Origin of the sequence: Streptomyces sp. NPDC001852 (genome assembly GCF_042891825.1) — a bacterium.
Lineage (GTDB): Bacteria > Actinomycetota > Actinomycetes > Streptomycetales > Streptomycetaceae > Streptomyces.
On the sequence record NZ_JBIATN010000013.1, the window covers coordinates 230,687 to 287,977 of the forward strand.

Annotated in this window: 50 protein-coding genes and 3 pseudogenes (2 of these 53 only partly in view); 22 read left to right on the top strand and 31 right to left on the bottom strand. The window is 69.0% G+C overall.

The window, feature by feature from the left end; genetic code table 11:
• A protein-coding gene (locus ACFYZB_RS23765) for a TIM-barrel domain-containing protein (RefSeq protein ID WP_388761943.1) crosses the window boundary here: on the top strand, positions 1-326 show its final stretch. Its footprint begins 1,657 nt before the window's first position; 326 of the gene's 1,983 nt are visible here — the last part of the coding sequence; its start codon lies beyond the left edge, outside the window; the stop codon is at positions 324-326.
• Between the two features lie 61 nt (positions 327-387).
• Here the strand turns inward: ACFYZB_RS23765 and ACFYZB_RS23770 are convergent, their stop codons facing one another.
• Entirely contained in the window at positions 388-1,182 is a 795-nt protein-coding gene (locus tag ACFYZB_RS23770; RefSeq protein WP_388761946.1) for a helix-turn-helix domain-containing protein, read from the bottom strand.
• Positions 1,183-1,255: 73 nt separating this feature from the next.
• Here ACFYZB_RS23770 and ACFYZB_RS23775 point away from each other — a divergent pair, with 73 nt between their 5' ends.
• Together ACFYZB_RS23775 and ACFYZB_RS23780 are read left to right on the top strand one after the other, a co-directional pair.
• Positions 1,256-2,074 carry a phytanoyl-CoA dioxygenase family protein gene (locus ACFYZB_RS23775; RefSeq protein ID WP_388761949.1) on the top strand — a complete coding sequence of 273 codons (819 nt, stop codon included), beginning with the start codon at positions 1,256-1,258 and terminating at the stop codon, positions 2,072-2,074.
• Entirely contained in the window at positions 2,071-2,346 is a 276-nt protein-coding gene (locus ACFYZB_RS23780) for a hypothetical protein (protein ID WP_388761952.1), read from the top strand. The genes ACFYZB_RS23775 and ACFYZB_RS23780 overlap by 4 nt, the downstream gene beginning before the upstream one ends.
• Before the next feature lie 152 nt (positions 2,347-2,498).
• On the opposite strand, the gene ACFYZB_RS23785 is transcribed toward ACFYZB_RS23780, so the two are convergent.
• The 5 genes and pseudogenes from ACFYZB_RS23785 to ACFYZB_RS23805 form a co-directional block, all read right to left on the bottom strand.
• The gene (locus ACFYZB_RS23785; protein ID WP_388761955.1) at positions 2,499-4,232 is read right to left on the bottom strand and encodes an RICIN domain-containing protein; all 1,734 of its coding nucleotides are present in this window, start codon (positions 4,230-4,232) and stop codon (positions 2,499-2,501) included.
• 264 nt (positions 4,233-4,496) lie between these two features.
• Positions 4,497-6,938: a non-reducing end alpha-L-arabinofuranosidase family hydrolase gene (locus ACFYZB_RS23790; protein ID WP_388761958.1), complete on the bottom strand. Its 2,442-nt coding sequence runs from the start codon at positions 6,936-6,938 to the stop codon at positions 4,497-4,499.
• Positions 6,939-7,064: 126 nt separating this feature from the next.
• On the bottom strand, positions 7,065-7,850 hold the full coding sequence (locus ACFYZB_RS23795; RefSeq protein ID WP_388761960.1) for a hypothetical protein: 786 nt from the start codon (positions 7,848-7,850) through the stop codon (positions 7,065-7,067).
• The gene (locus tag ACFYZB_RS23800) at positions 7,847-8,377 is read right to left on the bottom strand and encodes a SigE family RNA polymerase sigma factor (protein ID WP_351207645.1); all 531 of its coding nucleotides are present in this window, start codon (positions 8,375-8,377) and stop codon (positions 7,847-7,849) included. The genes ACFYZB_RS23795 and ACFYZB_RS23800 overlap by 4 nt, the downstream gene beginning before the upstream one ends.
• A gap of 145 nt (positions 8,378-8,522) precedes the next feature.
• Positions 8,523-8,872 (bottom strand): annotated as a pseudogene (locus ACFYZB_RS23805) (hypothetical protein); the annotation flags it as partial.
• A gap of 354 nt (positions 8,873-9,226) precedes the next feature.
• Here ACFYZB_RS23805 and ACFYZB_RS23810 point away from each other — a divergent pair.
• Positions 9,227-11,002, top strand: coding sequence for a cellulose-binding protein (locus ACFYZB_RS23810; RefSeq protein WP_388761963.1), 1,776 nt, complete (start codon positions 9,227-9,229; stop codon positions 11,000-11,002).
• A 189-nt stretch (positions 11,003-11,191) separates the two neighbouring features.
• Here ACFYZB_RS23810 and ACFYZB_RS23815 read toward each other — a convergent pair whose 3' ends face one another.
• Positions 11,192-11,989: a FadR/GntR family transcriptional regulator gene (locus ACFYZB_RS23815; protein ID WP_388761965.1), complete on the bottom strand. Its 798-nt coding sequence runs from the start codon at positions 11,987-11,989 to the stop codon at positions 11,192-11,194.
• Between the two features lie 378 nt (positions 11,990-12,367).
• Here ACFYZB_RS23815 and ACFYZB_RS23820 point away from each other — a divergent pair, with 378 nt between their 5' ends.
• The 8 genes from ACFYZB_RS23820 (at position 12,368) to ACFYZB_RS23855 (ending at position 24,150) form a co-directional block, all read left to right on the top strand.
• Positions 12,368-13,729 (top strand): ABC transporter substrate-binding protein, encoded by a 1,362-nt coding sequence (locus ACFYZB_RS23820; protein WP_388761968.1) that lies wholly within the window; start codon positions 12,368-12,370, stop codon positions 13,727-13,729.
• Positions 13,726-14,640 (top strand): carbohydrate ABC transporter permease, encoded by a 915-nt coding sequence (locus ACFYZB_RS23825; RefSeq protein WP_388761971.1) that lies wholly within the window; start codon positions 13,726-13,728, stop codon positions 14,638-14,640. The genes ACFYZB_RS23820 and ACFYZB_RS23825 overlap by 4 nt, the downstream gene beginning before the upstream one ends.
• A 55-nt stretch (positions 14,641-14,695) precedes the next feature.
• Positions 14,696-15,598: a carbohydrate ABC transporter permease gene (locus tag ACFYZB_RS23830; protein WP_388761973.1), complete on the top strand. Its 903-nt coding sequence runs from the start codon at positions 14,696-14,698 to the stop codon at positions 15,596-15,598.
• A 66-nt stretch (positions 15,599-15,664) separates the two neighbouring features.
• A complete protein-coding gene (locus tag ACFYZB_RS23835; RefSeq protein WP_388761975.1) occupies positions 15,665-17,647 on the top strand; it encodes a hypothetical protein in 1,983 nt (660 codons plus the stop codon).
• Positions 17,647-17,991 (top strand): L-rhamnose mutarotase, encoded by a 345-nt coding sequence (locus tag ACFYZB_RS23840; RefSeq protein ID WP_388761978.1) that lies wholly within the window; start codon positions 17,647-17,649, stop codon positions 17,989-17,991. The genes ACFYZB_RS23835 and ACFYZB_RS23840 overlap by 1 nt, the downstream gene beginning before the upstream one ends.
• A complete protein-coding gene (locus ACFYZB_RS23845) occupies positions 17,988-18,869 on the top strand; it encodes an amidohydrolase family protein (protein ID WP_388761981.1) in 882 nt (293 codons plus the stop codon). Before ACFYZB_RS23840 ends, ACFYZB_RS23845 begins: the two co-directional genes overlap by 4 nt.
• Before the next feature lie 94 nt (positions 18,870-18,963).
• The gene (locus ACFYZB_RS23850; RefSeq protein WP_388761984.1) at positions 18,964-22,077 is read left to right on the top strand and encodes an RICIN domain-containing protein; all 3,114 of its coding nucleotides are present in this window, start codon (positions 18,964-18,966) and stop codon (positions 22,075-22,077) included.
• 21 nt (positions 22,078-22,098) lie between these two features.
• Positions 22,099-24,150 carry a family 43 glycosylhydrolase gene (locus ACFYZB_RS23855; protein WP_388761987.1) on the top strand — a complete coding sequence of 684 codons (2,052 nt, stop codon included), beginning with the start codon at positions 22,099-22,101 and terminating at the stop codon, positions 24,148-24,150.
• A gap of 90 nt (positions 24,151-24,240) precedes the next feature.
• Here the strand turns inward: ACFYZB_RS23855 and ACFYZB_RS23860 are convergent, their stop codons facing one another.
• On the bottom strand, positions 24,241-26,166 hold the full coding sequence (locus ACFYZB_RS23860; protein ID WP_388761989.1) for a glycoside hydrolase family 97 catalytic domain-containing protein: 1,926 nt from the start codon (positions 26,164-26,166) through the stop codon (positions 24,241-24,243).
• A 395-nt stretch (positions 26,167-26,561) separates the two neighbouring features.
• On the opposite strand from ACFYZB_RS23860, the gene ACFYZB_RS23865 reads away from it, so the two are divergent.
• Positions 26,562-27,965 (top strand): RICIN domain-containing protein, encoded by a 1,404-nt coding sequence (locus ACFYZB_RS23865; RefSeq protein WP_388761992.1) that lies wholly within the window; start codon positions 26,562-26,564, stop codon positions 27,963-27,965.
• A 532-nt stretch (positions 27,966-28,497) separates the two neighbouring features.
• Here ACFYZB_RS23865 and dctA read toward each other — a convergent pair.
• Together dctA and ACFYZB_RS23875 are read right to left on the bottom strand one after the other, a co-directional pair.
• Positions 28,498-29,913, bottom strand: a complete 1,416-nt coding sequence (gene dctA, locus ACFYZB_RS23870) for a C4-dicarboxylate transporter DctA (protein ID WP_388761995.1) — start codon at positions 29,911-29,913, stop codon at positions 28,498-28,500.
• Positions 29,910-31,028: a PrpF domain-containing protein gene (locus ACFYZB_RS23875; RefSeq protein WP_388761997.1), complete on the bottom strand. Its 1,119-nt coding sequence runs from the start codon at positions 31,026-31,028 to the stop codon at positions 29,910-29,912. The genes dctA and ACFYZB_RS23875 overlap by 4 nt, the downstream gene beginning before the upstream one ends.
• A gap of 146 nt (positions 31,029-31,174) precedes the next feature.
• Here ACFYZB_RS23875 and ACFYZB_RS23880 point away from each other — a divergent pair, with 146 nt between their 5' ends.
• Positions 31,175-32,080, top strand: a complete 906-nt coding sequence (locus ACFYZB_RS23880; RefSeq protein ID WP_351207613.1) for a LysR family transcriptional regulator — start codon at positions 31,175-31,177, stop codon at positions 32,078-32,080.
• Positions 32,081-32,292: 212 nt separating this feature from the next.
• Here ACFYZB_RS23880 and ACFYZB_RS23885 read toward each other — a convergent pair.
• From ACFYZB_RS23885 to ACFYZB_RS23945, 13 genes and pseudogenes are all read right to left on the bottom strand, one after another.
• Positions 32,293-32,568 (bottom strand): annotated as a pseudogene (locus tag ACFYZB_RS23885) (transposase); the annotation flags it as partial.
• A gap of 118 nt (positions 32,569-32,686) precedes the next feature.
• Positions 32,687-33,058 carry a YybH family protein gene (locus ACFYZB_RS23890; RefSeq protein ID WP_388762000.1) on the bottom strand — a complete coding sequence of 124 codons (372 nt, stop codon included), beginning with the start codon at positions 33,056-33,058 and terminating at the stop codon, positions 32,687-32,689.
• 110 nt (positions 33,059-33,168) lie between these two features.
• The gene (locus tag ACFYZB_RS23895; protein WP_388762002.1) at positions 33,169-33,471 is read right to left on the bottom strand and encodes a muconolactone Delta-isomerase family protein; all 303 of its coding nucleotides are present in this window, start codon (positions 33,469-33,471) and stop codon (positions 33,169-33,171) included.
• Between the two features lie 114 nt (positions 33,472-33,585).
• A complete protein-coding gene (gene wrbA / locus ACFYZB_RS23900) occupies positions 33,586-34,197 on the bottom strand; it encodes an NAD(P)H:quinone oxidoreductase (RefSeq protein WP_388762004.1) in 612 nt (203 codons plus the stop codon).
• Positions 34,198-34,373: 176 nt separating this feature from the next.
• Positions 34,374-35,027, bottom strand: a complete 654-nt coding sequence (locus tag ACFYZB_RS23905) for a DsbA family protein (protein WP_388762007.1) — start codon at positions 35,025-35,027, stop codon at positions 34,374-34,376.
• A gap of 212 nt (positions 35,028-35,239) precedes the next feature.
• Positions 35,240-35,653, bottom strand: a complete 414-nt coding sequence (locus ACFYZB_RS23910; protein ID WP_388762010.1) for a VOC family protein — start codon at positions 35,651-35,653, stop codon at positions 35,240-35,242.
• 95 nt (positions 35,654-35,748) lie between these two features.
• Positions 35,749-36,336 (bottom strand): hypothetical protein, encoded by a 588-nt coding sequence (locus ACFYZB_RS23915; protein ID WP_388762013.1) that lies wholly within the window; start codon positions 36,334-36,336, stop codon positions 35,749-35,751.
• Positions 36,333-37,154 carry an MmgE/PrpD family protein gene (locus tag ACFYZB_RS23920; RefSeq protein ID WP_388762015.1) on the bottom strand — a complete coding sequence of 274 codons (822 nt, stop codon included), beginning with the start codon at positions 37,152-37,154 and terminating at the stop codon, positions 36,333-36,335. Before ACFYZB_RS23920 ends, ACFYZB_RS23915 begins: the two co-directional genes overlap by 4 nt.
• On the bottom strand, positions 37,151-37,387 hold the full coding sequence (locus tag ACFYZB_RS23925; RefSeq protein ID WP_388762019.1) for a 4-oxalocrotonate tautomerase family protein: 237 nt from the start codon (positions 37,385-37,387) through the stop codon (positions 37,151-37,153). Before ACFYZB_RS23925 ends, ACFYZB_RS23920 begins: the two co-directional genes overlap by 4 nt.
• A gap of 166 nt (positions 37,388-37,553) precedes the next feature.
• Positions 37,554-38,738 (bottom strand): YbfB/YjiJ family MFS transporter, encoded by a 1,185-nt coding sequence (locus ACFYZB_RS23930; protein WP_388762090.1) that lies wholly within the window; start codon positions 38,736-38,738, stop codon positions 37,554-37,556.
• Between the two features lie 190 nt (positions 38,739-38,928).
• Entirely contained in the window at positions 38,929-39,801 is an 873-nt protein-coding gene (locus ACFYZB_RS23935; protein ID WP_388762022.1) for an MBL fold metallo-hydrolase, read from the bottom strand.
• A 170-nt stretch (positions 39,802-39,971) separates the two neighbouring features.
• Positions 39,972-40,895 (bottom strand): LysR family transcriptional regulator, encoded by a 924-nt coding sequence (locus ACFYZB_RS23940; RefSeq protein ID WP_388762025.1) that lies wholly within the window; start codon positions 40,893-40,895, stop codon positions 39,972-39,974.
• Positions 40,896-41,197: 302 nt separating this feature from the next.
• Positions 41,198-42,229 (bottom strand): NAD(P)H-dependent flavin oxidoreductase, encoded by a 1,032-nt coding sequence (locus tag ACFYZB_RS23945; RefSeq protein WP_388762028.1) that lies wholly within the window; start codon positions 42,227-42,229, stop codon positions 41,198-41,200.
• A 411-nt stretch (positions 42,230-42,640) separates the two neighbouring features.
• On the opposite strand from ACFYZB_RS23945, the gene ACFYZB_RS23950 reads away from it, so the two are divergent.
• The 4 genes from ACFYZB_RS23950 (at position 42,641) to ACFYZB_RS23965 (ending at position 47,707) form a co-directional block, all read left to right on the top strand.
• A complete protein-coding gene (locus ACFYZB_RS23950; RefSeq protein WP_388762031.1) occupies positions 42,641-43,354 on the top strand; it encodes an SDR family NAD(P)-dependent oxidoreductase in 714 nt (237 codons plus the stop codon).
• Between the two features lie 79 nt (positions 43,355-43,433).
• Positions 43,434-44,054: a TetR/AcrR family transcriptional regulator gene (locus ACFYZB_RS23955; protein ID WP_388762034.1), complete on the top strand. Its 621-nt coding sequence runs from the start codon at positions 43,434-43,436 to the stop codon at positions 44,052-44,054.
• A 411-nt stretch (positions 44,055-44,465) separates the two neighbouring features.
• Positions 44,466-45,179, top strand: a complete 714-nt coding sequence (locus tag ACFYZB_RS23960) for an SDR family NAD(P)-dependent oxidoreductase (protein WP_388762037.1) — start codon at positions 44,466-44,468, stop codon at positions 45,177-45,179.
• A gap of 11 nt (positions 45,180-45,190) precedes the next feature.
• Positions 45,191-47,707: a SpoIIE family protein phosphatase gene (locus ACFYZB_RS23965; protein WP_388762040.1), complete on the top strand. Its 2,517-nt coding sequence runs from the start codon at positions 45,191-45,193 to the stop codon at positions 47,705-47,707.
• A gap of 75 nt (positions 47,708-47,782) precedes the next feature.
• Here the strand turns inward: ACFYZB_RS23965 and ACFYZB_RS23970 are convergent, their stop codons facing one another.
• From ACFYZB_RS23970 to ACFYZB_RS23980, 3 genes are all read right to left on the bottom strand, one after another.
• A complete protein-coding gene (locus ACFYZB_RS23970; RefSeq protein ID WP_388762043.1) occupies positions 47,783-48,472 on the bottom strand; it encodes a type 1 glutamine amidotransferase domain-containing protein in 690 nt (229 codons plus the stop codon).
• A 318-nt stretch (positions 48,473-48,790) separates the two neighbouring features.
• On the bottom strand, positions 48,791-49,234 hold the full coding sequence (locus ACFYZB_RS23975) for a VOC family protein (RefSeq protein ID WP_388762046.1): 444 nt from the start codon (positions 49,232-49,234) through the stop codon (positions 48,791-48,793).
• 308 nt (positions 49,235-49,542) lie between these two features.
• On the bottom strand, positions 49,543-49,704 hold the full coding sequence (locus tag ACFYZB_RS23980) for a hypothetical protein (RefSeq protein ID WP_388762049.1): 162 nt from the start codon (positions 49,702-49,704) through the stop codon (positions 49,543-49,545).
• A 32-nt stretch (positions 49,705-49,736) separates the two neighbouring features.
• Between ACFYZB_RS23980 and ACFYZB_RS23985 the strand changes: the two genes are divergently transcribed.
• Positions 49,737-50,057, top strand: coding sequence for a muconolactone Delta-isomerase family protein (locus tag ACFYZB_RS23985; RefSeq protein WP_388762052.1), 321 nt, complete (start codon positions 49,737-49,739; stop codon positions 50,055-50,057).
• A 66-nt stretch (positions 50,058-50,123) separates the two neighbouring features.
• Here the strand turns inward: ACFYZB_RS23985 and ACFYZB_RS23990 are convergent.
• Positions 50,124-50,324: pseudogene (locus tag ACFYZB_RS23990) on the bottom strand (TetR/AcrR family transcriptional regulator); the annotation flags it as partial.
• 413 nt (positions 50,325-50,737) lie between these two features.
• Here ACFYZB_RS23990 and ACFYZB_RS23995 point away from each other — a divergent pair.
• A complete protein-coding gene (locus tag ACFYZB_RS23995) occupies positions 50,738-51,790 on the top strand; it encodes an alpha/beta fold hydrolase (RefSeq protein ID WP_388762055.1) in 1,053 nt (350 codons plus the stop codon).
• 149 nt (positions 51,791-51,939) lie between these two features.
• Here the strand turns inward: ACFYZB_RS23995 and ACFYZB_RS24000 are convergent, their stop codons facing one another.
• From ACFYZB_RS24000 to ACFYZB_RS24010, 3 genes are all read right to left on the bottom strand, one after another.
• Complete coding sequence (locus ACFYZB_RS24000) at positions 51,940-52,911, bottom strand: MIP/aquaporin family protein (RefSeq protein ID WP_388762058.1); 972 nt, start codon at positions 52,909-52,911, stop codon at positions 51,940-51,942.
• Between the two features lie 10 nt (positions 52,912-52,921).
• Positions 52,922-53,767 carry an enoyl-CoA hydratase/isomerase family protein gene (locus tag ACFYZB_RS24005; RefSeq protein WP_388762061.1) on the bottom strand — a complete coding sequence of 282 codons (846 nt, stop codon included), beginning with the start codon at positions 53,765-53,767 and terminating at the stop codon, positions 52,922-52,924.
• A gap of 356 nt (positions 53,768-54,123) precedes the next feature.
• Entirely contained in the window at positions 54,124-55,383 is a 1,260-nt protein-coding gene (locus ACFYZB_RS24010; RefSeq protein WP_388762064.1) for a SpoIIE family protein phosphatase, read from the bottom strand.
• 228 nt (positions 55,384-55,611) lie between these two features.
• On the opposite strand from ACFYZB_RS24010, the gene ACFYZB_RS24015 reads away from it, so the two are divergent.
• Positions 55,612-56,253, top strand: a complete 642-nt coding sequence (locus ACFYZB_RS24015) for a carbonic anhydrase (protein ID WP_388762067.1) — start codon at positions 55,612-55,614, stop codon at positions 56,251-56,253.
• Positions 56,254-56,344: 91 nt separating this feature from the next.
• Positions 56,345-56,659 (top strand): transposase, encoded by a 315-nt coding sequence (locus tag ACFYZB_RS24020; protein WP_388762092.1) that lies wholly within the window; start codon positions 56,345-56,347, stop codon positions 56,657-56,659.
• On the opposite strand, the gene ACFYZB_RS24025 is transcribed toward ACFYZB_RS24020, so the two are convergent.
• Positions 56,559-57,291 carry the 3' portion of a DHA2 family efflux MFS transporter permease subunit gene (locus ACFYZB_RS24025; protein ID WP_388762070.1) on the bottom strand. The gene runs 695 nt beyond the window's last position, so the window shows 733 of its 1,428 coding nt (coding positions 696-1,428); its start codon lies beyond the right edge, outside the window — the gene reads right to left on this strand; its stop codon occupies positions 56,559-56,561. The genes ACFYZB_RS24020 and ACFYZB_RS24025 overlap by 101 nt on opposite strands.

The following is a 57,291-nucleotide window of genomic DNA, read 5'->3' on the forward strand; positions in this document are numbered from 1 at the left end:
TGCGCCCGTACCTGCGGCGCCTGTCCGAGGACGCCCACCGCACCGGCGCCCCGCCGATGCGCCCGCTGTTCTTCGACTTCCCCGAGGACGAGCACGCCTGGGACGTGGACGACCAGTTCCTGCTCGGCCCCGACGTCCTGGTGGCACCCGTGTACGAGGCGGGTGTCCGGGCCCGCCGGGTGTACCTGCCGTCCGGTGCCCGCTGGCTCGACCCGGCCACCGGACGCGTACTGGAGGGCGGAACGACGCTCGACGCCGAGGCCCCACTGGAGCGCATCCCGGTCTTCGTACGGGAAGGGGCCGACGTCGCAGCCCGGCTCGGCTGACCTCCCGCAAGCCCTTGTCACCTCGACTCCGAGTGGGCCGCGAAGGTGTCTGCCGGCACCCTTACGCTCCTGGGCCGTCCATCCCCGCAGGGGCAGCCGCACGTACGTCACGCGGGCTCGCGCCGAGTTCACGGCGGCAGGCCTTGTTGAAGGCCTGGAGATCGGCGATGCCGACGGCCGCGGCGATGGCGGTGATGGACAGGGTGGAGGACAACAGGAGGTGGCGGGCGCGCTGCAGGCGACGATGCCGGATGTACGAAACGACTGTGCGGCCGGTTTCGGCACGGAACACGCGCGTCAGGTGTGTGTGGGAGATCCCGACGGCGCGAGCGACGTCCGGTACGGACAACGGGTCGGCCAGGTGTTCCTCGACGTAGGCCTGGGCGGCTGCCACGAAAGGGTGACGGTGCCCGGCTCCCTCACCCCGCGGCAACTCGGCGATGCGCCACAGAGCGGTCCAGACCTCGGCCGAGGCTCGCGGGGGAGAAGTCGGCATGGCCGTCACGGCGTGTCGGAGCAGATCGGCCAGGCGTGTGCTCTCGGCCGCGGCGTCCTGCATCACCGGCACCACCCGTGCGGTTCCGCCGTCGTGCAGCCGCAGATGGACGTAGAGATGCTCCGACCTGCCCCGGTAGTGAAAGTGCACCTCCGTGTCCGGCGGCACCAGGCTGACGTGGCCGGGGCGTATGGGATGGACCGACTGCCCGAGGGACAGAGCACCCTCGTAGTTGTAGAGGTGCAGCTGCCACAGGCCGGGCAGCCGGAAGACGTCGTGGGCGGTGGAGACGCCGTGCACCCCGATGCCGGCGTCGACCACGGTGGGCGCCTCGTCGAGCCGCAGTGTCGTGTGCTTCACGAGGATGGAAAATTACCAGCACTGGACGATTTCAGCCCACGACCGATCCCGGCAGGGCACGTACGTTCGTCGCATGTCAACCAGTAAGCAACTCCTGACATCGGTTCAGGTGGCGCGCTTCGTCGCGCAGGGATTTCTGCGCCTGGCCGGGGTGGTGCCGCAGGAGATCAATGAACGGGCCATCGCGGCCTTGACCGAGGGCCTGCCGGAAGTGTCCTACGGCACTCCGCTGGGCGTGGCGTTCGCGCGGGACACCTTCGTCCACGAGCTGCTTGCCCTGCCGGTCGTCGCAGGCGCCGTCGAGAGCCTGGTCGGCCCCGAGCCGACCGTCGACCACCATGCGGTGCATGTGCGCGAGCCGCACGAGGGACAGGCGCAGCCGCTCCACTCAGACGCGATCATCGATGTGCGGCCGGATGCGTTCGACATCCAGCTCATGTACTACCCGCACGAGGTGACGGCCGAGATGGGCGGCACCCTCAGTGTGCCCGGAAGCCATCTCCGCAGGATCAACGAGACGGACGTCGGCCGTGTCCAGAACCTCAGGGGGCAGACCCGTCTGACCTGCCCGGCAGGCACGGTCGTTCTCGTGCACCACGGCATCTGGCACAGTGGCCGCCGCAACGACACCGCGGGTCGTCGCTACATGTACAAACTCCGCCTCAACCCGACCGTACCGCAGGTGTGTCTGTGGGACGTCTCCGACCTGCACGACCCTGCGGTGGCCGCGGAACTCAATACGTACTTCCCCTGGTACGAGCAGGCCACGGCCCGACTGGAGATCTACAACCGGGTCCTGTTGTGGCGGGCCCTGACCGGCGACGACTCGTTCGATGTCGAGTACTGGGTCACGCGCGTGAACAATCGGCCGGCCTTGAGGATTCCCGCATGAGACAGCAGGTTCTGGTCCTCTATCTCGCGACGTCGGCGCTGGACTCCGATGTCGTGGGCTGGTCCCGATACGACGGGACCGGCCGTACCCGTCCGACGACCGGCGACAGCGACGAGCCGCCCTATCCCACAGGGCTCGCCGCGCTGCGCGACGGGTGGCGCCTGTTCCAGGCCTCCCAACTGCTGCCGCCTCATGCCGGGCACGAGTACGACGTCTCCTTCCTCAAACACGAGTTCTTCTTCGAGAAGGTGGAGGACAGCCCTCACTCCTGACCCGGTGCTGGGACTGGTGCTCCTGTCCGGTGGGTGGCGTATCGTCAGCCGTCGACCCGCCTCGGACACGGAGTTGCCCCACGGAGCCCCGTTTGTGGGCAGGGGGCGAACCCGGCCCCATCGCAGAGATGGGGCCGGGTTCGCACTACCGCCTACTTGAGCGCCGTACCGCCCCTGTTGTGATAGGCGATCGTCTTGCTGATCAGGTTTCCGCCGTCGGTCTCGATCGATGTCTGCTCCTGCTGCCCTGCACCGAACAGCAGGCCGGCGATATGCGCGTCCGCCACCTGGTCCATGTGCCCGAACAACCAGTCCACCTTGTCGTCCTTGTAGTGGTTGAGGGTGTTGTTCTGCGCCATGTTGCCCACGGGGATCTGCCACAGGACCACCGGCTTGCCCACGGACTCGGCCATCGTCTTGTAGAACCTCAGCGAGTCAGCGGCCTTCTGGTCGGTCCAGAAGGTGTCACGGCCGCCGTGGGCCGGCTGTGCGTACCAGCCTGCGTCGCGGTCCGACACGTCGGTGACCAGGAGGTCGGCGTTCTGTGCCCCGAGGCTTGCGTAGTCCTTGATGCATCCCTGGGTGTTGTTCTGCCAGTCCCAGCAGGTGAGGTGGAGCCCCACTGCGGTGTGCGGCGCGTACTTGTGCGCCATCGAAATCAGGCAGCGGGAAAGTCCGGCGGCGCTGTTCTCCTGGGATCCGCAATCCGTCGGATTTGCGGCCGAGACCTGCGCGGCAACCTTGTGCGGATCGCCGAGCGACCGGACGTAACCCCAGAAGTCGGGTTCGAGGTCGATCATGTCGTTCGAGTTGCCGATCTTCTGGAGGAAGAAACGGTAGTCGTTCATGTACCGGGTGAGCAGGTCGAGCCGGTTGATGGCCACGACCTCGCCCGGACCGTCGCCCTGTCCTGCCGCATCCCCGAGGTCGCGCAACGAGTACCAGGTCCAGAGCATCTTCTGCGGGCGCGGGCTGCCCTTGTACGTCGCGTGGGCCGCCACGGTGTCCCGCCAGGTCACGTAAGTGCCGGGCGCCGTGGTGCTGCCGTTCCAGCAGCCCCACCAGCTCGACCACGCGGCCTGGCAGAGGGATGCCGAGTAGTAGGCCGACGACGGCGCGGGCTGGCTGTGCACATACGCGTACCGCACGTCGAACGGGGCGGCGTTCGCCGAGGCGTCGGACATCGAGCCGCCGATGAGCACCGTGCTGCTCCCCATGAAGCGTTTCGTCGAGCTGTCGCCACCAGCCTCGGGAGACGACGGCGACGACGGGTGCGAGCCGCTCGGAGCCTGGCTCGTGGGAGCGCTGCCGCTCGGCGCGGTGGGTGTGCCGCCGTTGTCGACGCTCCCGGCCGGGACGAGTCGCCATTGCTGATTGGCGCCGCCCCGGTCGGGGTACTGGATGACGTCGCCCCCGTCGGCCTTGGCGGCGTTGCGTACCTCGACGGCCATGCCACTGAAACGATTGATCAACCGCATGTAGCCGTCCGAAGACTCCGCCAGTTTGAACTGCTGGTTGGCGCCGTTCCGGTCGCTCCACTGCACGATGTCGGAGCCGGCGGTCTTCGACCAGCCGAGGTCGTCGAGCACCTTGCCGGAGTTCCGGTTCTGCAGCCGGTAGTAGCCGCCGCCCGCGTCGATGAACCGCCACTGCTGGTTGGCCCCGCTGTGGCGTGCCCACTGCACCACCGCCGCGCCGTCGTTCGTGGCGTAGGCGCGGTCATCCAGCACCTTGCCACTGTTGCGGTTGACCAGCACATACCAGGTCTTCGGGCTTACGGGTTCCGCTGAGGCAGTGCTGACCACAACGGCGGAACCGGCCACGACAGCCATGACGACGGCCGCCCAGAAACCCCGACGCGCGAACAACCGACGGGTGCGATGCATCGGGCGACCACCGCGGGCGTGGCCGCCGGCCCGGCGGCCACTGCCCCTGGACGCCACCGATGACGTGGGTGGGCCAGGGACATGTCTGTGCTCTCGTCCAAGGGACAACTCTTTGCTCTCTTTCAGCCGTTGGATCTGACCGGACCCACCTGCCCGGACACCATTGAGTGGTCCGGCGGGTCCAAAAGGTTGCCGCGGAGATCCACAGATTTTTCGCCTTGATCGCTTCCCCTTCGCCGCCGCGCGGCACGGCGACAGGCCGGTTCAGCGCTGCAGGGTGAGGAGACCCGGCCGCCACGGCAGTCGGTCGTAGGGGCCGCTCGCGGTGGGGGACTTGCCCTGGTAGAGGAACTGCAGGTGGCAGGGGTCGATGGTCATGGTCTGGTCGGGGTTGTTGCGGACCAGGTCACCGTGGCTGATGTCGTTTGTCCAGGTGGCGCCGCTGTTGGCCTTGCCCGCGAAGGGGTTGCTCTCGCCGGCGGCCTGCGGTGTCCACGAACCGCTCAGGCTGGAGGCCGTGAACGAGCGGAAGTAGCGCTGCTCATTCGCACCCCGCGCCTCGACGATCATCAGGTACTGGTTCTGACCCTGGACCTTGTAGACCTGCGGCGCCTCGAACAGGTTCTTCGTGGTGTCGCTCATGACCGTCGTGTACGACGAGCCGAAGTTGCCCGGGAAGTTCCCGATCGGCATGCTCGCCCGGTAGATCTTGCCGTTGTCACCGGCGAAGAACAGGTAGATGTTCTGGTCGTCGGCGATCAGTGTCTGGTCGATCGGGCCGGTGGAGGATTCAGTCTTGGGGATGCTGCCGGTGAACAGCGGCTGCGGCGAGGACCAGCCGCCCGGGTTGGTGGGGTCGCTGGAGGTGCGGTAGACGAAGGGCGAGGCGCCCCACTGGGACGCCAGCACCCAGACCTTCTTGGGCGCGAAGTAGAACAGCGTGGGCGCCACCGCGGACTGGCTCATCCCGGTCTGACCGGCCGACGCCATGTCCGACCAGTTCGTGAAGGGAGCGAACGCCATCGAGCCGTACGACGATCCCGACACGCTCGACGCGTAGACCAGGTGCTTGCCGTTGTACACCACGTCGGTGAAGTCCTTCACCGCGTCCCACCCGTTCGCCGGCTGCGCCAACGCACCCGTCGACGTCCACCGGTACGTCGACGGAAGAGCACACGTGCCGCCCGCCGGCGCGGGCGCCGAAGTCCTGAGGTTCCAGTGCTGGTTGGCGCCGCCGGCCGAGTCCCAGATCTGGACGGGGGTGCCGTTGGCGGTCCGACCGCCGGGGATCTCCAGCGCCCGGCCGCTGGCGACGTTGGTCAGCGTGTAGGAGCCGTCGTCGTTCTGGTGGGCTCGCCAGTGCTGGTTGGCGCCGCCGTTCGATTCCCAGACCTGCATCCTCGTTCCGTTGCCCGTCTGGTTGCCCGGCTCGTCCAGTGCCCGCCCGCTGGCGACGTTGGTCAGTGTGTAGGAGCCGTCGCTGTTGCGGCCGGCCCGCCACTGCTGGTTGGAGGCACCGCTGGCATCCCACACCTGGAGCGGGGTGCCGTTGCCGTTGTATCCCGCGGGCTCGTCGAGAACGCGTCCGGCGGCCACGTCGGAGAGCGTGTAGACCGCCCCGGAGGTGATGCCGCCCCCGTCCGGCGTGCCGCCGCCGCTGCTGCCGCCCAGGGAGGTGAGCACCGCGCTGTAGGCGGCCTTTTTGTTGCCGGCCGCGTCGAACAGGAGCGGGTTCTCACCGGTGCGCCAGGAGTCGCTGTCCCTGATCCCCCACACCGTGATGCCGGTGCATCGGGCGACGTTCATGCACGCCTGCACGGTGTTGGCGTAGGCGGTCGGCGAGGCCTGGGCGATGTCGAGTTCGGTGATCTGGACGTCGACGCCGAGCGCGGCGAACTTGGACAGAGTGGTCTGGTAGCCGGCCGGCGGGCCGCCTGCGCCGAAGTGGCTCTGGAAGCCGACGCAGTCGATGGGTACACCGCGGGACTTGAAGTCCTTGACCATGTTGTAGACGCCCTGCGTCTTGGCGTCGGTCCAGTTCTCGATGTTGTAGTCGTTGTAGCAGAGCTTGGCGGAGGGGTCGGCGTTCCGGGCGGTGCGGAAGGCTTCCTCGATGAAGCCGTTGCCCAGCACGTCCTGGAAGACCGAGCTGCGGTGCTGACCGCTGCCGCCGTCGGCGAAGGCTTCGTTGACCACGTCCCAGGCGTAGATCCTGCCCTTGAAGTGGCTCATCTCGGTGGTGATGTGGTTGTCCATCACGCTGCGCAGGGTGTTGGCGTCGGTGATGGACTTGACCCAGCCGGGCAGTTGGGAGTGCCAGACCAGGGTGTGGCCGCGCATGCGCTGGCCGTGTGCGGAGGCGTGGCCGACGATCGAGTCGGCCGGGCCGAAGTTGAAGGTGCCGCGGGAGGGTTCGGTGGTGTCCCACTTCATCTCGTTCTCCGGGGTGATCATGTTGAACTCCCGGTCGAGAATCGTGGAGTACGCCGAGTCGCCGAGCCTTCCCGCAGCCACGGCCGTACCGAAGTAGCGGCCACTGCCGGCCGCTGCACCGGCCAGGGTCGGGGTGCGGGCATCCGGCGTGTGTGCGGCCTGGGCGACCAGGGGTACGGCGGCACCCGCGGCGGCGAGGACCACGGCGGCGGCGAGCACGCGGCGGGTCGCCGGACGACGGCGATGAGAGCGGTTCTGATCTGACAACGGCATGTCCTTCTGGCGCAGCGGGCCTTGATCCGGCCTCGGTTACCTGCCAGTTGCCGCCGCGTACACAAAGGTTGCCGCGATCGAGGGAAGAATTTTCACGGCCGCCGTCGCCATGCCGCACGGCGGCGTTCACCGGGTCGGGACGAACCCTCCCCGGACCGACGCGGAGCCGCCCGAACCCTGCGCGTCGACGCGGTAGCCGTCGCCCGCGGCACTGCGCTTGCCGGTGCCGTTGTTGAACTGGGCGGCGAACTCATAGCTCCCGGCCGGCACGGTCAGGCCCGGCTTGAGGACCCAGCGGTAGACCAGCGTGCCGCCGGCCTCCTGGGCGGTGACGGTGAAGTCGCCGCTCGGCAGGGTCTGCCAGGTGCCGGTGTTCTTCACCCCGCCGGTCTGCACGATCCGCATCTCGATCGTGAGCGAGGTGAGCGGCCGGGTCGTCTTGAGGGCGAGGTTGGTCTGCGTCCAGTAGACGGTGCTGCTCGGGTCGACCGAGCCGGCCGATGACAGCGCCCCGTTGTGGCTCTCGTCGGCGGTCGGCGATGGACTGGTGGCCGGCGGAGTCGGGCGCGCGCTGCCCGGGGTGGTGACCGGGGCCGGCGCGACAGGGGTGGGGCGGGCCGACGTCGGGTGGGGGGAACCGGCGGTCGGGGACGGGGTGGCAGGCGTGGTCACGGTGGTGGGCGGCGACGAGTGCGCGACGATGGCGGCGACGGCGAGGCCGCCGGTCGCCAGGATGCCGGTGGCGGCGAGCCCGGCGAGCGCGACCCTCGTCCCGGACCTCGCGAACGGCCGCGCGCGGTGACGGACGGCGGGGCCGGCCACGCCGCGTTGCACCCGGGCCAGCATCCTGGCACGGTCGGGCCGGTGGGCCTCGGCGGCCTCGCGCAGCCGACGGGCGATGTCCTCGTTCACCGGTTCCTCCTGCCTGCCACCAGGTCCCCGACCGCTCGTGCGCCCAGTATCCTTTCCAGCTCGGCCATTCCCTTCGAGGTCTGGCTCTTCACCGTACCGACCGATATGCCCAGCGCCGCCGCCGTGTCCTTCTCCGACAGGTCGAAGGCGTGCCGCAGCACCACGCAGGCGCGCTTGCGGAACGGCAGCCGGGCGAGCGCCGCGCGGACGTCCAGCACGGCCGCCATGTCCGGCCCCTCCACCTTCTCGGGGCTGCGGGACCAGAACAGTGTGATCCGCAGTCGCTCGCGCACCGCGCTGCGGATCCGTCCCCGCGCCAGGTTGGCCACCACACCGCGGGCGTAGGCGAGCGGGTGGTCGGCCTGCCGCAACCGGTCCCAGCGCTGCCACAGGGCGACCAGGGCATCCGCCGCGAGGTCGTCCGCCGCGTCACTCTCGCCGGTCAGCAGGTGTGCTAGACGGGCGAGTTCGGCATAGTGGCGTTCGAAGAATTCGTGGAACTCCGCGGACGCGTCATCGAGGACCATCCCCCGGTCGCCCTCTCCTGGCAATGACGTGCGCGTTGGTTGCGCGTTTAACAACAACGGGGGTGCAGCCTAACAGCGCCCAGCCCGGGATTCGAACAGCGGTCGTGCTCGGTTGCGGGCCGGTGAAGGCTGACCGGCGGGCTGGTCAGCGCCGGGCGAACTGGACGCCGGTCGGCTGCGCGACGTCCGGCCGCACGGCGATGCCGTCGACGGCCAGCTCCTCCCCGTAGATGCCGGTGATCCTGAGGGCCCCGCCGCAGCCGGTGCTATCGGCGGACAGGAAGTACTTGTGGTCGGTACGGGGCAGCTGCCGCCGGCCGTCGGCGGTCCGCACCTCCAGCGCGGCCACCGGGTTCCGGTGGCCGATCACCTGGATCCCGCACCAGGTGATCGGGAGCCGGCCCACCGACAGGTCGGCGAGCTCGGCGAACGCCCGTCGGCTGAGATCGATTGCCCCGGCGCACAGGGCCACGGGCATTCGTTGTCGATCCGCACCGCCGCCCGCCGCAGACCCGGCATCGGACGGGGCGGCCGCCCGCGCGCCTGCGGCGGACGCGTCGGCTGCCCGCCCGGAACCGGTTCCGCTCCCGGTGAGGACGCTCAGGGCCAGGCACACCAGCACACCCCCGACCAGTCAGCGCCAAGGGAATGCCCGTGACCAGTCCGCGCCTGCGCCACGGTTGCGGCGCGGCGTGCTTCGTTGCTCTCGTGCCCGTCCATCCGGAAGAACATCGGATACGGCGGCAACCTTTCCCTCCTGAGCGGCCACCTAGGGGTGCACCACCACGGCGAGCGCAGTCAGCTGTGCCACGCCACCCGTAGTCCACGCACTCCGATCGGGAGCCACACGTGTCATCTGACGACCCGACAACCGCCGAGCAGCCGACGCCTCGGGGCCGCACGCACCGCCGCAGCCGAACGCGCCGCCGCATCGTGGCGGGGACGGTGGCGGCCCTGCTGGCCGGGGCCGGCGCGGTCGCCCTGGCGCTCAGCGCGGGCGCCGCGCCGACCGTCGCCGTCACCGTCAACGCAGGCACCTCGCTGGGCACCGTGCCCGGCACCGGGGTCGGCCTCAACACCGCGGTCTACGACGCCTACATGAACGACGCCAAGGCGGCGACGCTGATGAAGGCGGCCGGGGTCCGGCAGCTGCGCTTCCCCGGCGGCTCGGTCGCGGACGCCTACCACTGGAAGACCCACACCGTCACCGGCGGCAGCTGGGCCGCGCCCGGTACCGACTTCGACCACTTCATGGCCACCGCGAAGAAGGTCGGCGCCCAGCCGATCATCACTGCGAACTACGGGTCCGGCACGCCCCAGGAGGCCGCCGACTGGGTCAAGTACGCCAACGTCGACAAGCACTACGGCGTGAAGTACTGGGAGATCGGCAACGAGGTCTCCGGCAACGGGTACTACGGCAGCAAATGGGAGGTCGACAACCACGCCGACAAAAGCCCGAGGGAGTACGCGAAGAACCTCCTGGCCTACGCGAAGGCGATGAAGGCCGTGGACCCGACGGTGAAGATCGGGGCGGTGCTCAACACTCCGGGCTCCTGGCCGGACGGGGTGAAAGCTGCCGGCGACGACGCCGACTGGAACCACACGGTGCTCTCCATCGCGGCCAAGTCGATCGACTTCGTGATCGTCCACTGGTACCCCGGCGGTTCCAGCACGGCCAACCTGCTGAGCAGCCCCGCCAGGATCGCCGGCACCGCCTCCGCGGTGCGCTCGCTGATCAACACCTACGCGGGCCCGCACGCCGCCTCGGTGAAGATCGCGATCACCGAGACCTCCAGTGCCGATTCGGTGGCCCAGACCAGCCAGGCCGCGGCGCTGTTCGCGCCGGACACGTACATGAACTGGCTCGAGCAGGGGGTCGTCGGCGTCGACTGGTGGGACCTGCACAACGGGCCGGGCAAGCCCACCACCGTCAACGGCGAGACCGACTACCAGGACGGGGGCGTCCTCTCCGTCGGAGGCTGCTCCGGCGGGACCTGCGAGCCGGCCCGCGAAACGCCCTTCTCCACCTACTGGGGCATCCGCTCGCTGACCTCACTCGCGCAGCCCGGCGACACCATGGTCAAGGCGTCCTCGGCCAACCCGTCGGTCGCCGTGCACGCGGTACGGAGCAGCAACGGCGGCCTGAACGTCATGCTGATCAACAAGAACCCGCAGAACGCGGCACAGGTGTCGCTGTCCTACAGGGGATACACCCCGGCCCCGGGAACGGTCAGGACCGTTTCCTACACCAAGGGCGGCACCGCCCTGACCGCGGCGACACGGGGAACGGCGGCCGCACAGACACTGCCCCCGTACTCGATCACGACTCTCCAGCTGAAGCCCTCGTCGGCGGCCACCGGCACCGACACCCCGTCACCTGCCCCCACGCCGACCGCCGCCGCGCCGGTCGCCTCCGCCTCAGGCGCGATCGGCACCCGAGCGCAGGCGTCGGCAGCCGGCGTACCCGTCGGCCGGCCGGACCGGAGCAGCACGGCCGGCGGCGGCCTGGCTTCCACCGGGATGAGCAACGCGGTCGCCTACAGCGCCCTCGGTGGCCTGCTGGCCCTCGGCGCCGGCTCCGTGCTGGTGCTTCGCGTCCGCAGCAGGGCTACGCACGGCAGGTGAACCTTCGCCCAGCGGCTGACGGCCCGGCAGCACCTCCACCCACCCGTGGCGTGCGTCCCGGGCCGTCCACGTTCATGGGCACGACGTCGACATGTGCGGTCGCGATGACGCCGACGGCCGTTGCGTCCCAAGTCGAGGGACGCACTGTCGTTCAGGATCCAGCCGGTCAGGTGGGAACCGAGCACGACGCTATCCGAACAGGCGCCGCTGGATCTCCCGCCGGTAGTCCTCGAGTGTCCTGTCGAGATGTGCCGCCGTAGCCTCGGCCGCCTCCTCGGGCCGGCCGTCGCGAATGGCCCGGTAGATCACCTCGTGCTCCACGACCGCGGACTCGGTGCCATCGCCGAACCTGTCATGGATCCCGATCGCGCTGGACTGCCGTTGCAGGCGCCGAGCGTCCCGCACGGCGCTGGCGAGGAAGGCGTTGTGCGAGGCCGCAGCCACGGCCTCGTGGAAGTCGTCGTCCGCCTGGTTGAACTCGTCGACCTGACCGTGGACGAATCCGTGCCGGCACTGCTGCACGGCCACCTCGATGGTCCGCAGCTCGGCGGGCGTGGCACGGGTGGCGGCCAGACTGCTCGCGGCCATCTCCTGAACCCTGCGGAACTCGAACAGCATAAGGACGTGATCGAGGTCGACGGGGCGGAAGAAGCCGCCCCAGCGGCTGGTGATGAGCATGCCCTCGTCGTCGGCGACGAACAGCCCGCGTCCCTTGTGCGCCCGGACCCGGCCGAGCGCCGAAAGGATCTTCACGGCCTCCCGCACCACCGCTCTGCTGGTGTTCAGCCGCTGGGCCAGGTCGTTCTCCGTGGGCAGCCGGTCACCCGCCGCCAGCCGGGACTCGGCGATGAACTCGAGGATCCGCTCCGCCACGACTTCGTAACCGGGGCGGTAGTCACGCCGCTCGTCCGAGCCGTTGACCGCTGCCGCCGCAGCGGGGGAGGCCTGCGCCGACAGGGCGGCTTCGGCCGCGGGCGTGTCGTTCATCTGTCCTGCCTTCGGGATGACTGCTACGAGGGCGGTTGATCGCTGTGGAGCCGCGCTCATTCTACTCCCGGCTCAATAATGAGTAGTACTCATTGTGCGGAGATCCACTCCGTAGAGTTTTAGTCTCGAATACACACAAAAAGGAATGTCTCGGGCTATCTCCTTGACAGATCCGGAGTCTCGGCCGTCGATCACAAGGAAGAAGCAAGCACACACCCTTGACTGATCCCTCTATAAGGCGCCTAATTTCTTCCGCGACGGCACGTGGGCCCGGCCGTCCACGGTCCCCGACGCCGACCGGTAAGGCCTGGCGTCGCCCCATCCTCGCGCCACCTGCCCATCTGCTCGGGGCGCCCTGTGAAACCAGTGGAGTCGCACATGACCGTCAACAAGCCTTCGTCCGGCCAGGAGAGAGTGTCCAGCAAGAGGCGTGCGGCGTTGCTGGTCGGCTGCGCGGCCACCGCGGCGCTGACTCTGGCTGCTTGCGGCGGCGGCGCCACGGGTACGACGACCAAGGACGGCTTCGCCCAGGTACCGCAGAAGGACGGGGCGTTGACGGTCTGGGTGGACGCGACCCGTGTGGCGGCCGCGAAGCTGTACCAGAAGCAGCACCCGGACGTGAAGATTGACATCGTCACCTACGACGGTGACGCCAACGGTTCCAACTACCTCCAGACCAAGGTCCAGCTCTTCAACCGCACCGGCCGGGGCTGGCCGGACGTCGTCTTCAGCTCCCAGAACAACGAGGCCTCCTGGGCGGTCGACGCGGGCTTCGCCGCGCCGCTCAACAAGGGCCTGATCCCCTCCGCGACCCTGGCCGATTTCGCCGACGGCGCCAACGACGTCTGCACCGTCAACGGCACCGTCTACTGCCTGCGCAACGACCTCTCCCAGGCGGTGCTCTGGTACAACGCGCCGCTGCTGAAGAAGTTCGGCTACACGGTGCCCACGACATGGGAGGAGTACCAGCAACTCGGCGAGAAGGTGGCCAAGGAGCACCCCGGCTACCTGGTGGGCGACGCGGGCGACGCCTTCACCCCCGAGATCTACCTGTGGGCGGGCAAGTGCGGCGCCAACCACATCACCGGGCCCAAGTCCGTCTCGGTGAACACCACCAGCGAGGCCTGCACCAAGATGGCCAAGCTGATGGACGTACTGATCAAGAACAAGTCCATGTCCATCAGCGGGGTCTTCAGCACCGACTTCGGCAAGAACGAGGCCGACAAGGTCCTGCTCATGCCGGGTCCGGCATGGTACGGCGGCGCGCTGTTCGAGGGCACCTTCAAGACCCCGGCCAAGCAGATCGCGGCGGCGCCCATCCCGCAGTGGAAGGGGGAGACCTCGCCGTCCACCGGTAACGTCGGCGGCGGCACCTGGCTGCTGTCCCAGCACTCCGCGCACATCAAGGCAGCCGCCGACTTCCTGAAGTGGGTCACCACAGACAACGCCTACCAGGGCGAGAAGGCACCGGGCTTCCCCGCGTACGCGCCGGCCGCCGAGGTCTGGCTGAAGGGGCAGGACGCCTCCGGCTACTTCGCCAGTGACCTGAGCGCCCTCAAGGCCGCCTCCTCCCAGGTCTGGTCGGGCTGGGGTTCGGGCCAGTTCAGCCAGGAGGCGATCTGGGCCGCCACCGTCAAGCCCGGCCTGACCCAGGGCAGGACCGTCGTCTCGATGCTGCCGGCCTGGCAGGACTCCATCGTCAAGTACGCCAAGTCCAACGGATACAAGGTCTCCCAGTGACCCTCACCCACTCCCCGGCAGGCTCTGCCACCCGGCGCCGTCGCGGCGCCGCCCGGCAGAGCCGGGCCGGTATGGCCTTCGTCGCCGCCTACGTGCTCTTGCTGGTCGCCTTCGGCGTCCTTCCGACCGCCTACGCGGTCTACTTCGCCTTCACCGACGCCGGGGGCACGGTCACCGGCTTCGCCAACTTCGTCACCACGGCGCAGGACTTCCGCTTCCTGGACGCCGTGAGCCATGTCGCCGCCTACCTCGCCTTCTGGCTCCTGTCCCTGGTGGTGTTCGTGGTGGCCCTGGCGCTGCTGCTGCACCGCCTGGCCTCGGGTTCCGCCGGCAAGGCGCTGCGGTTCCTCTACTACATCCCCGGAGCGCTCGCCGGCGCCGCGAGTGTGCTGGTGTGGCTGTTCATGCTCGACCCGACCGTCAGCCCGGTCAGCTCGCTGCTGGACGCGCTGGGGTTCCACACCTTCGGCGAGGTGATCGCGCCCGGCAACCTGCCCCTGCTGTTCACGATCATCGCGTTCTGGACCGGCGCGGGCGGCTGGATCGTCGTCATGTACGGCGCGCTCAACAACATCCCCACGGACGTGATGGAAGCCGCGCGCATCGATGGCGCGGGCGCCTGGCAGACCGCCTGGCACGTGCAGATCCCGATGCTCCGCAAGTGGATCGTGTACATGGTGATCCTGGCGTTCGCGGGCGGCGCCCAGCTGTTCGTCGAGCCGCAGTTGCTCTCCCTCGCCAGCGTGGGCGTGGCCGGACGCGACTACTCGCTCAACCAGCTGACGTACGACTTCGCCTTCCAGATGAACAACATCAACGGCGCCGCCGCGGTCTCGGTGGAGCTCCTGGTCGTCAGCGTGTCGGTGGCTGCCGTCTTCGTCGCACGGTCGGGGTTCTTCGATGCCGACTAAAACCTCCGGCAGTCGAGTCACCGGCACGGCGAACTCGGAACGGGATGCGCCCCTCATGAGCCGATCTCACCGCCAGCCGCCGCACCGCCGGCCCGTACGGCACCTGCCCTCCCGACTGCTGACGGGATCCGTACTGGCCGCGTTCCTCGCCTTCTTCGTGCTGCCGGTGCTGTGGCTCGTCCTCGCGGCGACCAAGACCGACCAACAGCTGGTCCACGGCAACCCGCTGTCCTTCGGCTCCTGGCACGCGCTGAAAGCCAACTGGCATGCGCTCACGGCATTCCAGGACGACGCCGTCATGCAGTGGCTGGGCAACTCCGCCCTCTACGCGGTGATTTCGCTGATCATCACCCTCGGTGTCGCCATTCCCGCGGGATACGCCCTGGCCATGACCGAGTTCCGCGGCCGGCACACCCTGCTGGTCGCGACCCTGGTCGTGATGCTCATGCCGAACGCCACGCTGGTGGTACCGCTGTTCCTGGAGATCAACGCGGTGCATCTGATCGGCACGATGTGGTCGATCATCCTGCCGTACTCGTTCTATCCGTTCGGCGTGTACCTGACGTACATCTACTTCACCACCGCCGTACCGAAGGACCTGCTGGCCGCAGCACGGATGGACGGCTGTTCGGAGTTCCGCGTCTTCTGGCACATCGCGCTGCCGCTGGCGACCCCGGTCGTCGCGCTCGTGGGCTTCTTCAGCTTCGTCGCCAACTGGACCAACTACTTCCTGCCGTACGTCATGCTGCCCGAGAGCAGCCAGATGCCCATCCAGGTGGGAGTCGGAACCCTGCTCAGCAACGTGCCGTCCTTCAACCCGACCGTTGGTGACCTGGCGATCCAGCGCCCCCAGCTGGCTCTGGCGACGCTCGTGGCCATCACGCCCGTGCTGATCGTCTTCCTCTTCGCCCAGCGCTTCCTGGTCAGCGGGATGCTCGCCGGCGCCACCAAGGAATAGCGGCCCGTCCCGGCCGTCGTCACCGGCGTGCGCCGTCCCGCCGCCCGCCCCGAACGGAGTTCCCCCATGCCCTCCAGCTCTGCCGACCGAACCACGGCCGAGGACGCCGCCTGCGACCACCCGGTCGCGCCACCCGAGATCGAGGCGGAAGTGCCGCTGCTCGAACCACCCGGCTGGGCCGTGGCCCAGCGGTCCCTTTTCGACCTCCTCGACCACGCCTGGCGCCGCTTCGCCCGCGACTTCACCGGCCCGGACGGCCGCCTGAACTACTCCGGCCCGCTGACCACCCGCGACGGTGTCGACGACTTCTACGAAGTGTTCTTCAACTGGCCCCAGCTGTACCTCCTCGGCGGCGCCGACGACCTGCTGCCCGCCAGTGAGAGGCACTGGGAGGGAGTGACCCGCCAGCTCACCGAACTCGGCATGCTGCACGACGAGTACGAGCGCGGCTACGACTGGTTCCACCAGGGCGAGAGCCTGCTGCTGCTCTACTTCCTGTGCATGGCCGCCCCCGACCGCTGGCGTGAGCGCGCCCTGCGCTTCGCCGAGCTGTACGTCGACCCGGCCAAGGGCAACTACGACCCCGCCCACCGCATCATCACCCGCCCGCACAACGGCAGCGACCCCGACCGCACCGGCCTGTTCGACGGTGACGTCTACCCCTGGCTGCTGAAGGAGGCGGAGGCCTACGGCTTCCCGCTCGACTGGATCCCCGAGGCCGACGGCGGCCCGTACCCGCTCTCCGCGGACCCGCGGCTCGGCGCGCAGATGCGGGACCGGATGGGCGTCGGCGACACCGCGGTCAACCTCGCCGCGGCCGGGCTGGTCCTCAACGCCTGGATCCTGTCCGGCGAGGAGCGCTACCGCGACTGGATCGTCGAGTACGTCGGCGCGTGGCGTGAACGCACCGAGGCGAACGGCGGTCTCGTCCCGGACAACGTGGGGCCGGACGGCGTCGTCGGCAGTCTGCTGGAGGGCCGCTGGTACGGCGGCCACTACGGCTGGTCCTGGCCGCACGGCTGGCACAGCGTGGGCCACGCGGCCTGTGTGGCGGCGCTCGCGGCGGCCACGGTCACCAGGGACGACGGCTACCTCTCCATGGTCGCGACCTCGCTCGACACCCTCATCGGTCACGCCAAGGTGATGCCGCACACCGAGGCCGACTCCAGCCTTCCCTCCAAGTGGGCGGTCGAACTCGGCCCCGATGTCCGCACGCCCACACCGCACCTGCCGTTCCGGCACAACGACTCGGGCTGGTTCGACTACAACCCGGTCACCGCCCCCGTACCGGTGGCCCTGTGGCACCACACGGCCTCCGACGCCGACCGTGCCCGGCTGGAGCGGCTGCGTGAGGCCGACGGCATCGACTGGCGCACCGTCCGGCCGTTCCGGGCCAAGGAGGAGTCCGGGCACGAGAAGGCGTGGTTCGCCTTCCTCGCCGGCGACGACCCCGGCTATCCCGAGCGGATCCTCGCCACCGCCCAGGCCCAGGTCCGCCACCGCCTGCGGCGCATCGACCGCTACCGCGACCTGGACGTGCCCGAGGCCGACATCCACGTGTGGCAGCTGTGCAACCCCGTGGTCACCGAGACCCTCGTCCAGCTGACCTGGGGCGGCCCCCAGGTGCTCTACAACGGCGGCCTGCAGCAGGCCCGGCTGCGCTACCACGACGCCGACGCCCGCCGCGCGGGCCTGCCCCCGGACGTGGCCGCGCTGGTCACCTCCATCGACCCCGAGGCGACCACCGTCGAACTGGTGAACCTCGCGCCCGGGACGGACCGCACGGTGATCGTCCAGGCGGGAGCCTTCGCCGAGCACGCCATCACCGCCGTCCGGTACACCACCTGCGAGGACGACGGCTGGATCGGCGACATGTACGACTACGGCCACACCGAGCCGCTCGTCACCGAGAAGGAGCAGGTCGGCGTCGGCGCCTACCTGACGGTCCGGCTGCCCGCGTCCACCCGTATCCGGCTCACCCTGCGCCTCCGGCTGCGTGCCCACACTCCCAGCTACCGGACCCCCTTCGCCCCCCAGGAGGGTGCGTGATGAAACGCATCGCCCAGACCATCAGGCTCCGGCCCGAGCACCGTGAGGAGTACCTCGAACTCCACTCGGCCGTCTGGCCGGGCGTCGAGGCCGCCCTGCACCGGGCGAACATCCGCAACTACAGCATCTTCCTGCACGGCGATGTGCTGTTCGCCTACTTCGAGTACCACGGCGACGACTTCGAGGCCGACATGGCCGCCCTGGAAGCCGACCCTGAGACCCGCAAGTGGTGGAAGGCCACCGACCCGTGCCAGGAGCCCTGGCCCGACCGGGGCGACTCCCGCCAGTGGACGGCACTCACCGAGGTCTGGCACCTGAGCCCGCCCCCCGGGACCCCGTCATGACCGCCACCCCCGTCCCCGGCATCGTCGACGCCCACCACCACCTGTGGGACCTCGGCCGGCGTCCGCAACCCTGGCTCGACGACCCCGCCCTGACAACGATCCGCCGCACCTTCGCCCCCGACGGCCTGCGGTCCGCTGCCACCCGCACCATCGCCGGCCGCAGTCTGCATCGCACGGTGGCCGTGCAGTGCATCCCGGACGTACCCGAGACGGAGGACCTGCTCGCGCTCACCGAGCGGGAGCCGCTGATCGGGGCCGTCGTCGGCTGGGCCGATCTGACGTCCCCGGCGATCGGTGACCTGCTCGACGGGTTGCTCGCCGGGCCGGGCGGGACGTATCTGCGGTCCCTGCGTCATCTCGTCCAGGGCGAGACGGACCCGGGGTGGCTGCAGCGCCCCGACGTCGAACGCGGGCTGGCGGCCGCCCGGGACCGCGGGTTGCGCTACGACGTGCTGGTCCGCAGCCACCAGCTCGACCAGGCGATCCGGCTGGCGGAACGTTTCCCCGACCTGCCCCAGGTGCTCGACCACGCGGGCAAGCCGTCGATCGCCGACGGTGACCTGGCCGACTGGACACGCCGGATGGGTCTGCTGGCCGCACACCCGCACGTGGTCTGCAAGGTGTCGGGTCTGATCACCGAGGCCGACCACGACAGGTGGACCACCGCCGACATCCGCCCGGTCTGGGACGTACTGCTGTCGTCGTTCGGCCCCGACCGCCTGATGTTCGGCTCCGACTGGCCGGTCGCGAACCTCGCGGGCGGCTGGAACCGCTGGGCCGCCACCGTGGACGACCTGCTCGACGGTTGTTCCGCCACCGAGATCCACGCGGTGCTGGCCGGTACCGCGACCGCCTTCTACCGCCTCCCCGCCGACTGACCGTCCGCACTCGTGCCGCACACCGTGTCAACCGCCCCCGGAGCCGCCGCATGAACGCATTCCCGACCGCCCGCACCCACAGGAGGGGCAGACGATGAAGCCCGTCACCTCCACCCGACGCACGATGTCAGCAGCGCTCGCGGCGGCCCTCTCCGCGCTGCTGCTGACCTCCCTCACGACGCCGACCCCGGCCTCGGCCGCGAACCAGGCGACCTACTACGTCGCCCCCGACGGCGACGACGCGGGCCCCGGGACGATCACCGCGCCGTTCAAGACCCTGCACCACGCACGGGACGTCGTGCGCACGGTCAACAACGACATGACCGGAGACATCACTGTCTATCTCCGCGGCGGCACCTACCCGGTGACCAGCACCATCGACTTCACCTCGGCCGACTCCGGGACGAACGGCCACCATGTCGTGTACGCCGCCTACCAGAACGAGAAGCCGGTGCTGAACGGAGGCGTTCAGGTGACCGGCTGGACCCAGCACAGCGGGAACATCTGGAAGGCCACGCTCAACCGCGACGACAAGCTCCGCGCGCTGTACGTCAACGGCAAGCGCGCCCAGATGGCCTCCAAGACCATCAACTCGGCCGGATGCTACGGCACCTACACCGTGACGGCCGGCCAAGCCCCCTGGGCCTGGGAGTCGGGTTCGCAGTGCGACGGAGCCAAGTACAGCCTCTCCGACCTGCCCGCCGTCGCCTCCAACCAGGACGACGTCGAGATCAAGTCGGCGACGACCTGGACCACGGCCATCGTGGGGGTCCGGCAGATCACCACCAGCTCGGACGGCGCGGGCCGCGTGGCCCTGTTCCAGGAGCCGGGTGCGGCCATCGCCCAGGGCCCGCCGAACGGCAACTTCCAGGCCGGCAGCGGAAGCCACACCCTCATGAACGCGTACGAGTTCCTGGACCAGCCGGGCGAGTTCTACTTCGACAAGACGCAGCACACCCTGTACTACTACAAGTCCGGCTCCGAGGACATGAGCACGGCGCAGGTCTTCGCGCCGAACAACGTGTCCACCCTCATCAGGATCGCCGGCACGTCCACGACCGACCACGCCCGGAACATCACGTTCTCCGGGCTCACGGTCGAGCACTCCGACTGGAACCTGTTCAATGTCGCGGGCTCCTCCTTCCGGCAGGGCCAGCAGGGCAACGCCGGCTCCACCGTGTACGCGAGGAAGAACTTCCACGCGTACACCTACCGCAACGTCGACCTGCCGCCGGGGGCCATCCAGATCGGGAACGCCGACGGGATCGTCCTGTCGCGCAACACGGTGCAGCACACCGGCGCCGACGGCATCACCCTGGCCAACGACGTGACGGACTCGCAGCTGACCGGCAACGTCACGAACGACATAGCCGGATCCGCCCTCACCGTGGGGCACCCCCAGCACGTGTACATCGGTGACTACACCTCGACCAACCACGAGAAGTACCCGGTGAACGTCGAGGGCGTCTGCAAGAACATATCGATCACGGACAACTACCTCTACGACAGTGCCGTGTTGTTCCAGGGGTCGAGCCCCGTGTCGGCCTACTTCGTGGACTCCCTGTCCGTGCAGCACAACCGGATCGAGAAGTCCCCCTGGGCGGGCATCACCCTCGGCTGGGGATGGTGGAACTTCGACGGTTCGGCGAACTCCATCAATCCCGGGGTACCGACCACCACGGCCAGGAACAACACCGTCAAGTACAACGAGATCGTCGACACCATGCAGGTGCTCGGCGACTCCGCTCCCATCTACACACTGGGCAGCCAGCCGAACACCGAGATCAGCGACAACTACATCCAGGGCGTGCCGGCCGGCCACAAGTACGGATTGCACCCGGACGAGGGTTCCGCCTACCTCAACGAGCACGACAACGTCCTCGACGTGGACCCGAATGTCGCGTACACCATCAACTCCGGCACCTGGGGCCGGCAGCATGACCTGACCATCACCAACACCTACGGCCCCGTCAACAAGATCTTCAGCAAGAGCGTCCCGAACAGCACGATTCAGGACGTGCGCGCGTACCCGGACAAGGTGTGGCCGTCGCAGGCGTACAGCATCGCCGTGAACGCGGGCCTCGAGGACGCCTACAAGGACCTCGTCCCGCAGAGCAACCTGGCTCTGCAGGACTACGCCCTGCCCGCCAGCACGTTCACCGGCAAGGGCATGTCGTCCATCCCCGTCCGCCCCCTCGGCGACGCGACCAGGACGCTCTGGCTGGCTCCCTCCGGTACGACGACGTTCGCCGTCGGCCCCACCATGACGAAGGCGGCCGGAACCGCGACGACCATCGCCGTCCCGCCGAAGCCCGGTGACTACCACCTCTACGTCGTGGACGCCCAGGGAAACGCGTCCACCGCGTCGAAGTCGCTCGTCCGGCAGCGATGGACCTACGTCGACGACAAGGACTCCGGTCTCACCTACTCCTCCAACTGGTCGAACTGGCACGACGCGCAGGACTACAAGGGATCCGAGAGCTACACCAACAGGGCGGGAGACTACGTCCAGTACTCCTTCACCGGTTCGGGCGTGCGCTACCTCAGCATGAAGCAGCCGAACATGGGCAAGGTCGACGTCTACATCGACGGCACCCTGGCGCAGTCGGGCATCGACGCCTATGCCTCGACGGTGACGAAGCAGGTACTGCTGTTCGAGAAGACGGATCTCGCCGCGGGTCCCCACACGATCAAGGTCGTGTGCACCGGAACGAAGAACACGGCCTCTTCCAACACCGTCTGCGCCCTGGACGCGTTCGCCTCCATCCCCTTCCCCACCACGAGCGTGCTCGACAAGGTCCTCAACAAGAACAGCGGCAAGGCGATCGACGTCTCGGGCGCATCGACCGCCGCAGCGGCGAACGTCATCCAGTGGAACGACACCTCAGCGCAGAACCAGCGCTGGCTGTGGTTCCCGGTCGGTGACGGCAGCTACGAGATCGTCAACGAGAACAGCGGTCAGCTGCTGGACGTCACAGGCGGGTCCACCACGGACGGCGCGACCGTCGTCCAGCAGCCCGACAACAACGCCGCGAGCCAGCACTGGACCCTGGTGGCCGCCGGAAACGGCTACTACAAGATCAAAAACGTGAACAGCGGCAAGCTGCTCGCGGTGTCCGGCTCCTCGACATCAGCAGGCGCCCAGCTCGTGCAGACGACGGACACGAACGCCGACAGCCAGCTGTGGCAAGCCGTGAGCGTGGACTGACTCCCTCCAAGGACGGACATCGTGGACATCACCAGAAGACAGCTCGGCCGGCTCGCCGCGGTCGGCACCGGGGCCCTCCTGCTGCCGGGGCTGCTGCCCCCCAGCAGGGCCGCGGCAGCCACACCTCCCGCCGGCACGTGGGGGGACCAGGGCGACGGCACCTACGTCAACCCCGTCCTCCCGGGCGACTTCAGCGACTGGGACTGCATCCGGGTCGGCAACGACTACTACGGCATCACCAGCACGTTCGGGTACTCGCCCGGCGTGGCCGTCCTGCACTCGAGGGACCTGGTCAACTGGCGGACGCTGGGCGGCGCGGTCGGCGATCTCACTCGTATCGGGCCGGAGCTGAACTGGGACCGGATGAACCGCTACGGCCGTGGCGTGTGGGCCGGGTCCATCCGCTACCACGCGGGCCGGTACTGGGTGTATTTCAACACCCCCGACGAGGGTTTCTTCATGACGTCGGCCCCATCGCCGAGCGGCCCGTGGGATCCGCTGACGGCGGTGTGGCGGACCTCCGGCTGGGACGACCCGTGCCCGTTCTGGGACGACGACGGTCAGGGCTACCTGGTCACCACGCACTACGCGGACGGCTACAAGATCAACCTGTGCAAGCTGTCCGAGGACGGCAAGTCGCTGGTCGGCTCGCCCACGGTCATCCACCAGTCGCCGGGCAGCGAGGCCAACAAGCTGTACAAGATCAACGGCCTCTACTACCACCTGTACAGCGAGGTGAAGTCCGAGGGCCGGGTGCTGATGATGAACCGCGGCTCCAGCCTCTACGGCCCGTTCGAGACCCGGCAGCTGGAGCACGTCAACGCCTCGGTGGACCGCGAGCCCAACCAGGGCGGGCTCGTGCAGGCTCCGGACGGCACGTGGTACTTCGTGACCCACCACGGCCACGGCGCCTGGGAGGGGCGGCCGCTGTCCCTGCTACCGGTGACCTGGGTGGACGGCTGGCCGATCCTGGGCCGGGTGGGCGCGGACGGCATCGGCACCATGGTGTGGACGGGCCAGGTGCCCGCCGGCGGCACGCCCGGTCTGCCGGTCGACGCGCTTCCCTCCGTGGTGACCAGCGACCTGTTCACCGACAGCCGCATCAAGCCGCAGTGGGAGTGGTACTACCAGCCGCGCGCGGACCACTGGTCGCTCACCGAACGGCCCGGCCACCTGCGGCTGAAGGCGTTCGCCCCGCTGGTGGCCGACAACCTGACCAAGGTCGGCAACACCCTCACCCAGCGGGTGCTGCGCACGGCGGGCGGCGCGACGGTGACCGTCCGCCTCGAACTGGCCGGCCTCGCCGACGGCCAGCACGCCGGGCTGTGCCACTACGCGGGCACCTACGCCGGGCTGGGCGTGCGGCGCTCCGGGACCACCACCACGATCGCGCACAACGCCGACGGCACCCTGACCCACGGTCCGGTGGTCACGCAGAGCGCCATATGGCTGCGCACCACCTGGGACGTCAACGGGGTCAGCCAGTTCTCCTACAGCCTCGACGGCAGCTCGTTCACCTCGTTCGGTGGCACCTACCAGCTGACCTGGGGCGGTTACCGCGGTGACCGGATCGGCCTCTACACCTACAACCCCAACAACACCGGGTACGTCGACGTGGACTCGGTGCAGTACGCCATCGCGCCCACCAGGGCCTACAAGTGCGTCAGCGTGCGCAGCGGCAAGGTCGCCGACGTCTCCGGCGCCTCCAAGACGGACGGCGCCAACGTACTCCAGTGGACCGACAAGGGCGTACCGAACCAGCAGTGGACCTTCCAGTCCACCGAGGACGGCTACCACACCATCATGTGCGTCCACAGCGGCAAGGTCCTCGACGTGGCGGGGTCCTCGTTGGCGGACGGCGTGCGGGTCGTGCAGATGACCGCCGACGGCCGAACGAGCCAGCAGTGGCAGCTGCGCCCGCAGCCCGGTGGCGAGTTCGTCCTGGTCAACCGCAACAGCGGCAAGGTGCTCGACGTCAGCGGAGGCAGTACGGCCGACGGTACGGCGCTCATCCAGTACCGCGACAACGGCGGCTCCAACCAGCGCTGGACCTTCCAGCGGGTCACCGGCTAGCCCACAGGCCGCCGACCGCACCTCACCCAGCCTGTCCGGTGAAGGCGCGCCCCTCTGAGGTGAGTACGAGCCATCCCGGGTCACGGCCCCTCATTCTTGGCTCAGGACGACCGCCTGGCCGCCCGCGGGGGCCATCGCGACGCTCAGCGTGGTCGACGAGGTCACGGTCTGTGTGCTCACGACGACGGGGGTCTGGTACGGGCTGCTGCCCGGTGTTCCATCGGCGTAGAGCGTCGCGGTGTAGGTGCCGCTGCCGAGGAAGGACAGCGGGATCGACAGGGTCCGGGCGGTCTCGTTGGTCATCGCCCCCAAGTACCAGGTGGTGCCGCTGCGCCGGGCGACCGCGATGTACTCGCCGATCGCACCGGCGAGGGTCCTGCTCTGGTCCCAGACGGTGGGTATGGCGTCGAACCAGGGCAGTCCTGGCCAGTTGGAGGGGGTGGAGTACTTCGAGGGGGCGTCGTACCAGTACAGGAACTCCAGGGGCTGGTAGTACACGGCGGCCATCGCCATCTGGTGGGCGTTGGTCGTCCGGTCGCGGGACTGGCCGTAGCAGATGGTGTAGTCCATCGGGCCGCCGATGTTGCGGGTGAAGGGCAGGGTGACGTTGTGCGTGGCGGTCGGGAAGTGCTCGTTGCCCCGCACGCCCTCCAGGCTGATCCAGTTGGGGTAGGTCCGCTCGTAGCCGAACGGCCGTACGTCGTCGTGTGCGTCGATCAGCAGCTTGTGCTTGGCCGCTGTCCTGACCAAGGCGGTGATCTGGTTCGTCATCGCCTGTGTGCCGTCGTTGATGAAGCCCAGCTTGACGCCCGCGACGCCCCATCTCTGGTAGAGGGCGAACAGGCTGTCCGGGCTGCTCAGGGCCATGGGGTTGACGTAGAGGAGGACGCCGATGCCTTTGCCGGCGGCGTAGGAGATGACCTTGGGCAGGTCGATGGCGGAGATCGGCTGCGTGGCGTCGGTCGAGGTGTGCTCCGGGCCGTACCACCCCGAGTCGTACTCGATGTACTGCAGGCCGCGGGCAGCGGCGAAGTCGACGCCCGCCAACCCGTCCGCGGTGGTCAGGTTGCACCGGAAGACCTTGCCCGGTCTGATCCACGACGTGTCGGCGAGAGCGCCGGCCGGGGCCAGGTTGAGCACCAGCTCCGCGTTGTCGACCAGTTCGGCGTGGGTGGAGCCGATCACCACCGCGCGCCAGGGCGTGGCGAACGGCGTACTGACGGTGGAGGTCGTCTGGACCGTTCCCGAGCCGCGCGCGGTGTGCTGCATCAGGTACACCGCGAGGGCGTTGGGCTGTCCCGATACCGAACTGAGCATCATGCGCGGGTAGTTGATGCGGGTCGACTCACAGACACAGGCGATGAGCCCGCTGCTGTAGGTCGCGGTGAGGGGGATGTCGGTCAGGGGGCCGGTGTCCGTGGAGGAGGTTCCGGTGGGCGGGATGGAGCCGGGCGCGACCGGGTTGTAGTCGTCCTCGTCCCGCGCGCCGTAGACGAGTGTGCCGTCCGGGAAGACGAACGTCGTCAGTTCGCCGGCGATGGCGGCGGTGCCCGGGTCCAGCAGGACGTAACGGAATGCGACTCCGGTCGCGTAGGCCCGTATCTGCACACCGAAGTTGATGGAGGTGCGGCTGTCCCGGAGGTTCCAGCGCATCTCCTGGTAGGTGTCCAAGACGGTCGCGCTGCGGCCGTACACCGGGTTCCATGTGCGGTCGACATGCCAGTGCTGGTAGTTCGTCAGGACGGCGTCGGTGCCGAGGGTGGTTCCGTCGCTCAGCCGCAGGCCCATGGCCGAACCGGCCACGACTGTCGCGCCCTTGCGCCGGGCCGACCACTGGAGCGAGCCGCCCGTCAGCGACATGGTGATGCTGGTGGTGCCGTCGGTCGATGTCGCGGTGACGGAGGCGTCCGAGGCCTCGGCCGGATACGTGCTGCCGATGCCCAGCGCGGCCGTCGTGGCGGCGACAGCCGCGCCCTTGAGCACCCTGCGGCGGGAGGGTTCCTCAGGCCCTGACACGTTCACAGTCGGTCCACCTCGCTTGGATTTGGTTTCCAACAAACTCAACCAGCAAGTAACAGATTCTGACTGTTGCGAAGTTTCTACGCCTGCCCCGAACCAAAGGTCAACCCCTCGTATCCGTCCTCCCGCATGTCCGAAATCCTGGACAGTCTGGGCGACTTGGGGTCCTGACGAGTCCGGCTGGGGTGTGCTGCGAGCCGGTCAAGCTTAAACAAATTCGAACGCCATCCTTGACGTCGCGTACATGCCACGACTCTCATGGGTCTCCGCCGACATCCAGGGATCGTCAACCTCGACAGAGAGGGACGCACATGTTCAAGGGAGTTCCCCGGACGCCCGGAAGCCGATGGCGGCGCAGAGCCGTCGCGTTCCTGACCCTGCTGGGAGGCCTTGTGGCGCTCCTGCTTCCGGCGACCGAGGCGCACGCGGCCTCGGTGTCGTTCACCACGGGCGCCGCACGCACCGACCAGAACGGGAACGCGCTCCAACTGCACGGCCTCGGCATCATCAAGGTGGGCAGCACCTGGTACGGCTTCGGGGAGGACAAGACCGGCGAGACGTCGTCGGACACGTCGTTCCAGGACATCCCCTGCTACACCTCGACCGACCTGGCCGACTGGACCTACCGGGGCGTCGCCCTGGCCAGGCAGGGCAGCGGCGACCTGGGGCCGAGCCGCGTCGTGGAGCGACCCAAGGTCATCTACAACGCCTCGACCAGCACCTACGTGATGTACATGCACATCGACAGCACCAACTACTCCGAGGCCAAGGTCGGTGTGGCGACCAGCAGCACCCCCTGCGGCCCCTACACCTACCGGGGAAGCTTCCGGCCGCTGGGCAACCTCAGCCGTGACCTCGGCCTGTTCCAGGACACCGACGGCACCGCCTATCTGCTGAGCGAGGACCGCAACAACGGCCTGCGCATCGACAAGCTGTCCGCCGACTACCTGTCCGTGGACAGCGCTGTGGCGGTGCTCGGCAGCAGCGGCAGCGTCGAGGCGCCCGCCATGGTCAAGGTGGGCGGCACCTACTACGTCTTCGGCTCGCACCTGACGGGCTGGGGCCTCAACGACAACATCAACGCCACCGCCACGTCGCTGGGCGGCCCCTGGTCGTCGTTCCGTGACCTGGCCGCACCCGGCACCCACACCTACGGCAGCCAGACGGCGAACGTCATCACCGTCCAGGGCTCCTCCGGCACCACCTACATCTACGCCGGCGACCGCTGGAACACCTCCGACCTCGGCGCGTCGAAACTGATCTGGCTGCCCCTGACCATCAGGGGAACGACGGTGAACCTCGGCCAGTACCCCACCTGGTCACTCGACACCGCAGCGGGAACCTGGACGGCCGGCAGCGGGATCCCCGCTGAGGGCGTCCACACCCTGAAGAACGTCAACAGCTCCATGCCGATGGACGTGTCGAGCGGCTCCACGGCGAACGGCGCCAAGATCATCCAGTGGCCGTCCACCGGCGGTACCAACCAGCAGTGGACGCTCACGCGGGTGGCGGACAACGTCTTCACGCTCAAGAGCGTGAAGAGCGGCCTGTGCCTGGACGTGCCGAACCAGTCGACCGCCACCGGCCTGCAACTGCAGCAGTGGACCTGCAACGGCGGGACCAACCAAGAATGGTTCCTCGACCTCGTCGGCAGCTACACCGGCAGCACCTACATGCTCGCCGGCGTCGGCAGCGACCTGGACATCGGCGTCACGACCGCCTCGACCACCGGCGGAGCGGCCGTGGACCAGGAATCGGGCACCGGCGCGACGAGCCAGCAGTGGAGTCTCTCCTGACAGGCGGTCAGGTCCGCCGGGCCGGATCAAGTGCCACGTCGGCCACGTGTTCCTGACCCCGCAACGCTTCCACCCGGCCGACGAGTTCGTCATCCGGCACACGGCGGCCAGGTCGTCTCCGTCGAGCAGCACCGGTGCCACTTCGCCGCCGCCCACCGCCTGCCCGTGGGGACCGAGGCCGCGAACTCGTCAGCCTCCTCGGCCACGAGCGCTACGCACAGCCGTGGGAGGCCGTGCTGTACCCCGCGGTGGAGGGGCGGGTGGTCGCCGAGGTGCTCATCGGGCATCCCGGGGCCCGGTTGTACGCTGACGTCACGGCCGAGTCCTCCGGCCTGGCAAGCCACCGCGCCCACCTCACCGGAGCCCCGCACCGACCTGCCCCGTCCTGCTCCTGGCACACCAGTCAGGCTTCCGGCGTGCGTACCAGAAGACCAGACCTTCCCGATCAGCCAGGACGGCGAGTACGACGTCCGGTTGAGACGTGGGCGGGCCGGCCGGAGCATCGGCTCTGGGCCGGCCCGCCCACGCAGTATCAGCTTGCGGCGGGGACGGGGTCGCGAGTTGGTTCGGGCATCGCCTCGGGTGCGGGTGTCTGCTTCGGATCGGGCTCGGCCGGCACTGCGGAGGGAGCGGGGGTGGGGGCGTAGGGGAGCTCGCCGCGCAGGACGGCCTTGGCGCGCTCCTCGTCGAGCTCGCCCTCCCAGCGGGCGACGGCCAGGGTGGCGACTCCGTTGCCGATCAGGCTGGTCAGGGCGCGGGCTTCGGACATGAACCGGTCGACGCCGAAGATCAGCGCGAGGGCGGCGACGGGGACGTGGGGGACGGCGCTGAGGGTGGCGGCCAGGGCGATGAAGCCGGAGCCGGTGACGCCCGCGGCGCCCTTGGAGGTGAGCAGCATGACGGCGAGCATGGCCAGCTGCTGGGTGAGGCTGAGGTGGATGCCGAGGGCCTGGGCGAGGAAGACCGAGCCCATGGTGAGGTAGATGGCGGTGCCGTCGAGGTTGAAGGAGTACCCGGCGGGCAGCGTGATGCCGACGACCGGTTTCGAGGCGCCCGCGTGCTGGAGCTTGGCCATCATGCGCGGCAGGACGGGCTCGGTGGAGGAGGTGCCCAGGACGATCAGCAGCTCTTCCTTGATGTAGCGCAGGAAGGGCAGCAGCCGCAGTCCGTTCAGGCGCATCACGGTCCCGAGGACGACCAGGACGAAGAGGAGGGCGGTCAGCCAGAACGATCCGACCAGCAGCGCCAGGTGGCGCAGGGTGCCCAGGCCGTAGTGGCCGATGGTGAAGGCCATCGAACCGAACGCGCCGATGGGGGCCAGCCGCATGATCCAGCGGATGAGCGTGAACAGGACCGTGGAGAATTTCTCGACGCCCCGGGCGATGCTCAGGCCGGCCTCTCCGCCGGCGTGCAGGCCGAATCCGAACAGCACCGACACCAGCAGCACGGGCAGGATCTCGTTGCCGGTCAGGGCGCTGACCAGGGTGGCCGGGATGGTGGCGAGGAGGAAGGCGGCGAAGCCCTCGTGGGCCGTGGTCGCTTCCGGCGGCAGGGCCTTGGTGGACAGGGTCGAGAGGTCGATGTGCAGACCGCTGCCCGGCTTGACGACGTTGACGACGACCAGGCCGATCACCATGGCCACGGTGGTCAGCACCTCGAAGTAGACCAGGGCCTTCAGGCTCACGCGGCCGACCGCGCGGGCGTTGCCCATGGAGGCGATGCCGTGGACGACCGTGCAGAAGATGATCGGCGCGATGAACATCTTCACCAGTGCGATGAAGCCGTCGCCGAGCGGTTTGAGGTCAGCGCCGACGGACGGCCACAGCCCGCCGACGGCGGCGCCGAGGAGGACGGCGATCAGGCACTGGACGTAGAGGTGGGACAGCATCCGGCGGATGCGGCCCGGTGGTGGGGTGACGGTACCCGGGGCGGCGTCGTTGCGGCTCATGCGGGGCGTCCTTCCAGGACGGGAACGAGGAGTTCGGCTCGGGCGATACGCCGGGCGGCGCGGTGCAGCAGCACCGTGGGGGACGCGCCGTCCGGTGCGGGGACGGCTTGGGTGGTGACCACGCCGGCGGGGGTGCCCAGCCGCAGCGTTCCGTCGGCGGTCTGCCGGGCGACGCGGTGGGCGAGGGTGCCAGGGGTGGCGGCTGCCGTGGCCAGGGCCACGGCGGAGGTCAGGCCGATCGCCGGGTGAGGGGCGTGCATGGAGACCATGCGCACGGCCAGGTCGTACTCGTCCTGGTTGACGAGGATGCCCTGAGTGGTGTGATAAGGGGCGGGCCGGGCGACGATGCCCACCTTCGGCACCGCGTGGCTGATCGGATCGCCCTCGCGGGCCAGGCCCATGGCCAGCGCTGCCTGGCGGCGCAGCAATGTCAGCGCGGGCACTGCGGTGGCGAACGCGGTGAGGGATTCCGTGCCGTCGAGGCCGAAGGCCTTGGCCTCGAACAGCGCGGCCGGAGCGCCGGCGTCCACCAGGGATGCCTCGACAAGGCCGTCCGGGCCGGTCAGCTCGTCCAGCGTCCGGCCGGTCGGCAGAGCGCGTCCGGTCGTCGAGCCCGCCGGGTCCAGAAACCCGAGCAGGACCGGCACGCCCCGTGCCGAGGTACCCGGGACCACGGCCTGGCCCTCCTCCGGGGCCACGCCCGCGGGGGTGGGGATCGTGCCGGTGAGGCGGGCCCCGGTGTTGACGTTGAGCATGCGGACGGTGGTGGTGTCCGACGTGATCGGCACGAGATCGTGGTGGACGGCGTACAGGGCCACGGCGGTGGCGCAGTTGCCGCAGTTGCTGGCCCATTCCACGCGCTCGTCGCCGATACCGACCTGCGCGAAGGCGTACTCGACGTCCACGGCGGCCTGGGTCGACGCCTGTACGACGGCGGCCTTGGAGGTGGTGGACGAGGCGCCGCCCACGCCGTCGATCTGGCGGGGGTCGGCGGCGTTGAAGGCGGCGAGCAGGAGGTCATCGACGTCCACGCCCGTGGCGGCCACGTCGCGGTGGTCGAAGATCCAGCACTTGCTGGTTCCTCCGCGGATCATCTCGCCCTGCAGACGCAGCACAACTGACTCCTCACAGCCATGGAAGGGGAAGGCCACCGACGGTCTCGCCGTGCGTGGTGTCCTCCACGGTGGGTTACGGCAGCGTGAAGTACAATCTCGGAAATCTGCATGGCTATTAAGGTGGAGTGAACGCTGGAGGTGGCGGCATGCTCGACGTACGGCGCATCCTGCTGTTCACGGAGGTCGCCCGGCGTGGCTCGGTGACCGCGACAGCCCGCGCCCTCAACTACACACCGTCAGCGGTATCGCAGCAGATCAGCCGCCTGGAAACGGAGGCAGGCCAGCCCCTGTTGGAACGCCACGCCCGGGGCGTGACCCTCACCGACGCCGGACGGGCGCTGGCCGAACGAGGGCAACGGATCGAACGCGAACTGCAGGCCGCGGAAAACGAACTCGCCGACCACGCCGGTCTGCGCGCGGGCACCCTGCGCATCGGCACCTTCCCCACCGTCGGCGCCTCGCTCCTCCCGCAGGCCGTGATCGCCTTCCGGGACGCTCACCCCGACGTACGGCTGACCGTCCGCAGCGCCCGCATCGCCGGACTCTGGACGATGCTGGAGAACCGGGAGATCGAGATGTCGCTGATGTGGGACTACGACTGGAGCCGAATCGACCGGGAGGACATCGTCGTCACCCCACTGCTCGACGACCCGCCGGCCCTTCTCGTCAGCGACCACCATCCACTCGCCGGCCGCGGCGCCGCCTCACTCGCCGACTTCGCAGACGATCCCTGGATCACCCGCGCCGACCGTCACCCGGTGGGCGAAGCCCTCGTCCGCGGCTGCCGCGCCGTCGGCTTCGAGCCCCATATCGCCTACGAGGCCCACGACTACCAGGAGGCCCAGGCCATGGTCGCCGCCGGTATCGGCGTCGCCCTCGCCCCCACCCTTGCCCTGGAGGGCATCCGGCCCGGCGTCGACGTCCTTCCCCTCCAGCCGCCGGCCCCCGTCCGCCGCATCCTCCTGGTGCGCATGGCCGACCACTCGCTCACCCCCGCCGCCCTGACCTTCGCCGGACTCCTCCGCGACGCCGCCGCGGCCCGAACACCCTGACACCGGCGGCGAACCACGCCCACGGGTCCTGGCACCGTCGCGCTCAGCGCTGGGACCTCGGGCCCCGTACTTCGGTGTCGGGCGTGGGCTACCAATGACAAGCACTCCTGGTCATACGTTGGATTCATGATCCGGAAGGAGCCCGGGATCCGAGGTGAGCGTGGCCAGCGTCGGCTCCGGAAGCGACCAGGCGGAGGGCGCGGTCCTCGACAGTCGATGGGGCCCTCCACGTCGGCATCGGTCTGAACGGCTCGCAGAATCGTGACCCACGTTCCATCCGCCGACCAGCGGCGATGCCGGTCGTATACCGTCTTCCACTTGCCGGACCGAGTCGGCAGATCCCGCCACGGGATGCCGGTCCTCAGCCGGAGCAGGATCCCGTGGATCACCTGACGCTGGTCCTTCCAACGCCCCTCCTGGCCAACGTTCTTCGGCAAACAGGGCCCCAGCCGATCCCCTTCTTCGTTCGGCACGTCACCCCTGGCCACTTCCGGCTGAACCCGGCGGCAGCTTCCGCAGGTCTTCGGCCCGACCGACTATCGTCATCGGCGCTACGCGTGGAGCCGGGAGCGGGTCAGGGTCAGGTCCCGCCGCATCCTCTGCTCGTCACTTCAGCTGCGACACCTGATAGTGGGCGATGAGCCACTGGTCGGCGACACGCCTGAACACCACGCTGAGGGTGACCTTGAGGGTCGGCCGGTCGGTGAAGGAGAAGTCGACGCCCAGGTAGCCGAGCACGACATCCTCGGCCAACTGCCGTGTTTCCAGTACCTGGTAGTCGGCTGCCAGGCCGGGAGGCTGGGAGTCGTAGTACTCGGCGACCCCCTGACGGCCGACGGTGTAGGGATGAAGCCCCTGGAAGATGGCGTCCTCGGTGAAATACGAGGCGACCTCCTGCGGTTCATGTGCGTCGACCGCGGTCTTCCATCGGTCCATGACGCCACGCAGGATCGCTTCCTGCGCTGTTGTGCTGGTCATCAGGGTTTCTCCTCTCATGATGGGGCCTATGCGCGGCACCCGGCGGATCTGAGGTTGCTCCCTGCGGCCGCCTCGGCTGCCGCAGGGAGCACGCGCAGGTGACGGCTCGATCAGTCCGTGTAGCCGGTCGGGCCCGGGTCGTTGGGATGCGACTGCAGGGCGGTGACCACTGCGGTCATCCAGGGCCACAGGGGCAGTGTTCCGAGGACCTTCTCGCGCAGGTCCGCCTCGTCGTCGGCGCGCCACACACCAATGCTGCGGAGTTCGCCCTCTGGGCGCCACAGCCGGACGAGGTGGCCCGTGGAGGCGAGCTCCTTCGCCCGCACGGCCTCGGCTGCGCGACGTCGATCGACTTCGGCGGGGTTGGTGCCCTCGGGCACGGTCGTGGTGAGCTCGACCAGGAACTCTTTCATGGTCCTCTTCCTCTTTCAGTTCGGTGGGAGCGGCTTCCGACAGGGATGGGGTCGGTCCATCGCCGACGGGTGACGAGGTGTGGCGGTGCTAGCCCGGTGCAGGCCGCTTCAGCATCAGGCACTGGCCTTGAGCGCGGCGGCTATCTTGACGGCACGCTCGGCCTGGATGCGGGCGGCGGTGCGGGTGGTGTCGTCGACGGGATTGTTGCCCTGGGCATCGACGTGCGAGGTGCCGTACGGGTTGCCGTCGATGAACTTGGCGGGATCGGTGAAGCCGGGGCTGACGGTGATGCCGCCGAAGTGGTGGATGGAGTTGTAGAGGGCGAGCAGCGTGGATTCCTGGCCGGCGTGAGCTGTGGCGCTGGAGGCGAAGCCGCTGTAGACCTTGTCGGCGAGCTTGCCCTGGGCCCAGAGGCCGCCGAGGGTGTCGATGAACTGCTTGAGCTGGGAGGAGACGTTGCCGAAGCGGGTGGGGGTGCCGAAGAGGACGGCGTCGGCCCACTCGATGTCCTCGGGGGTGGCCTCGGGGATGTCCGCGGTGGCGGCGTGGTGGGCGGCCCAGGCGGGGTTGGAGTCGATGGCCGTCTGAGGGGCGAGCTCGGCGACCTTGAGCAGGCGGACCTCGGCGCCGGCCTTGACACCGGCGTCGCGCAGTTCCTTCGCGATCTCGGCGATGGTGCCGGTGGACGAGTAATAGACGACGGCGAGATGGACAGGGGTGGCCACGAAGGCTCTCCACTTCATGATGGGGGCTCGGTGCATGGTCGATAAGTCGACCGGTCAACTATATTAGTCGACCGGTCGGCTAGTGCAAGTGGTCGGCAGCGATGGCCTGAGGGTGGTGTTGAGGCTGGTCAGCAGCGCCGGCAAGTGCGCGGGCGGATCAGCCGTGCGCGTGTCGTTCAGCTGAAGTCGGGCCCGCTGGTGCGCGTGCGCTTGATCTCGTAGAAACCGGACATGGAGGCAATGGTGAGCACGCCGTCCCACAGCCGGGCGGCGTCCTCGCCCTTGGGAGCGGGGGTCACGACGGGGCCGAAGAAGGCGATGGGGTCGCTGCCCGTGTCCGGACCGGGGACGGCGATGATCGGGCTGCCGACGTCCTGGCCGACCAGGGTGATTCCCCGGCGGTGGGACGCCCGCAGCTCCTCGTCGTAACGGTCCGTGTCGCCGGCGTCGGCCAGCTCCACGGGCAGTCCGGTCTCGCGCAGGGCGGCTTCCAGCGTGGCCCGGTCCTTGGGCTGCTGCCGCAGGTGGTAGCGGGTGCCGAGGGCGGTGTAGAGGGGTTCGAGAACCTCGGGCCCGTGGACGAGGCCGGCCGCGGTCAGGACGCGCACCGGAGCCCATGCCTCGCCCATCAGTACGCGGATGCGCTCGGGCAGTTCGTCCAGCCGGTTCTCGTTCAGGACGGACAGGCTCATGACGTGCCAGGACACCTCGACGGGCCGGGTCCTGGCGACTTCCAGCATCCAGCGGGAAGTCAGCCAGGTCCACGGGCACACGGGGTCGAACCAGAAGTCGACGGGGGTGACGGACGCGGGGGAGGTCGATGCGTGCACGGGAAACTCCAATTACTACTGTGATGCATGTCGTTGGGGGTCAATGCCGGCCGACGGGGGTCGGCGGTCCGGCCGCGGTCAGTAGTCGGTGGAGACCGATGGTCGGGCCATGTGGCTAGGTTGCGGCCAGTCGCGCACGGCGGTGGTGGACGGTTTGCCGACCGCAGGCAGTAGCGCGTCGCGCTGCGGGACCTCTGACGGATGCGGCCTGCTCACTGCCGCGGCTTGGTGGCCCACAACTCCCAGGCGATACCGTCCGGGTCGGCCACGGAGATGAATTCCGCGTGGCCGGCGTCCCGCACAGGTGAATGGGGCACCCCGAGATCGTCCAGGTGCCGGGCCCAGCTGTGCAGAGCGGCCCGGTCGGAGACGCCGAGTGAGACATGGTCGAGCCCGGTGCGGGACGGGTCGAACATGTCGCCGCTGCGTTCCAGGGGCTCGTGGACGGCCAGGACGAGTCCGCTGTCGGCGTGGTGCATGATCTGCCGGGGATGCCCGATGCCGACCGTTCCGGGCCTCACTTCGCCGACGGGCTCGAAGCCGAGTGCGCGTCGGTACCAGTCGACGCTGGCACCCATGTCGCGCACCACGATGGCGATGTGTGCGATCCCGGTGAACGTACTCATGGTGCGTTGTCTTCCTCTCTCTCTTGTTTTCTCTTGTCGTCGGCCGCCGGTCACGGGACGGTCCGAACAGGTTGGGGTACCGGTTCCGGATCGGCTCAGACGAACCGGCGGGAGCGGGGGCGGAGCGGCGCGGGGCCCACTCGTGCGAGCAGAGCCGTCAACTCGGCCGTCGGGTGCGCGTCGAGTTCCTCGACGAGGCTGACGATGTCCTCGCGCAGTGCCGGGTCGGCGTAGGGCTCACTGAGCCAGTGGAACTTCTCGACCTCCCGCTGCCACGACAGGGGCCGAGTGCGGGCACCCTCGAAGTCGGACTGTTCGCGGGACAGCCGGGAGCCATCGCGCAGATCGATGTGTACGCGGACGCGAGTGGTGTCGGGATAGCCGGCGGTCAGCACGTCGTCGGCACGGACCTCAACGCGTCGCAGCAGGTCCTGCACGTCCTCGCCGCGGATGCGGTCCTCCTTCAGCTGGTGCGGTCCCACCTCGCCGTCGATCAGCGCGGCCGCGGTGAGGTACTTCAGGTTGTAGTCCGCCTGTTCCTTGGTCCGCGGTTCGGTCTTGTCGCCGAACGTGCCACCGCCGGCGATGTCGTAAGCCGTCTGGAACACCTCCAGCCGCACCCCGGCGACGTCGCGGTGTTCAACGCCGTGCTCGCGCGCCAGCTCCAGCGCCGTCTCGATCACCGGCTGTCCGTGGATGAGTGAGCAGTACTCTTCAGGTAGGTCTGCTCGGCTACGTCGAGTGACGGGTCGTCGAGGTGCATCTCCACGCTCTGGCCGAAGAGCCGGTGCAGGCCGTTGGGACCTTCGAAGAGCCCCAGCGGGCCGGTGATGCCCCGTCCGGCGAGCGCTGTGGTGAAGACGGCGCGTTGAGCGGTGATGCCCGGTGAGATGCCCTTCCAGTTCGACACTGGCTCGGAGTGGACCGCGGCGAGGGAGACGTTGTCGACCGCCGCGATCGCGATGGCGTGCGCCGTGCGCTGTGCGTCCAGCCCGAGCAGCCGGGAACTCGCCGCGGCGACGGACATGGACAGCTGCAGGGCGTGGTTGAGTCCCCGGGCCATGACCGGGACCTGTGAGCTGAAGCGGCACTGGATCTCGTACGCCAGGGCCAGTGCGAGCAGGAACTCCTCCCCGGTGGCCCGCTGCTGCTCGGCGACGGCGAGCACCGCACCGAAGTTGTCGGCCGGATGGCAGAGCCCTCCAGGGGTGAGGTAGGTGTCGAGCAGGTCGACGTAGCGCACCAGCACCGAATTGATCAGCGTGGCCTGGTCCACCCCGGCACGTCCCCCTCCGATGAGGGTGGCCCCGTCGCTTCGGCCTGCCTGCAGGGTCTGGTCACGGATGGTGTCGATCATCTCCCCGTCGAGCGCCGCGATCGCGCAGCCCAGGGTGTCCAGGACATTGCGCTTGAGCGCCTTGCGCGCGCTGTCGGAGATGTTCGTGCTCGTTGCGGAGACCACGAAGCGGCCGAGTTCCTCGACCAGATAGGAGTCGGTCATTGTCTGCTCCCGGAGCCGTCGACGCCGTTCAGAGCCGCCGGCACAGGCGGTTCAGCGTGATGGATCTTCCCTGCTCTGGACATGCTCGCTTGAGCCATCTCGTGCACGACGACGTTGATGATCGCCGGGTCCGAGCCCACCGCCTCATGGGTCCGGTCGATCACCTCCTGGATGAGTCGCGTCCTGACGTCGTCGGACAGTTGTGTCGGTACGCAGATCTCGATGAAGGGCACGGAGTTTCTCCTTACTGATGGGTTCGCCGGTCGCCGCCCGCACCGCCTGGATCAGGCCCCGGGCCGTGCGCGTTTCTGCTCGTCACTGCGGCCCTCCCGCAGGTTGCAGGAGATGATCGAAATGGTGTGCTCCTTCGTTCGTTTTCTGCGGGCAGATGCTCGGCGGTCACTCGGCCGCCTGGGCTTCGGCGGCGTCCAGGGAGGTGAGTGGGCTACCGGTGGCGGGTTCGGAGCGCCGGACGGGGTGACCCGGCGTCGGCATGTGATGCGGGAATCCGATGCGGAGAACCAGGGCGCCGAGCGCCGCGGCCAGGACGACGACGGAGGCCAGGATCAGAGCCTGGTGGTAGCCGTGGTGGAGCAGGGGGGTCGCGACCAGCGGGCCGAGGATCTGGCCGACTGAATATCCGGCGGTCAGCAGAGCCACGGCGCGGGGGAACCGCAGGTGCGCACCCGCCGCGAGGGCCAGTGTGCTCACGCCTATGAAGGTCGAGCCGAAGAGCACCGCGGAGATCAGTGCTGCCGCGACCCCGCCCACCAGCGCGGGCAGGGCGATGCCCACCGCCTGCACGCCGAGTGCGGCCAGTAGCAGGTCGGGGCGGGACCATCGGCGTCCCAGCCACGCCCACAGTGCGGAGGACGGAACGGCCGCCAGCCCGACCAGCACCCAGGCGCCGCTGCCGATCCAGCCGGGCGAGGTCTGTTCGATGGCCGCGACCAGGAAGGTGCCGGCGATGATGTAGCCGATGCCCTCCAGCGTGTAGGACGCGAACAGGGTGCCGAACCAGCGATGGGTACGCGGCGCGGACGTTCGTATGTGCGTCCCCGACGTGGACGAGGCCGGCTGTGGGGCGGGCTCGGGCCGCAGGCCCCAGGCGCCGAGGGTGAGCGCCGTGGCCAGGGCTGCGGAAGCCCACCAGGCGGCCTGCCAGGTGCCGACCGTGCGCAGCACCAGGACGAGCAGGCCCGACAGGGCGATGCCGGCGCCGACTCCGCCGAACGCCCACCCGGACAGGTGGGCCGGGTGCTCCCGCAGGTGGCTGAGCAGTGAACTGACGGCGATGACGAAGATCAGCGCGCTGAAGACACCCGCGCCCAGCCTGAGCAGCAGCCACACGGTGGTGGAGTGAGTCAGCGGCATCGCGGCCAGGGAGGCGACCAGCGCCAGCAGGCTGCCGCGCAAGACGGCTGCGGAACGCCCCAGCCGCGGCAGGAAGGTCCCGGCGAGGGCTCCGATCAGGTATCCCACGTAGTTGGCGGTGGCCAGGTTCGCCCCCGCCGCGGCCGACAGTCCGGCCTGTGCGTGCATCAGCGGGAGGATCGGGGTGTAGACGAAGCGGCCCACCCCCATGCCGGTTGCCAGCGCGGCAGCGGCCTGGGCGACGTGGACCCAGGGTGCAGAGAGCGTCCCTCCCGGGGCGGAGGTGCCGTCTCGCGACGGTGTTGCGGTCATGCGAAGTCCCTCGACGGTGTTCGGCAGATCAGTCGGAATGGCAGGGGGCTGGTGGTCGCCCTTGGGCAGGTTCGGCGGGTTGCTGCGGTCACGGTGTGCTGTCGGCCCCGTACGTGTCGTCGGGGGGCGGCTTCGAGGCGCTGACATGCAGCCCGATCCGTGGAAGTTCGGTCCGGACGATGCAGTGCTCACCGGTTCCGAGTACGGTCAGACGGTCGCCCATGGCGCATCGGGCGAAGACGGCGCGAAGCGTGTCGGCGCCCTGAGTGAGGAGCTGGGACCCCCCGTGGGGGAGGGGGACGACGCGACGAGCATCGAGGCGCGTGGCCGCTTCCGCGGCCTGGTCGGCGGTCAGCATCGGGTAGCCGTCCCGCGTCGGGGTGCGGGTGGCGTCCACGGGCAGCACGGCGAGGTCGACCGGGCCGAACCGCTCCACCACCGCAGTGAAGATCTCCAGTGACGTGTTGCCCCCGCTGATGTAGACCGTGGGCATGTCCGCACCGGTCAGCGTGAAGCCCGTGGCGCGTGCGGTGACGTGCTCGGAGCCGTCCGGGCCGTACTGAACGGGTACGCCGGTGACCTTGACCCAGCCACCGTCGGGCCGGTCCAGCGTGAGGTGGTACCAGGCAGGCAGCGCGGTGGCGTTCCGCCCCAGGCGGTCGGCGGCCGTCGCGGTGGCGAGCGTCATCGGGACGGTTGCGAACAGGCGGCGTCCGGCGCCGTCGAGGCCATCGGTGTGCCGGTGGTTCGAGAGCAGCACAGCGTGAATCGGCCGGGATTCGTCCGCTACGAGGGGCTGGGCCGCGCCGAAGCCGAACCCGAGGGTGTCGCACGTCGGGTCGGTCAGCAGTCGCAGGCCGGCGATCTCCAGCAGCGCCGTCGGGCCGCCGACCAGCCGCACGGTGACCGACTGCGGTCGGCTCCCAGCGGCCTCGTAGCTCCGGTGCTGTCCGTTTCCCATAGGCCCAGAGTGCGCGCGTCACCTGGGCAGACTCCACGACCGGCTTCCTCGCTGCTGGGAGCCTCAGCCTCATAGGAGTTGGCGTCGAATGTGTGCATCGGCCCACCCTGCGTTCCCGCCGAGCACAGGCCGCGCTCCCAGATCGCGGCCCGGGGCCACTGGGTGAGTACCTACTGCTTGTACGGATCGTCGTCTGGAAGCCAGGCGTCGGAGTCGTGAATGCCGAGGTCACCCAGGCCGTCCGTCAGGGCGTCGACGGTGTTCAGCACGGCGGGGCGCATCTCACTGCGCCGCCACACCAGGGACCAGGTCCAGTAGACCTTCGGCTCGACGACAGGACGGGCTGTCAGTTCGGGCGGGAGCGGGGTGGTCTGGGCCTTCGGTGAGTTGAGGATCGGGCGGCGTGATCGCCGCACGTGGTCGAAGAACGCCGGCCCTGTTATGCCGCCGTCGGAAATGTGCGCCGCGCGGGCGCCGGTGTCGCGGGCGAGCTGCTCGGCGTAGGCATTCCAAGAGGGCCATGTGGTCGCGTCGTCGTCCAGAAGGACAACGACGTCCCGGGCACGTACCTCAGCCGCGTCATGGCCGGTGGAGACCGCGTACAGGCGGTCGGCGCCGATGAGCCGGGAGCTGAGACCCCGTGCTTCCAGGTCCTCCCGGCGGACCCAGCACACCGCGAGGTCGAGGCTGCCGTCCGCGACCCGGGCGGCCTGCGTGTGCGAGGGCGCGACCCAGGCATCGACGTGTACACGCGCCACGGCCGAGGTCCGCGCGGTGAGGTCCGCGGGAAGCCAGCTGACGTAGCCGAGCCGGACCGGCTCCGAGCCGGCGATCCTCGCCGCGCGGTGACGGAGGGCGTCGGCGCTGTCCAGAAGGGCGCGGGCATCCGGGAGGAGCGCCGCTCCGGCCGGTGTGAGGCTGACCGAGCGACGGTCCCGGTCGAACAGCCGTACCCCGAGGTCGCGTTCCAGCGCCTTGATCTGTTGGGACAAGGACGGACCGGCGATCAGGAGTCGGCTCGCGGCGCGGCCGAAGTTCAGCTCCTCGGCGACCGCGAGGAAGTACCGCAACTGGCGCAATTCCACGTCGGCCATGCTACGCGGGTGAGAGGCCCGACCTGCTGGCACGGGATGGATCCTTGCCCTTCGCCCATGGGCGCGGCTGTCGGCGCCGTTGCGCCGGACATCCTGCGGTGCGCCCCCACCAGCCGGTCGCCGGCTGCATCGGGACCACGCTCACCGACGACGTCTTCGGCGTCCCACGGCCCTCGTGCCGACCGGAAGGGCCACCTCGGAGCGACAGCCGCCGCGCGATCCGCTGACCGAGTTCCTCCGCCTCGGCCTGCCCGAAAGCAATCACCGGTCGCCCCACTGAGCCACGCAGAGGGCCGTGTCTTTCACGCCCGCGAGCCCAACCGGTGCAGGATGCGCGCGGCGGGCTCCGCCGTTGCGTGGCGGTAGCCCGTTCCAGCCCACAGATTGATCCGCTCGGGATCGTTCGCCGCTGCTGCGGCCCTGCGCATCGGGCTCGTCAAGTGGTGCAGGGCGGGGTAACCATCCGGGGCGAGGCCGCTGTAGCGGTCGGTGAATGCGTTGCGCAGCGCTCGCGCCGGGCGGCCGGTGAATGCCCGCGTCACCACAGTCTGACGGTGTGCCGGGTCGGCGAGCGCGGCCCGGTAGGGGGCCGAGGTGCCGGCTTCGTCGGCACGCAACAGGACGGTGCCCACCATGACCGCCACGGCCCCGGCCGCAAGCGCTTCGGCCACGGTGTCCGGTGTGGCAATGCCACCTGCGGCGACAAGGGGCACGGACACCTCCCTCCGAACCGCCTTCAGCAGGTCGGGCAGGCGCACATCGGGGGGCGTGCGCTGCGGGGTCCACGTGCCCGAGTGGCCTCCCGCGGTTGAAGCCTGTACGGCGAGTACGTCGACGCCTGCTTCCGCGGCCGTTCTCGCTTCCTCCGGTGAGGTGACCGTCTGGATCACCAGCGTTCCGGCCGCGCGAAAGGCCGCGACGACGGCCGGTTCCGGGATACCGAAGGTGAAGCTGACGACCGGTACGGGGGAGGAGAGCAGAAGATCGATCTTGTCAGTCCAATGATCGTCATCCTCCACGATCCGGGTCTCGGCCGTGTCGAGACCGTATGCCCGGGCCTCCGGCGCGATCGTGCGGGCGAAGGCGCGGAAGGCTCCCGGATCCACCGGCACGGGTCGGGGAGCGAACACGTTGACCCCGAAGTCCACGCCCGCCGCACGAACGCGGGCGATCTGCTCACCCAGGGCCTCCGCTGTCTTGTACCCACCGGCGAGGAAGCCGAGGCTGCCTGCACCGGCCGCCGTGATGACCAGTTCTGGCGTAGTGGGACCACCTGCCATCGGCGCCGCCAGAACCGGTACCTCGACCCCGAGATCAGTGAGCGGCGAAGCCATCAGAAGTCTCCTTCCCAGGAATATCGAGACGGTTGCCGTAGCCCGGCGGCCGTGGCCGGTCGGCGCGCCGGCCCGGAGGGCCTGGGCAGACCGGCGCCGGCCGAAGTCGGCGGGGCGGCTCCGTCGGGAGAGGCGGTGGTGATCCCGGCCAGGAACTCCCGCGTGCCCCGCTGCCTCTCCGTGCCGGTCGCCCGTCGGATGCCCACGGCCTCACCGTGCGCCGCTCCCACCGCTCTTTCCATGACGTGCTTTCTCTCACCTGGTAGGTGCGGCCTCCCACCGCAGGTGGTGGGCCTGTTGCGGGGGTGCGCTGCCGGAAGCGCCCCGGAACATGGTCGACCGGTCGACTAGTTCTCTCTGGTGACCGGCTGACAGCGTCGGTTCGCACAATCACTCACAAAGAAGGTCATCATGAGCATTCCCGGCAAGAAGGTTGCCGTCATCACCGGTGCGTCGCAGGGCATCGGTGCCGGCCTGGTGGACGCCTACCGCAAGCTCGGCTACGCGGTCGTCGCCACCTCTCGCGGCATCGCTGCCTCCTCGGATCCGGAGATCCTCACCGTTCCGGGTGACATCGCCGACCCTGCCACCGCCGAGCGTGTCGTCGCCGCCGGGCTTGAGCGCTTCGGCCGCATCGACACCCTGGTCAACAACGCCGGCATCTTCATCGCCAAGCCGTTCACCGAGTACACGCAGGAGGACTACGACGCGGTCACCGGCGTCAACCTGAGCGGGTTCTTCCGCATCACTCAGCTCGGCGTTGAGCAGATGCTCCGCCAGGGTGGCGGGCACGTCGTCCAGATCACCACCAGCCTGGTCGACCACGCCAGTTCCGCGGTGCCCTCGGTGCTGGCCTCGCTGACCAAGGGTGGCCTGCAGTCCGCCACCAAGGCGCTGGCCATCGAGTACGCCTCCCGAGGCGTCCGCAGCAACGCGGTCGCCCTGGGCGTGATCAAGACCCCCATGCACCCGGAGGCGTTCCACGAGACGCTCGCCGCTCTCCACCCCGTCGGGCGGATGGGCGAGGTCAGCGACATCGTCGACGCGGTCGTCTACCTGGAGAACGCGCCCTTCGTCACCGGCGAGATCCTCCACGTCGACGGCGGCCAGAGCGCCGGCCACTGATCCGTCGCCCCCGGGCGGTGTGTCAGACGCCCGGGGGCCACGATGGCTCGCCATAGACGACCGGTCGTACACTTGCGGCATGGGACGTACCAGTGATGCGAGGGAGAAGATCCTCACCGCCGCGCAGTCGCTCATCGAGCTGCGCGGCTACTCCGCGCTGGGCGTGGCCGAGATCTGCAAGGCCGCCGGCGTGCCCAAGGGGAGCTTCTACTACTTCTTCGAGTCCAAGGAGGCTCTCGCTCTGGCGGTGCTCGACGAGCACTGGGAGACCCAGCGCGGTGACTGGGGTCGGGCCCTGCAGGACGACGTGGCGCCGCTGTCGCGGCTGCGCCGGCTGTTCGAGGAGACCGAGGCGGGCCTCCGCGCGGGTCAGCAGAGCTGCGGGACCGTCTCCGGATGCATGTTCGGCAACCTCACCCTGGAGCTGAGCAACCAGACCGAACCCATCCGCGAGCGCCTGCAGCAGATCTTCGACGCCCAGGTGGAGATGGTCGAGAAGGTCGTCGCCGAAGCCCGGGAGCGCGGGGAGATCACCGTCGGCGACACCTGGGAGGCCGCGCGGTCGGTCGTCGCCCAGCTCGAGGGCCAGGTGCTGTTCGCCAAGCTCTACAACAACACCCAGCATCTCCAAGCCCTCTGGGAGAACTGTCTGTCGCTGTTGTCCGCACGCCGAACGGACACGACGGCCGTCAACTCCTGACCAGCCCCGTCCCCGACCCCGTGCCCGCGGGCATGTGCAGACCATGCGCCGATCTGTTGCCGCATGCACCGCAAGGCTGTTTGAGTCTTCATTCCCGCGCCGGGATGTGCTGAGCAGCTCGCCGGTGACGGCCGCGCACCGCGCGACCACCCCGGAAACCCCTCCCGGAATCGCCCAATCCCTGGTGACTGCGGGGCATTGGCAAAGCTGGTGCCCGCCTGCGCGGTGGCATTCATGAGCGATTTCCGGTCAATATGTCCTTGTTCACGCAGTTTCAGCGTGCGTGTGCCAGGGAGGTGGGGTGCAGCCAGCAGGGCCGGACGCCCGGACTCATCCATGAACTTGTCGACCGGTTGTCTAGTCGGAAGGTTGGCGTCGTCACGGTGGCCGGTTCCGATCGGAAGGACAACCATGAGCAGTCCCAGCCGCAAGGTCGCCGTCATCACCGGTGCGTCGCAGGGCATCGGTGCCGGCCTGGTGGACGCCCACCGCAAGCTCGGCTATGCCGTCGTCGCCACCTCTCGTGGCATCGCCCCTTCCTCGGACTCCGAGGTCCTCACCGTTCAGGGTGACATCGCCGACCCTGCCACCGCCGAGCGTGTCGTCGCCGCCGGGCTTGAGCGCTTCGGCCGCATCGACACCCTGGTCAACAACGCCGGCATCTTCATCGGCAAGCCCTTCACCGAGTACACGCAGGAGGACTACGACACGGTCACCGCCGTCAACATGGCCGGGTTCTTCCGTATCACTCAGCTCGGCGTTGAGCAGATGCTCCGCCAGGGTGGCGGGCACGTCGTCCAGATCACCACCAGCCTGGTCGACCACGCCAGTTCCGCGGTTCCCTCGGTGCTGGCCTCGCTGACCAAGGGTGGCCTGCAGTCCGCCACCAAGGCGCTGGCCATCGAGTACGCCTCCCGAGGCGTCCGCAGCAACGCGGTCGCCCTGGGTGTCATCAAGACGCCGATGCACTCGGACGACTCTCCTGAGACGCTCGCCGCCCTTCACCCGCTCGGGCGGATGGGCGAGGTCAGCGACATCGTCGACGCGGTCGTCTACCTGGAGAACGCGCCCTTCGTCACCGGCGAGATCCTCCACGTCGACGGCGGCCAGAGCGCCGGCCACTGAGCGGGGCGACGGTGACGGCCGAGCCCGTCCACGGCGCTCGATCCACCAAAGGGATGAGGGAGGGGGTGCCCTTCCATGAAATGGGCAGAAACGGCCGAAGCTCACACCTTCCGGCAAGCTGGTTGACGGAGGTGGTCGCCGTGGCACGCGATGCTCCGCTGATGGTCATGGACGGTGGGGGAGTCGTGGTGGAGTGGAGCCGCCAGGCGGAGGAACTGCTGGGTCGTAGCGCGGGCGAGGTAGTGGGGCGGCCCGCAACAAGCCTGGTCAGGCCCGTCCCAGCTGCTTCCGGCCACTCTTTGGGAGACGACCGGGTAGCCCTGTGTCACCGAAGTGGTCGCGTGGTCGCCGTCGATCTGCGGATGCGGCCACTGCTCCGCGAAGACGGCTCTGTCGCGTGGGCCGTGTTCCAGGATGCAGCGGACGACCACAAGACGTCCGGCATGGGCACGGCAGTGCTCGAAGCCCTCTTCAGGCAGGCACCCTTCGCTCTCTACGTCCTGGATCCGACGCTTCGGATCGCGGCATGCAACGCAGCCGCACAAGTGATGTGCCAAGCGGTGCCGGAGCAGATCGTTGGGCGCCGCCTCAGCGACGTGTACGACTTCCCCGACCCGGAGGACGTGCAGAACATCCTGCGCGGCGTACGGGAGAGCGGCGTGTCGTCATCGGAGCATGTGGTGTGCTTCCACGCCAGGAACACCTCCGAGGTGGGGTGTACGGCCCGTGTTTCGGCGTTCCGGCTGGAGGACCGACAGGGGACGGTCCAGGGAGTCGCCGTGCTGGCGGTCGATGTCACTCAACGTGAACAGGCGCGGGCCCGTTCACGTATCGTCCACGCGGTGCGGGAGCGAGTGGGTCGGAGCCTCGATCTGGTCACCACCTGCCAGGATTTGGCCGCGCTGGTGCCGGGCTTCGCCGACGTGGCGGTGGTGGAAGTCGTGGACGTTCTCATGCGCGGTCAGGACCCGCCGCCCGGGCCTGTCGGCCGGGACGTTCCGCTCCGTCGTGCTGCTTTCCGGTACAGCGGCGGCGAACAAGAGGTGCAAGCCCACCCGATCGGAGACGTGCGCGGCCTGCCGTACTCGTCCCCCTACGCACGGACGCTGACCGACCTCAAGCCCCGCGTCGTCGCGCTGGACGGCGAGCCGTCGTGGCTGGTGGCCGATCCCGAACGCGCCCGAGCTATCCAGGCGTCGGGGGCCCGGACGCTCCTTGCCGCTCCTCTGACCTTGCGAGGCATGGTGCTGGGGCTGCTGAGTCTGTACCGGACGAAGCGAGGCGACTGTTTCGAGGAGGACGAGGTCGCTCTGGCCATGGAAGTGGCGGCTCACACGGCGGTGTGTCTCGACAATGCCCGTCGGTTCGTCCGCGAGCACACCACCGCCGCGACCATTCAGCGGTATCTGCTGGCTCCGTGTCAGGCTTCACGAACCGGTGTCCAAACCGCCCATCTGCTCGTGCCGGGCAATCAAGGAGCAGGCGGCTGCTTCGATGCCCTGTCCCTGCCCGGCGCCCGTACCGCGCTGGTGGTCGGCGAAGTCGCCGGACAGCGCATCCACGCCGCAGCGACCATGGGGCAAGTACGCACGGCCGTGCAAACGCTGGTCGCCCTCGATCTGGAGCCCGACGAGCTCCTGGCGCGTCTCAACGACACCGCCACACGCCTGGCCCGTGAGCGAGCCGCGCTGCCCGCTGACGACCCACTGCGCCGGCAGCCGCTGACCGCCACATGCGTGTACGCGGTCTACGACCCGCTCAACGGGACCTGCACCATCGCCCGGGCCGATCATCCCCCGCCCGTCCTCGTCCACCCCGACGGCACTACGGAGATCGTCGACCTGCCCAACGGGCCTCCGCTGGGCAGCGCAGACGGAGCGCCGTTCGCCAAGACAACCGTGTCACTCGCGGAGGGGAGCGTCCTCGCCTTCTACACCACCTCGCTCGTGTCCGCTCTTTCGTTCGACGGGCCGGCCGACCTGGACTCTCTGCGCCGGCTGTTGGTCCGCGGCCGGCGGCCCCTGCAGGACATCTGCCACGACGCTGCCAACCGGCTGGGTGACAATGCCCCCGCCGGCGATGCGGTCCTCCTCCTCGTCCGCACCGGCGGCTTCCCCGCCGACCGGGTCGCCACCTGGGACTTGGACAACCGGCCAGAAGCCGTGGGCCAGGCTCGGGCGGGCACCCGACGTCGGCTCGCCACGTGGGGAGTCGACGACGAGACCGCGTATTCAACCGAATTGATCGTCAGCGAGTTGGTGACCAACGCGATCCGTTACGGGGCCCCACCCGTGCAACTGCGCCTGATCAAAGACCGCACCCTGACGTGCGAGGTCCACGACAGCAGCCCCTCCGCACCACACCTGCGCCACGCCCGAACGGTGGACGAGGGGGGACGCGGCCTGTTCATCTCCGCGCAACTCAGCGAGGACTGGGGCGTCCGCTACACCTCCGACACCGGCGGCAAGACCGTGTGGGCCGAACAGGTGCTTCCGGCGACCGAGACCGCCTCACACGATGCTGACTGACATCCCCACCCCTCCTCCGCCGAGACATACAGGCCGGGGCGGGACGCGGAGGTTTCGGCGCCCCGCCGTCAACCGTCAAAGGACTTTGAGCAGTCGTTCGGCCAAGACAGCTGCAGAAGCAGGGTTTTGCCCGGTGAACAGAGTCCGGTCGACCACCGTGTAGGGCTGCCACATCTCACCCTTGGTGAAGTCGACGCCCAGGTCGATGAGCTCGTCCTCCAGCAGCCAGCGGGCCTTCGGACCCAGCCCGACGGCGTTCTCTTCTTCGTTGGTGAACGCGGTGACCCGGTAGCCGGCGAAGGGCGATACACCATGGATCCTCGTCGCCAGCATCGCGGCCGGTGCATGGCAGACGATGGCGAGTGGTTTGCCGGAGGCGAGGGCCGCGGTCAGCAACCGTCCGGCGTCCGCGTCGACACACAGGTCTTCCATGGGGCCGTGGCCGCCCGGGAAGTAGACGGCGTCGTAGTCCTCCAGGCGGGCGTCCGCCAAGTGGATCGGCCGCCGCATCACCTCCGCGGACCGGATGATCGCCTCCAGATCGAGAGCGGTCTGGGCACTGCCTGCCATCTCGGGACGCAGGCTCATCATGTCCACGGTCGGCACGACGCCGTTGGGGGTGGCGACCACGACCTGGTGGCCGGCCTCGGTGAGCGCCTTGTAAGGGGCCGCGAACTCTTCGGCCCAGTAACCCGTCGCGTGCCTGGTGCCGTCCTTGAGCGTCCAGTACGCCGCCCCGGTCATCACGAAGAGCAGCTTCGCCATCGGATGATCGCCTCCTCGTCCGAGTCTGTTGCGGTTGGCGCAGAGCGTGATCCACGGCGCCCTGCTGTGCCCGGCGGCTGCCTCAACCTTCCTTGGCTGTAAGCCGCTTGGAGTATCAGAGGGTCTCCAGAAGCCGGAGTCACGCCGATGGCGGGCGGCGACTCATCGACCGCCGGGCTCCGGAACGAGCAACCCCTCGCCAGTTCGAGTCATCCGAGTCGGCGCCGAGTCGCCTGGTCCACTCTCCCTTGAGGAGGCGCGCGCAGAGCGGCCAATCGGTTTCTCTCCCGTCAGATGCCGGCCAGGGGCAAGGCGGCATCACCGGCCTGGAAGCCGCTCGGTGATTTCCTGCAGCATCCAGCCGTTACCGTCAGGGTCCGTGAACGAGGCGAACGACGCGTAACTGCGCCGCTCGGGATCCGGACCGGGCACCCGGTCCTTGCTGCCTGCGTGGTGGAACACTCCACCCGAGTCGTGGAAGGTCTCGCTTACCTCAACCCCGTTGCGCGCCAGCGCCGCTCGTGCGGCCTCGATGTCCGAGACCACGAGATAGAGGCCCGCGGCGGATCCCGGCATGGCCGAGCTGACCCCGTTGCCGAAGATCACCGAGCAGGGGGATCCCGGCGGTGTCAGCTGCACCACCCGGAAGCCGTCACCGGCCACGAAGTCGGCATCCAGCCGCCAACCCAGCGACTTGTAGAAGCCCTTCGACCGGTCGACGTCGGAGACCGGGATCACTACGACTTCGAGTTTCATGTCCATGGAGGAGCCCTCCTGCCCTTCTGGCAGTTGTGCCCGTCGCCCGTCGCCACGACTCCCGCGCCGGCACGCAGTGGGTGCGCCTGCGAAACACCTGGGGAGGATCGTCTGAAGTGCTGCCGCAGTGTTGTGGAAGCCCTGCCATGGGGTGGACAAGAGGCTGCGCGTGCTCAACGGGGCCCGAGACAACCGCGGGTCGGCCGCCACAGGCACGCCGGTTTTCGCACTGGGTCGGCGGAGACGGCGCGCCGAAGAGCTTCCTCCACGATACTGCTCCGCCACAGCGGCGCCACTCTTGGCTCACGGCACCGTCAGGTGTACCCCGCCACGGTGGTCAGCGGTCGGGACGGCAGGTCGATCCCCGTGCATTCCCAGCCGTGTGCGGGCAGCCGGCTGGCTCCGTCGAGCGCGTGCTCGACCTCGATGCGCCATTCGGTGAAGTGCGCACAGCTGCCGCAGTGGGCAGGAACCACGAGGGGCACACCCGACTCGTCCCCCCCAGAGCATGCGCGGAGGCGCGACCGCTCGGCTTCCCGCCGGTACCACCAGGTGCACGGCCGGGTTTCCCGCACTGGACGCCGCGCGGCTGGAGGATGTCCTCGCTTCCATGCCGCTGCGCGTCTGGAGCAGCGACGAGGTCGCGCCCCTGGCGCAGCACCCGAATGACCCGGGACCGGCCTCGACCGGCGCGTGGGGCGCCGCCAAGGAGTTCCTGGTCGCCTTCGCCCCGGCCGCGTACGAGGGCGCCGCCTCCCAGGCGCCGGCGGACGCCACCGCGATTCGCTGCCTTTGGCACCGTGGCACTCCATGGAGACGACGCCGCTGAGCGAACATCCGAATGACCCGGGGCGGGGCTGGTCAGGGGCTGACGGTCGTCGTGTCCCTTCGGTGTGCGGAAGGCAGCGACAGGCACTTCTCCACGGCTTGGAGGTGCTGGGGCTTCGGCGACGACCTTCTCGACCATCTCCACCTGAGCGTCGAAGATCTGCTGCAGGCGCTCGCGGATGGGTTCGGTCTGGTTGCTCAGCTCCAGGGTGAGGTTGCCGACCATGTGCCCGGAGACGGTCCCACAGCTGTGCTGACCCGCACGGAGGCAGCTCCCCTTGGGCACACCGGCGACCATGTTCAACACCCACCAGTCGATCACATGGCGCAGCCGTGATGTGCGAGGACCGATGTGCGAGGGACGTCACCGTGCTCCACACTGACGAAATCGGCCTGTACATGGCCAATGGCTTCGCCGACGTCACCTTCTGCGACCGGAAGGCTGGGAGGCTCGGGCGCACCTCGCGCTCGTTCTCAAGCGCACCCGCGACGGGGTGGATCCGCCAATACCACGTCTCCAGGGTCGGCACCGACCCCTGACCTGTATCGACTGAGAGTCTGCGCCACTCACACGCGAGGAAACCGGTCGTGGCGCCCGGCCCAGCTGACAGACGAACCTGACCATGACCGCGCTCCGGGGGGGGGAGGGCACCCTCGACATGTCAACACAGGATGGTTCTCATGATCAACAGGCGGGCCTTCGGCAAAACGATCGGAGCAGGAGCCGCAGGGACAGCGGCTGCGTCGCTGGCAGGCCGGCTCGGCGCCTCACCCGCCTCGGCGGCTACTGCTCCCGGAGGGAATGCCTCGACGGCCGGCCGAGCGAAGGGGCTCACCTCGTTCCCGTCGTTGAAGCAGGTCAGGGCCGGCGAGTTGAGCATCGGGTACGCCGAGGCCGGCCCGAGCCGCGGCCCGGTGGTCATCCTGCTGCACGGGTGGCCGTACGACATCCACAGCTACGTCGACGTCGCACCGCTGCTGGCCGCCGAGGGCTACCGTGTCATCGTCCCCTACCTGCGTGGCTACGGCACCACTACGTTCCTGTCGAAGAGGACCTTCCGCAACGGCCAGCAAGCCGTGGTCGCGCTGGACATCATCGCCCTGATGGACGCGCTGCGGATCGAGAAGGCGCTGCTCGGCGGCTTCGACTGGGGCGCGCGGACGGCCGACATCATCGCGGCACTGTGGCCGAAACGGTGCAAGGCCCTGGTCTCGGTGACCGGATACCTCATCACCAACCGGGAGAAGAACAAGCAGCCGCTGCCCCCGGCGGCCGAGTGGGCGTGGTGGTACCAGTACTACTTCGCCACGGAGCGGGGTGTGTTGGGCCTGACTGAGCACCGACACGACTTCGCCCAACTGATCTGGCACAACGTCTCCCCGACCTGGCACTTCGACGACGCCACCTTCAACCGCACCGCTGCGGCCTTCAACAATCCGGACTACGTCAGCATCGTGATCCACAACTACCGCTGGCGATTGGGCCTCGCGGCGGGCGACCCACGCTACGACGGCATCGAGGCCAAGCTCGCTACCGGCCCGGCCATCCATGTGCCCACGATCACCGTCGACGGCGCGTTGGATCCGTTCACCCCGGCGGGCGACGGGGCCGCGTACCGCGCCAAATTCACCGGCCCGTACGCCCACCGCACGCTCAAGCGCATAGGGCACAACGTGCCGCAAGAGGCACCGGAGGCGTTCGCCCAGGCGGTCCTGGACGCCGACCGCCTCTGATGTCTGAGAGACGCCGGGCAGGACGCTCGCCACCATGGACTTCGAGGACCTCGCGGGCAGCACCCACGACGACCCGGAGAGGGTGCTCCGCCCGTCGTGAGGCCCCGCAGAGGCCATCGCTTCGATGATCTGATCCCCGCCGTCGGACCCTACTGAGGTTGCGAACCGGCGGTCACCGCGTTCTGCGCACTCGTCACAGGACGGGTGCAGCCGACCTCCGGGGGCATGGCCACCTGGGTCCGCAGGTGCAGGACGTCACCGATGAGGAGGTCGTACACCAGCACCCCGATCACGCCGCCGACGAGGGGTGCGACCAGGGGAACCCAGAAGTAGCCGCTGAAGGAACCGGGCAGCGTGCCCGGCAGCGCGAGGTGTCCCCAGCCCATGGCCCAGGCGAACACGCGCGGGCCGAGGTCACGCGCGGGATTGATGGCGTAGCCGGCGTTCGCGCCGTACGACAGGCCGATGGCGGCGACTGCGAAGCCGATCACCAGCGGCCCGAGGAAGACCCGTACCGTCGGATTGCGCAGGTCGATGACCGCCATCACGAACATGATCATGAAGGCCGCGCCGACGATCTGATCCACCACCGGCCCCCAGAAACCACCGTGGAAGTAGGGCGCGGGGAACGTACTGAAGATGGAAAAAGTGGCCAGGGTGTGCCCATTCGTCTTCGGTCCCCTCGTCGCATGGTCCAGCGCATTGATCGCGTCGTGGTAGACCGCGTACACCAGCGCTGCCCCGGCGAACGCTCCGACCAGTTGCGCGGCGACGTACGGCATGACTTTGAGCCAGGGGAACCGCCGCCGTACCGCGAAGGCGAGAGTGACCGCGGGATTCAAGTGCGCGCCGCTGACACCGCCGGCAACGTAAATGCCGAAGGTGACGGCCAGGCCCCAGCCGAGCACGGGCATGACCCAGTCGCCGACCGTCACGAAACTCATCGTGGCTCCCGCGGTACGGCCCGAACCCGGCAGGGCCGCGACCGCCATGGCAGCCACCCCGCAGCCGAAGGAGATGAGAACGAACATGCCGAGGAATTCCGCCAGACATTCGCCGAGCAGCCCGGCGCGACGCCTGAACCGGGAAGGGCGCACCAAGGGAGAGATTTCAACAGCCATGGAGGATGGCCTACTTCTTCTCGGGGCCAGGGCGGTACTGGAACCGCGTTACCCAGTGCGGGAGTTCGCGTTCGACATCGCTCCGCTGCTGAAGTCCCGCATCGAAAAGTTGCTTTGCGACGTGCTGTTGCGCCGGACGGTTCGCCGCGGCCCAGAAGGCGTCCATCTGCTCTTTGAACTCCGCGTCCGGTCGCAGTGTGGCGAGGTTGACGAAGTGTTTGATGTCCTTGATCGTCTGCAGGTCGAAGGAGGCGATGCGAGACGCCAACTCATCGACAAATTCGTCGAGTTCGGCGTCCGGGAAGGATCGGTTCACGTATCCGTACTGCTCGGCGCGTGCGCCGTCCATGTCAAGGCCACCGTAGAGGATCTCGAACGTCCGGCCCCGCCCGACGAGTCCGGGCAGGCGGGTTGCGGGTCCGCCACCTGCAATGGCGCTCATGCCGATCTCGAACTGACCGATGACGGCTTTCTCGCGGCTGGCGAATCGCATGTCGGTGGCTAGCAGGAATTCGCTGCCGGCGCCCCGTGCGATACCCCTGACGGAGGAAATAGTCGCGAGGGGGAGCTTGGTGAGCCTGGTCAGAAGCGCCGTAAAGGGGTGGACCTCCTCCGGGTGGGCGAGAACATGATCCAGTTCGCCCTTCGCGGACAGGTCGTAATGAGCCAGGTAGAACTCGGGGTCGGCGCTGTCGAAGACGATGACCGCCACGCCTTCGTTCTCGGCGCGTGTGAATAGTTCATCAAGTTCGTTGCTGAACGTCCCGTCGACGAGATTGACCGGGGGGTTATTGAACGTCACTCGCCAGAAGGTGGGTGAATGCTCGGTCAGGGCGAACCGTGTCGGAGGGTTCATGGATCGGAAGCTAACGTGTCACCGTGGGCCGGCACATCAGGCTCGCCATCCACGGGGTGACGAATCGCTCGGGTGCCGCGCGCTGGAAATGCACGGACACTTGGACGATGTGAGGCGAGAGATCGGACGGCTGGGCCGCCGTTCCATGGTCCGGGACGCGGAACAAATCCTGTACTGGAGTAACGCTGGAGGACGGCACGATCCCTTCAACCCGGAACCTCTGGCTTCGCGCAAACCGGCCGATAGCTGGAACACCTGCCGAGACCCGTCAGGCGCCGCACTCGCTCCCATCGGCGGCTACGGCGCGGAGGAGGCCGAAAAGGGCGGCACGCTCACCGGCGACGGCATCGGCCCGATCAGTACGGTCGAGTTGTTCGGTCCAGGCGGACGACGACCATGGCGATGTCGTCGTCTGCGCCGCTGGCGAGGCCGAGGCGGGCGAGGAGGGCGTCGGCGAGGTGTTCCGCGCCGAATTCGGTGCAGGTGGCGAGTGCGGACGTCAGTCGGGTCAGGCCGGCGTCGATGTCCTCACCGCGGCGTTCGATCAGACCGTCGGTGTAGAGGATGAGGGTGTCGCCGGGAGCGTAGGTCAGGTTGGCCTGAGGACGGGGGACGTGTTCGAGGCGGGCGCCCAGCGGTGGGTCGGTGGCCTGGTCGAGCAGCTCGCAGGAACCGTCCGGGTGCAGCAAGACGGGCGGGGGGTGGCCGGCGCTGCTGTAGATGAGCAGGTGGCTGTGGCAGTCGACGAGGACCTGGACGGCGGTGGCGGCCAGTGCACCCTCGACCGAGCGGGCGTAGAGCCCCAGGACCTCAAGTGCCTGGGCGGGGCCGTGGACGGTGCGGGTGGCGGCGCTCAGAGCGCTGCGGAGCCTGCCCATGACGGTGGCGGCCATCAGGCCGTGGCCGACCACGTCGCCGACGGCGACGGTGAAACGGTCCGCGGGCAGGTCCACCGCGTCGTACCAGTCGCCGCACACGTTCAGTGATCCCGTCGCGGGCAGGTAGCGCACGGCGATGTTCGGGTGCCAGGCCAGGTCGGGGGAGTGGAGCATGGCTTCTTGCAGGGCGACGGCGACGCGCCGTTCACGGGCGTGGGCCTGCCGCAGCTCCTCGTTCAGCTGCTGCAGTTGCCGAGCCCGGGCGTAGAGCTCGGCTTCCATGGCCGCTTCGCGGCCGGGGCGGACCGCGGGCTGTTGCGCGGTGCGGTGGGCGTGGACGACGTCGGTCATGTCCTCGGACCGGTGGATGATCCAGGCGACGTTGCCGTCCGGGCCCAGGACGGGCACGTTGATCGCGGTCCACCACCGCTCCTTGAACACCTCGGGGTTGCCGGGGACCGGGATGTCGTACTTCTGCAACGCCATGTGATCGGTCTGGCCGGAGGACAGGACGCGGTGCAGTGAGGCTTTCAGCGTGTCCACCCCGTCGGCCTCCGGGTCGGCGGGGTTGTCCGGGAAGGCGTCGAAGAGGTACTGCCCGAGCAGCTCGGTCCGGCTTTGTCCGGTCACCTCGCAGAAGGCCGGGTTGGCGTCAGCGATCACCAGGTCCGTGCCGAGCACCAGGCACGGGCTCGGAAGGGCGGCGAACACCCCTGTGTAGTCGATCTTCCGTGTCACACGCATTTCCTGCCAGTCGCTCGCTCCTCAATCTACGGAAGGTCCAGCTCCCGCGCCCGCCGAGCTCGCTCGTGGGCGGCCGGTGACAGCTGCGCAGCGCATTGAGGAGGCGGATCGAGGGGGACATCGCCCGGCGTCTGGGCGTGCCCGACACCACGGAACTGCAAAAAGGCCGTCGGCCGTGGACCCGGACGCGCGTGTCTGCCGGGCCGGCCGTAACCTGCGGCCATGACAGAGATCCAGGCCGCATCCCCACGTGAAGCCTTCGAGCTGCTGCTGACCGGCAACCAGCGGTTCGTCGCGGGTGCCCCGGCGCACCCGAACCAGGATGCCACCCGCCGCACGGAGGTCGCTCCGTCTCAGCGCCCGTTCGCGGTGCTGTTCGGGTGCTCCGACTCCCGCCTGGCCGCCGAGATCATCTTCGATCGCGGTCTGGGCGATCTCTTCGTGGTGCGCACCGCCGGCCACGTCATGGGCCCGGAAGTGATCGGCAGCATCGAGTACGGCGTCGACGTGCTGGACTGCCCCCTGGTCGTGGTCCTCGGCCATGACTCGTGCGGGGCGGTCGGCGCGGCGTGCGCCGCGCTGGAGGACGGCATCGCACCGGCCGGCTACATCCGGGACGTCGTCGAGCGCGTCACTCCCAGCGTGCTGGCGGCCAGGGCCGCCGGACGCGTGAGCGCCGAAGAGATCCTCGCGGAACACATAGGGCACACCGTCGACCTGCTGCTGGACCGCTCCCGCCTCCTGGCCGAGCGGGTCGCCGCCGGGCAAGCCGCGGTGGTGGGCCTGTGCTACAGCCTGGCCGACGGGACCGCACGCCTCGTCGCGGCCCGTGGCCTGGACCTGCCCGTCGCCTCGGCTCTGTAAGGATCAGAGGGAGGGTCCTGCGGATTTGCGGCTGTCCGGGGATCGGGGCACCGGTGGGGAGGCACGGTACCCGTGCCGCGTGATCGGACATGTGGTCTGCGGGGGTGGGGATGGCGCCGGCCGCCGCCAGCGCCTCGCCGGCCACCGCCATCGTCGGCGGAACCAATCCCACCGCGCTCGCCGAGGGCGCCGCCCGCGACCACAGGGAGTCAGCCCCATCGAGTACTCCTCGGGCGGCCGGAGCACGCGCCGGCTCAACCACGACGGCGACCGCCCGGCCAACGCCGCCCTGCACCGCATCGTGTTCACCCGGCTGCGCCACGACCCGCGCGCCCAGGCGTACTACGAACGCAAAACCCGTCATGGGCGGCGACGCGTTCGGCGGTGGCCCGGCGGCCGGAGGTGACGGTGCCCAGTACCAGGACGGCCGCCCCGCACCCGGCGATGATCCACCAGGCCGTGGGCCGCGCGCCGGCGGCGACCGCGGCGCCGATCACCGCGATGCCGAGCGAGGATCCGATCTGACGGCTGGTCGCGGCGACCGCGGCGGCGACCCCGGCCTGGGCGCTCGGCATGCCGGACACGGCCGTGTAGGTGATCGGCGCGTTGACGAAGCCGAAGCCGAGACCGAACAGCGCGTACGTGACGTACAGCAGGATGTCCGAGGGGTGGGCGGATCGGGTGACGGCGACGCCCAGTACGCCGCTGGCGACGATGCCGGCCCCCGCGAGCACCAGGGGAATCCGCGGACCGCGGCTGCCCACGATCCGCCCGGACAGCGGCGGGCACACCAGGGACAGCACCGCCATGGGCAGCAGGTGCAGCCCGGTGCCCAGGGCACTCAGCCCCACCACCCGTTGCAGGTAGAGGGTGTTGGTGAACAGAAAGCCGCTGAGCGCGCCGAAGGCGAGGACCGCTGTCGCGGTGGCCCCGCTGAAAGGTGCGCTGCGGAAGAGCCGCGGCTCGATCAGCGGTTCGGCGCGCCGGTTCTCGTACGGTACGAAGGCGGCCAGCGCGCCCGCCGCCACCATCAGGCAG

Excerpts from the sequence above, each read along its gene's own strand:
- ACFYZB_RS23780 (WP_388761952.1), top strand. The coding sequence starts at position 2,071 with ATGAGACAGCAGGTTCTGGTCCTCTATCTCGCGACGTCGGCGCTGGAC.
- ACFYZB_RS23970 (WP_388762043.1), bottom strand. The coding sequence starts at position 48,472 with ATGGCGAAGCTGCTCTTCGTGATGACCGGGGCGGCGTACTGGACGCTC.
- ACFYZB_RS23820 (WP_388761968.1), top strand. The coding sequence starts at position 12,368 with ATGACCGTCAACAAGCCTTCGTCCGGCCAGGAGAGAGTGTCCAGCAAG.
- dctA (WP_388761995.1), bottom strand. The coding sequence starts at position 29,913 with ATGAGCCGCAACGACGCCGCCCCGGGTACCGTCACCCCACCACCGGGC.
- ACFYZB_RS23950 (WP_388762031.1), top strand. The coding sequence starts at position 42,641 with ATGAGCATTCCCGGCAAGAAGGTTGCCGTCATCACCGGTGCGTCGCAG.
- ACFYZB_RS23775 (WP_388761949.1), top strand. The coding sequence starts at position 1,256 with ATGTCAACCAGTAAGCAACTCCTGACATCGGTTCAGGTGGCGCGCTTC.
- ACFYZB_RS23985 (WP_388762052.1), top strand. The coding sequence starts at position 49,737 with ATGCGCGGAGGCGCGACCGCTCGGCTTCCCGCCGGTACCACCAGGTGC.
- ACFYZB_RS24015 (WP_388762067.1), top strand. The coding sequence starts at position 55,612 with ATGACAGAGATCCAGGCCGCATCCCCACGTGAAGCCTTCGAGCTGCTG.
- ACFYZB_RS23940 (WP_388762025.1), bottom strand. The coding sequence starts at position 40,895 with ATGGCCGACGTGGAATTGCGCCAGTTGCGGTACTTCCTCGCGGTCGCC.
- ACFYZB_RS23995 (WP_388762055.1), top strand. The coding sequence starts at position 50,738 with ATGATCAACAGGCGGGCCTTCGGCAAAACGATCGGAGCAGGAGCCGCA.
- ACFYZB_RS23835 (WP_388761975.1), top strand. The coding sequence starts at position 15,665 with ATGCCCTCCAGCTCTGCCGACCGAACCACGGCCGAGGACGCCGCCTGC.
- ACFYZB_RS23880 (WP_351207613.1), top strand. The coding sequence starts at position 31,175 with ATGCTCGACGTACGGCGCATCCTGCTGTTCACGGAGGTCGCCCGGCGT.
- ACFYZB_RS23890 (WP_388762000.1), bottom strand. The coding sequence starts at position 33,058 with ATGACCAGCACAACAGCGCAGGAAGCGATCCTGCGTGGCGTCATGGAC.
- ACFYZB_RS23790 (WP_388761958.1), bottom strand. The coding sequence starts at position 6,938 with ATGCCGTTGTCAGATCAGAACCGCTCTCATCGCCGTCGTCCGGCGACC.
- ACFYZB_RS23910 (WP_388762010.1), bottom strand. The coding sequence starts at position 35,653 with ATGAGTACGTTCACCGGGATCGCACACATCGCCATCGTGGTGCGCGAC.
- ACFYZB_RS23830 (WP_388761973.1), top strand. The coding sequence starts at position 14,696 with ATGAGCCGATCTCACCGCCAGCCGCCGCACCGCCGGCCCGTACGGCAC.
- ACFYZB_RS23945 (WP_388762028.1), bottom strand. The coding sequence starts at position 42,229 with ATGGCTTCGCCGCTCACTGATCTCGGGGTCGAGGTACCGGTTCTGGCG.
- ACFYZB_RS23935 (WP_388762022.1), bottom strand. The coding sequence starts at position 39,801 with ATGGGAAACGGACAGCACCGGAGCTACGAGGCCGCTGGGAGCCGACCG.
- ACFYZB_RS23895 (WP_388762002.1), bottom strand. The coding sequence starts at position 33,471 with ATGAAAGAGTTCCTGGTCGAGCTCACCACGACCGTGCCCGAGGGCACC.
- ACFYZB_RS23920 (WP_388762015.1), bottom strand. The coding sequence starts at position 37,154 with ATGACCGACTCCTATCTGGTCGAGGAACTCGGCCGCTTCGTGGTCTCC.
- ACFYZB_RS23800 (WP_351207645.1), bottom strand. The coding sequence starts at position 8,377 with ATGGTCCTCGATGACGCGTCCGCGGAGTTCCACGAATTCTTCGAACGC.
- ACFYZB_RS23845 (WP_388761981.1), top strand. The coding sequence starts at position 17,988 with ATGACCGCCACCCCCGTCCCCGGCATCGTCGACGCCCACCACCACCTG.
- ACFYZB_RS23840 (WP_388761978.1), top strand. The coding sequence starts at position 17,647 with ATGAAACGCATCGCCCAGACCATCAGGCTCCGGCCCGAGCACCGTGAG.
- ACFYZB_RS23930 (WP_388762090.1), bottom strand. The coding sequence starts at position 38,738 with ATGGGGGTGGGCCGCTTCGTCTACACCCCGATCCTCCCGCTGATGCAC.
- ACFYZB_RS23960 (WP_388762037.1), top strand. The coding sequence starts at position 44,466 with ATGAGCAGTCCCAGCCGCAAGGTCGCCGTCATCACCGGTGCGTCGCAG.
- ACFYZB_RS23815 (WP_388761965.1), bottom strand. The coding sequence starts at position 11,989 with ATGAACGACACGCCCGCGGCCGAAGCCGCCCTGTCGGCGCAGGCCTCC.
- ACFYZB_RS23850 (WP_388761984.1), top strand. The coding sequence starts at position 18,964 with ATGAAGCCCGTCACCTCCACCCGACGCACGATGTCAGCAGCGCTCGCG.
- ACFYZB_RS23955 (WP_388762034.1), top strand. The coding sequence starts at position 43,434 with ATGGGACGTACCAGTGATGCGAGGGAGAAGATCCTCACCGCCGCGCAG.
- ACFYZB_RS23785 (WP_388761955.1), bottom strand. The coding sequence starts at position 4,232 with ATGCATCGCACCCGTCGGTTGTTCGCGCGTCGGGGTTTCTGGGCGGCC.
- ACFYZB_RS24005 (WP_388762061.1), bottom strand. The coding sequence starts at position 53,767 with ATGAACCCTCCGACACGGTTCGCCCTGACCGAGCATTCACCCACCTTC.
- ACFYZB_RS23975 (WP_388762046.1), bottom strand. The coding sequence starts at position 49,234 with ATGGACATGAAACTCGAAGTCGTAGTGATCCCGGTCTCCGACGTCGAC.
- ACFYZB_RS24000 (WP_388762058.1), bottom strand. The coding sequence starts at position 52,911 with ATGGCTGTTGAAATCTCTCCCTTGGTGCGCCCTTCCCGGTTCAGGCGT.